Annotated in this window: 51 protein-coding genes and 3 pseudogenes (2 of these 54 cut by a window edge); 31 read left to right on the forward strand and 23 right to left on the reverse strand. The window is 70.9% G+C overall.

Annotated features, from left to right (window positions below; all coding sequences use genetic code 11):
- The 7 genes in view from ACFY01_RS17110 to ACFY01_RS17140 are tightly spaced (at most 32 nt apart) and all read left to right on the forward strand, a layout consistent with a single transcriptional unit that may run on beyond the window.
- Nucleotides 1-557: the 3' portion of an NAD-dependent epimerase/dehydratase family protein gene (locus ACFY01_RS17110; RefSeq protein WP_390736505.1), read on the forward strand. It extends 469 nt beyond the left edge of the window; the window shows 557 of its 1026 coding nt (coding positions 470-1026); its start codon lies off the left edge, out of view; it ends in the stop codon at nt 555-557.
- A 32-nt stretch (nt 558-589) separates the two neighbouring features.
- Entirely contained in the window at nt 590-1843 is a 1254-nt protein-coding gene (locus ACFY01_RS17115) for a DUF4910 domain-containing protein (RefSeq protein ID WP_390736697.1), read from the forward strand.
- Between the two features lie 5 nt (nt 1844-1848).
- Nucleotides 1849-3159 (forward strand): hypothetical protein, encoded by a 1311-nt coding sequence (locus tag ACFY01_RS17120; RefSeq protein WP_390736506.1) that lies wholly within the window; start codon nt 1849-1851, stop codon nt 3157-3159.
- Nucleotides 3156-4103, forward strand: coding sequence for a glycosyltransferase family 2 protein (locus ACFY01_RS17125; RefSeq protein ID WP_390736507.1), 948 nt, complete (start codon nt 3156-3158; stop codon nt 4101-4103). Before ACFY01_RS17120 ends, ACFY01_RS17125 begins: the two co-directional genes overlap by 4 nt.
- A complete protein-coding gene (locus ACFY01_RS17130) occupies nt 4100-5344 on the forward strand; it encodes a polysaccharide pyruvyl transferase family protein (protein ID WP_390736508.1) in 1245 nt (414 codons plus the stop codon). Before ACFY01_RS17125 ends, ACFY01_RS17130 begins: the two co-directional genes overlap by 4 nt.
- On the forward strand, nt 5341-5892 hold the full coding sequence (locus ACFY01_RS17135) for a dTDP-4-dehydrorhamnose 3,5-epimerase family protein (RefSeq protein WP_390736509.1): 552 nt from the start codon (nt 5341-5343) through the stop codon (nt 5890-5892). Before ACFY01_RS17130 ends, ACFY01_RS17135 begins: the two co-directional genes overlap by 4 nt.
- 7 nt (nt 5893-5899) lie before the next feature.
- Nucleotides 5900-7234, forward strand: coding sequence for a glutamate-1-semialdehyde 2,1-aminomutase (locus ACFY01_RS17140; RefSeq protein ID WP_390736510.1), 1335 nt, complete (start codon nt 5900-5902; stop codon nt 7232-7234).
- Nucleotides 7235-7251: 17 nt separating this feature from the next.
- Here ACFY01_RS17140 and ACFY01_RS17145 read toward each other — a convergent pair whose 3' ends face one another.
- Together ACFY01_RS17145 and ACFY01_RS17150 are read right to left on the reverse strand one after the other, a co-directional pair.
- The gene (locus ACFY01_RS17145) at nt 7252-7935 is read right to left on the reverse strand and encodes a phosphatase PAP2 family protein (RefSeq protein WP_390736511.1); all 684 of its coding nucleotides are present in this window, start codon (nt 7933-7935) and stop codon (nt 7252-7254) included.
- A 302-nt stretch (nt 7936-8237) separates the two neighbouring features.
- Nucleotides 8238-9458, reverse strand: coding sequence for an esterase/lipase family protein (locus tag ACFY01_RS17150; protein ID WP_390736512.1), 1221 nt, complete (start codon nt 9456-9458; stop codon nt 8238-8240).
- Nucleotides 9459-9955: 497 nt separating this feature from the next.
- On the opposite strand from ACFY01_RS17150, the gene ACFY01_RS17155 reads away from it, so the two are divergent.
- From ACFY01_RS17155 to ACFY01_RS17165, 3 genes are all read left to right on the forward strand, one after another.
- Nucleotides 9956-10942, forward strand: coding sequence for an Ig-like domain-containing protein (locus ACFY01_RS17155; protein ID WP_390736513.1), 987 nt, complete (start codon nt 9956-9958; stop codon nt 10940-10942).
- 328 nt (nt 10943-11270) lie between these two features.
- Nucleotides 11271-12506: a GNAT family N-acetyltransferase gene (locus ACFY01_RS17160; RefSeq protein ID WP_390736514.1), complete on the forward strand. Its 1236-nt coding sequence runs from the start codon at nt 11271-11273 to the stop codon at nt 12504-12506.
- A 165-nt stretch (nt 12507-12671) separates the two neighbouring features.
- Entirely contained in the window at nt 12672-12848 is a 177-nt protein-coding gene (locus ACFY01_RS17165; RefSeq protein WP_390736515.1) for an inositol monophosphatase family protein, read from the forward strand.
- Nucleotides 12849-12869: 21 nt separating this feature from the next.
- On the opposite strand, the gene ACFY01_RS17170 is transcribed toward ACFY01_RS17165, so the two are convergent.
- The 3 genes and pseudogenes from ACFY01_RS17170 to ACFY01_RS17180 all read right to left on the reverse strand — a co-directional run.
- Nucleotides 12870-13394, reverse strand: coding sequence for an AAA family ATPase (locus tag ACFY01_RS17170; RefSeq protein ID WP_390736698.1), 525 nt, complete (start codon nt 13392-13394; stop codon nt 12870-12872).
- A 222-nt stretch (nt 13395-13616) separates the two neighbouring features.
- A pseudogene (locus tag ACFY01_RS17175) lies at nt 13617-14048 on the reverse strand (carboxylesterase family protein); the annotation flags it as partial.
- A gap of 136 nt (nt 14049-14184) precedes the next feature.
- Nucleotides 14185-14232 (reverse strand): annotated as a pseudogene (locus ACFY01_RS17180) (hypothetical protein); the annotation flags it as partial.
- Between the two features lie 207 nt (nt 14233-14439).
- Here ACFY01_RS17180 and ACFY01_RS17185 point away from each other — a divergent pair.
- The 11 genes from ACFY01_RS17185 (at nt 14440) to ACFY01_RS17235 (ending at nt 27216) form a co-directional block, all read left to right on the forward strand.
- On the forward strand, nt 14440-15363 hold the full coding sequence (locus ACFY01_RS17185; protein ID WP_390736516.1) for an LLM class F420-dependent oxidoreductase: 924 nt from the start codon (nt 14440-14442) through the stop codon (nt 15361-15363).
- A gap of 79 nt (nt 15364-15442) precedes the next feature.
- On the forward strand, nt 15443-16267 hold the full coding sequence (locus ACFY01_RS17190) for a DUF1684 domain-containing protein (protein ID WP_390736517.1): 825 nt from the start codon (nt 15443-15445) through the stop codon (nt 16265-16267).
- Between the two features lie 222 nt (nt 16268-16489).
- Nucleotides 16490-17599 (forward strand): LLM class flavin-dependent oxidoreductase, encoded by a 1110-nt coding sequence (locus ACFY01_RS17195; protein WP_390736518.1) that lies wholly within the window; start codon nt 16490-16492, stop codon nt 17597-17599.
- The gene (locus tag ACFY01_RS17200; RefSeq protein WP_390736519.1) at nt 17596-18996 is read left to right on the forward strand and encodes an NtaA/DmoA family FMN-dependent monooxygenase; all 1401 of its coding nucleotides are present in this window, start codon (nt 17596-17598) and stop codon (nt 18994-18996) included. Before ACFY01_RS17195 ends, ACFY01_RS17200 begins: the two co-directional genes overlap by 4 nt.
- A 179-nt stretch (nt 18997-19175) precedes the next feature.
- On the forward strand, nt 19176-20360 hold the full coding sequence (locus ACFY01_RS17205) for an ROK family transcriptional regulator (protein WP_390736520.1): 1185 nt from the start codon (nt 19176-19178) through the stop codon (nt 20358-20360).
- Nucleotides 20361-20739: 379 nt separating this feature from the next.
- A complete protein-coding gene (locus ACFY01_RS17210) occupies nt 20740-21690 on the forward strand; it encodes a TauD/TfdA dioxygenase family protein (RefSeq protein WP_390736521.1) in 951 nt (316 codons plus the stop codon).
- Between the two features lie 578 nt (nt 21691-22268).
- A complete protein-coding gene (locus ACFY01_RS17215; protein WP_390736522.1) occupies nt 22269-23165 on the forward strand; it encodes a TauD/TfdA dioxygenase family protein in 897 nt (298 codons plus the stop codon).
- On the forward strand, nt 23162-24055 hold the full coding sequence (locus ACFY01_RS17220; RefSeq protein WP_390736523.1) for an ABC transporter permease: 894 nt from the start codon (nt 23162-23164) through the stop codon (nt 24053-24055). Before ACFY01_RS17215 ends, ACFY01_RS17220 begins: the two co-directional genes overlap by 4 nt.
- Complete coding sequence (locus tag ACFY01_RS17225; RefSeq protein WP_390736524.1) at nt 24052-24783, forward strand: ABC transporter ATP-binding protein; 732 nt, start codon at nt 24052-24054, stop codon at nt 24781-24783. Before ACFY01_RS17220 ends, ACFY01_RS17225 begins: the two co-directional genes overlap by 4 nt.
- A 52-nt stretch (nt 24784-24835) precedes the next feature.
- Entirely contained in the window at nt 24836-25891 is a 1056-nt protein-coding gene (locus ACFY01_RS17230) for an aliphatic sulfonate ABC transporter substrate-binding protein (RefSeq protein ID WP_390736525.1), read from the forward strand.
- A complete protein-coding gene (locus ACFY01_RS17235) occupies nt 25888-27216 on the forward strand; it encodes an LLM class flavin-dependent oxidoreductase (RefSeq protein ID WP_390736526.1) in 1329 nt (442 codons plus the stop codon). The genes ACFY01_RS17230 and ACFY01_RS17235 overlap by 4 nt, the downstream gene beginning before the upstream one ends.
- Nucleotides 27217-27256: 40 nt before the next feature.
- On the opposite strand, the gene ACFY01_RS17240 is transcribed toward ACFY01_RS17235, so the two are convergent.
- The 3 genes from ACFY01_RS17240 to ACFY01_RS17250 form a co-directional block, all read right to left on the reverse strand.
- Nucleotides 27257-27538: a DUF4190 domain-containing protein gene (locus ACFY01_RS17240; protein ID WP_390736527.1), complete on the reverse strand. Its 282-nt coding sequence runs from the start codon at nt 27536-27538 to the stop codon at nt 27257-27259.
- Between the two features lie 147 nt (nt 27539-27685).
- Nucleotides 27686-28897, reverse strand: coding sequence for an alpha/beta hydrolase family protein (locus ACFY01_RS17245; protein WP_390736528.1), 1212 nt, complete (start codon nt 28895-28897; stop codon nt 27686-27688).
- Between the two features lie 249 nt (nt 28898-29146).
- Entirely contained in the window at nt 29147-29884 is a 738-nt protein-coding gene (locus ACFY01_RS17250; RefSeq protein ID WP_390736699.1) for an SDR family oxidoreductase, read from the reverse strand.
- 93 nt (nt 29885-29977) lie between these two features.
- Here ACFY01_RS17250 and ACFY01_RS17255 point away from each other — a divergent pair, with 93 nt between their 5' ends.
- Nucleotides 29978-30817 carry a LysR family transcriptional regulator gene (locus ACFY01_RS17255; RefSeq protein ID WP_390736529.1) on the forward strand — a complete coding sequence of 280 codons (840 nt, stop codon included), beginning with the start codon at nt 29978-29980 and terminating at the stop codon, nt 30815-30817.
- Between the two features lie 39 nt (nt 30818-30856).
- On the opposite strand, the gene ACFY01_RS17260 is transcribed toward ACFY01_RS17255, so the two are convergent.
- Nucleotides 30857-31570, reverse strand: coding sequence for a TioE family transcriptional regulator (locus ACFY01_RS17260; protein WP_390736530.1), 714 nt, complete (start codon nt 31568-31570; stop codon nt 30857-30859).
- A 68-nt stretch (nt 31571-31638) separates the two neighbouring features.
- On the opposite strand from ACFY01_RS17260, the pseudogene ACFY01_RS17265 reads away from it, so the two are divergent.
- Nucleotides 31639-32869 (forward strand): annotated as a pseudogene (locus tag ACFY01_RS17265) (erythromycin esterase family protein).
- Between the two features lie 255 nt (nt 32870-33124).
- Here ACFY01_RS17265 and ACFY01_RS17270 read toward each other — a convergent pair.
- Both ACFY01_RS17270 and ACFY01_RS17275 read right to left on the reverse strand, forming a co-directional pair.
- Complete coding sequence (locus tag ACFY01_RS17270; protein ID WP_390736531.1) at nt 33125-33883, reverse strand: SDR family NAD(P)-dependent oxidoreductase; 759 nt, start codon at nt 33881-33883, stop codon at nt 33125-33127.
- Nucleotides 33883-34890, reverse strand: a complete 1008-nt coding sequence (locus tag ACFY01_RS17275; RefSeq protein WP_390736532.1) for an NADP-dependent oxidoreductase — start codon at nt 34888-34890, stop codon at nt 33883-33885. The genes ACFY01_RS17270 and ACFY01_RS17275 overlap by 1 nt, the downstream gene beginning before the upstream one ends.
- 224 nt (nt 34891-35114) lie before the next feature.
- Here ACFY01_RS17275 and ACFY01_RS17280 point away from each other — a divergent pair, with 224 nt between their 5' ends.
- From ACFY01_RS17280 to ACFY01_RS17290, 3 genes are all read left to right on the forward strand, one after another.
- Nucleotides 35115-35588 (forward strand): DUF485 domain-containing protein, encoded by a 474-nt coding sequence (locus ACFY01_RS17280; protein WP_390736533.1) that lies wholly within the window; start codon nt 35115-35117, stop codon nt 35586-35588.
- Nucleotides 35585-37201 carry a cation acetate symporter gene (locus ACFY01_RS17285; protein WP_390736534.1) on the forward strand — a complete coding sequence of 539 codons (1617 nt, stop codon included), beginning with the start codon at nt 35585-35587 and terminating at the stop codon, nt 37199-37201. The genes ACFY01_RS17280 and ACFY01_RS17285 overlap by 4 nt, the downstream gene beginning before the upstream one ends.
- 150 nt (nt 37202-37351) lie before the next feature.
- Nucleotides 37352-37924 (forward strand): MarR family winged helix-turn-helix transcriptional regulator, encoded by a 573-nt coding sequence (locus tag ACFY01_RS17290; protein WP_390736535.1) that lies wholly within the window; start codon nt 37352-37354, stop codon nt 37922-37924.
- Here the strand turns inward: ACFY01_RS17290 and ACFY01_RS17295 are convergent, their stop codons facing one another.
- The 10 genes from ACFY01_RS17295 to ACFY01_RS17340 all read right to left on the reverse strand — a co-directional run bounded on the left by ACFY01_RS17295 (nt 37925) and on the right by ACFY01_RS17340 (nt 47986).
- Nucleotides 37925-38620, reverse strand: a complete 696-nt coding sequence (locus ACFY01_RS17295; RefSeq protein WP_390736536.1) for a gamma-glutamyl-gamma-aminobutyrate hydrolase family protein — start codon at nt 38618-38620, stop codon at nt 37925-37927.
- Nucleotides 38617-40107, reverse strand: a complete 1491-nt coding sequence (locus ACFY01_RS17300; protein ID WP_390736537.1) for an aldehyde dehydrogenase — start codon at nt 40105-40107, stop codon at nt 38617-38619. The genes ACFY01_RS17295 and ACFY01_RS17300 overlap by 4 nt, the downstream gene beginning before the upstream one ends.
- Nucleotides 40108-40167: 60 nt before the next feature.
- Complete coding sequence (locus ACFY01_RS17305) at nt 40168-41613, reverse strand: APC family permease (protein WP_390736538.1); 1446 nt, start codon at nt 41611-41613, stop codon at nt 40168-40170.
- 187 nt (nt 41614-41800) lie between these two features.
- A complete protein-coding gene (locus ACFY01_RS17310; protein ID WP_390736539.1) occupies nt 41801-42427 on the reverse strand; it encodes a TetR/AcrR family transcriptional regulator in 627 nt (208 codons plus the stop codon).
- Nucleotides 42428-42470: 43 nt separating this feature from the next.
- Nucleotides 42471-43316 (reverse strand): fumarylacetoacetate hydrolase family protein, encoded by an 846-nt coding sequence (locus tag ACFY01_RS17315; protein ID WP_390736540.1) that lies wholly within the window; start codon nt 43314-43316, stop codon nt 42471-42473.
- Nucleotides 43317-43327: 11 nt separating this feature from the next.
- A complete protein-coding gene (locus ACFY01_RS17320) occupies nt 43328-44266 on the reverse strand; it encodes a 3,4-dihydroxyphenylacetate 2,3-dioxygenase (protein ID WP_390736541.1) in 939 nt (312 codons plus the stop codon).
- On the reverse strand, nt 44259-45719 hold the full coding sequence (locus ACFY01_RS17325; protein WP_390736542.1) for an aldehyde dehydrogenase: 1461 nt from the start codon (nt 45717-45719) through the stop codon (nt 44259-44261). Before ACFY01_RS17325 ends, ACFY01_RS17320 begins: the two co-directional genes overlap by 8 nt.
- Nucleotides 45720-45762: 43 nt before the next feature.
- On the reverse strand, nt 45763-46575 hold the full coding sequence (locus tag ACFY01_RS17330) for an acetoacetate decarboxylase family protein (RefSeq protein WP_390736543.1): 813 nt from the start codon (nt 46573-46575) through the stop codon (nt 45763-45765).
- Nucleotides 46576-46585: 10 nt separating this feature from the next.
- Complete coding sequence (locus ACFY01_RS17335) at nt 46586-47794, reverse strand: NAD(P)/FAD-dependent oxidoreductase (protein WP_390736544.1); 1209 nt, start codon at nt 47792-47794, stop codon at nt 46586-46588.
- 3 nt (nt 47795-47797) lie between these two features.
- The gene (locus tag ACFY01_RS17340; protein WP_390736545.1) at nt 47798-47986 is read right to left on the reverse strand and encodes a ferredoxin; all 189 of its coding nucleotides are present in this window, start codon (nt 47984-47986) and stop codon (nt 47798-47800) included.
- 335 nt (nt 47987-48321) lie between these two features.
- Between ACFY01_RS17340 and ACFY01_RS17345 the strand changes: the two genes are divergently transcribed.
- Entirely contained in the window at nt 48322-49635 is a 1314-nt protein-coding gene (locus ACFY01_RS17345; protein WP_390736700.1) for a glutamine synthetase family protein, read from the forward strand.
- A gap of 17 nt (nt 49636-49652) precedes the next feature.
- Nucleotides 49653-50939 carry a cytochrome P450 gene (locus ACFY01_RS17350; protein ID WP_390736546.1) on the forward strand — a complete coding sequence of 429 codons (1287 nt, stop codon included), beginning with the start codon at nt 49653-49655 and terminating at the stop codon, nt 50937-50939.
- A gap of 36 nt (nt 50940-50975) precedes the next feature.
- On the opposite strand, the gene ACFY01_RS17355 is transcribed toward ACFY01_RS17350, so the two are convergent.
- Nucleotides 50976-52340, reverse strand: coding sequence for a pyridoxal phosphate-dependent decarboxylase family protein (locus ACFY01_RS17355; protein ID WP_390736547.1), 1365 nt, complete (start codon nt 52338-52340; stop codon nt 50976-50978).
- Nucleotides 52341-52514: 174 nt separating this feature from the next.
- Here ACFY01_RS17355 and ACFY01_RS17360 point away from each other — a divergent pair, with 174 nt between their 5' ends.
- Nucleotides 52515-53000 (forward strand): MarR family winged helix-turn-helix transcriptional regulator, encoded by a 486-nt coding sequence (locus ACFY01_RS17360; protein WP_390736548.1) that lies wholly within the window; start codon nt 52515-52517, stop codon nt 52998-53000.
- A gap of 804 nt (nt 53001-53804) precedes the next feature.
- Nucleotides 53805-54158 (forward strand): peptidoglycan-binding protein, encoded by a 354-nt coding sequence (locus tag ACFY01_RS17365; RefSeq protein ID WP_390736549.1) that lies wholly within the window; start codon nt 53805-53807, stop codon nt 54156-54158.
- On the opposite strand, the gene ACFY01_RS17370 is transcribed toward ACFY01_RS17365, so the two are convergent.
- Nucleotides 54151-54957, reverse strand: a complete 807-nt coding sequence (locus ACFY01_RS17370) for a TetR/AcrR family transcriptional regulator (protein ID WP_390736550.1) — start codon at nt 54955-54957, stop codon at nt 54151-54153. The genes ACFY01_RS17365 and ACFY01_RS17370 overlap by 8 nt on opposite strands.
- Nucleotides 54958-55173: 216 nt before the next feature.
- On the opposite strand from ACFY01_RS17370, the gene ACFY01_RS17375 reads away from it, so the two are divergent.
- Nucleotides 55174-56119, forward strand: the 5' portion of a protein-coding gene (locus ACFY01_RS17375; RefSeq protein WP_390736551.1) for an MFS transporter. It continues 767 nt past the right edge of the window; only the first 946 of its 1713 coding nucleotides appear in the window; it begins with the start codon at nt 55174-55176; the stop codon falls past the right edge of the window.

Raw genomic sequence — 56119 nt, forward strand, 5'->3', positions numbered from 1 at the left:
GCGACTTCACCCCCGTGTTCATGCGCAACGCCACCGCCTTCGGCTACTCACCCCGGCTGCGTGCCGACATCGTGCTGAACAACCTGGTGGGCCACGCGCTGCTGTCCGGCGAGGTGCTGGTGATGTCCGACGGCACGCCCTGGCGCCCGCTGGTGCACGCCGTCGACATCGCACGGGCCTTCACGGCCGCGCTCACCGCGCCGCGCGAGGCGGTGCACGACCGGGCGTTCAACATCGGCAGCGAGACCAACAACGTCACGGTCGCCGAGATCGCCGAGCAGGTCGCCGAGGCGGTGCCCGGCTCCGAGGTGGTGATCACCGGGGAGACCGGTGCCGACCCGCGGTCGTACCGGGTGGACTTCTCCCGGTTCCGCGCGGCGATCCCCGGCTTCGAGTGCGAATGGACGGTGAAGCAGGGCGCGCTCGAACTCGCCGACGCCTACCGCACACACGGGCTGACCCAGGAGGACTTCCGGCAGCGCTTCACCCGCCTGGCCGTACTGCGCGCGGCGTCCGACGCCGGCGCCGTCGACGACACCCTGCGGTGGCGCCGGTGACCACGCGTGTAAAGGGAGGTGCCGGCGAGGAGATGTACGCCCTGGTGGAGCGGCTGTACCCGCTGTGCCGGAGCATCACCGGCGACGGTGTGCGCGCCACCCTGGACATCGTCGGCGAGTACATCCCGCTGCACGTGCACGAGGTGCCGACCGGGACGCAGGTGCTCGACTGGACGGTGCCGCAGGAGTGGAACATCCGGGACGCGTACATCGCCGACACCGCCGGCAACCGGGTCGTCGACTTCGCCGCGTCCAGTCTGCACGTGCTCGGCTACAGCGTGCCGGTGTCGCGGACCATGCCCCTGTCCGAGCTGCGCGCGCACCTGCACACCCTGCCGGACCACCCGTCCTGGGTGCCGTACCGCACGAGTTACTACAAGCCGGACTGGGGATTCTGCCTGGCCCAGGAGACCCTGGACGCGCTGCCGGACGGCGAGTACGAGGTGTGCGTCGACTCCACGCTCGCCGACGGTCACCTCACCTACGCCGAGCACGTGGTCCCCGGGCAGGTCTCCGACGAGGTGATCGTCTCCTGCCACGTGTGCCACCCGTCGCTGGCCAACGACAACCTGGCCGGCATCGCGGTGGCGACGTTCCTGGCCCGGGCGCTGGCGGAGCAGAACCCGTACCACACCTACCGGTTCGTCTTCGCGCCCGGCACCATCGGGGCCATCACCTGGCTGGCCCGCAACGCCGAGCGGGTGAACCGGGTCAAGCACGGGCTCGTACTGGCCTGCGCCGGGGATCCGGGCCAGTTGACGTACAAGCAGAGCAGGCGCGGTGACGCGGAGATCGACCGGGTGATGCGGCATGTGCTGGCCGCTTCCGAACGCCCGCACCGGGTCGCCGAGTTCACTCCGTACGGCTACGACGAGCGGCAGTTCTGCTCGCCCGGGTTCAATCTGGGCGTGGGCTCGCTCACCCGGACCCCGTACGCGGGCTATCCCGAGTACCACACCTCGGCGGACAACCTGGACTTCGTCTCCCCCGAGGCGATGGCGGACACCCTCTCCGTCTGCCGCGAGGCGTTCGACGTCCTCGACCGCAACCGGCGGTACCTCAACCTCAGCCCCTACGGCGAACCGCAGCTGGGCCGACGGGGGTTGTACGACGCGCTCGGCGGCCGCAGCGACACCAAGCAGGCCCAGATGGCCATGCTCTGGGTGCTCAACCTCTCCGACGGCGAGCACAGTCTGCTGGACGTCGCCGAGCGGTCCGGGCTGCCGTTCGACACCGTCGCCGACGCGGCCGGCGCCCTGCACGGCGCCGGGCTGATCAAGGCGTGACGCCGATGACCACCGAGGAGGAGAAGACGACGACACCGGCGGACCGGGCCGCGGACACCCGGTGGGCCGCCAAGCGTGGCCTCGTCGGCCGGCTGTCGTGGGGGCTGGCCGACCAGGCGGCCTCCAGCGTGTCCAACTTCGCGGTGGGCGTCTACGTGGCCCGCTCGCTGGGGGTGACCGCGTTCGGCGTGTTCAGCCTGGCCTGGGTGACGTACGGCGTGGTGCTCAACATCTCCCGCGGGCTGGCCACCGATCCGCTCGTGGTGCGCTTCAGCGGCGTGCCGGAAGCGTCCTGGCGCGGGGCGGTGGCCCGGTCGTCGGGTACCGCAGTCGGCGTGGGCGCGGCCATCGGCGTCGCGTGTCTGGTGGTCGGGCCGGCCCTCGGCGGCCGTCTGGGGCCCGCGTTCGCCTGCCTCGGCGTCATGCTGCCGGGGCTGCTTCTGCAGGACGCCTGGCGGTTCTCGTTCTTCGCCGCCGGCAACGGGCGGAAGGCGTTCGTCAACGACGTCGTCTGGGGCGTCGCGCTCGTCCCGGCCATGATCGTGGCGGCCCGCGTGGGCAGCGTGGCCGCTTTCGTGCTCGCCTGGGGCGCGTCCGCCACGGTGGCGGCGGGGTACGGCTACATCCAGTCCGGCATCCGGCCCCGGGTGACCGGGGCACGCGGGTGGCTACGCGAGCAGCGCGATCTCGGCTACCGGTACCTGGTCGAGAACACCTGCCTCAGCGGCGCGAGCCAGCTGCGGGCGTACGGGCTCGGCGCGATCGTCGGGGTCGGCGCGGTGGGTGCGGTGCGGGGCGCCGAGCTCCTGATGGGCCCGTTTCTCGCTGTGCTGATGGGCCTGTCGCTGGTCACCGTCCCGGAGGCGGCACGCGTGCTGCGCCAGGCCCCGCACCGCCTCGGCAGGTTCTGCCTCCTGCTGGGCGGCGGGCAGGCCGCCGCCGCGCTGCTCTGGGGCTCGGCGCTGCTGCTGATGCCGGACCGGCTCGGCGAACTCGCGCTCGGCAGCGTCTGGCCTTCCGCCTCACAGCTGATCGTGGCGATCACCCTCGGCGTCGCGGGCGCGGGCCTCGGCACCGGCGCGGCGGCCGGGCTGCGCGCGCTCGGCGCGGCCCGGCGCAGCCTGCGCTGCCAGCTGTTCGCCTCCGCCTGCTATGTCGGCGGCGGGCTCGGCGGGGCGGTCGCGGCCGGCACGGTCGGCTCGGCCTGGGGCGCCGCCGCCGCGACCGTCAGCGGCTCGGCCGTGTGGTGGCTGCAACTGCGGTCCGCCCTGCGCGAGCGCCACCACAACTCCGTACCCGAAGTGAGGACCTCATGACCGACCGACCGAGGCTGAGCATCGGCCTGCCCGTGTACAACGGCGAGGAGTACCTGGCCGAGTCGCTCGACGCCCTGCTCGGCCAGACCTACGAGGACTTCGAGCTGGTCGTCTCCGACAACGCCTCGACCGACGGGACCGAGGACATCTGCCGCAAGTACGCCGCGCAGGACTCGCGCATCCGGTACCTCCGGCTGCCCCGGAACGTCGGCGCCACGCCGAACCACAACTACGTGTTCACCCAGTGCCGCGGCGAGCTGTTCAAGTGGGCCTCGCACGACGACCTCTACGCCCGGGACCTGCTGCGCCGCTGCGTCGAGGCGCTGGACGAGCGGCCGGACGTGATCCTCGCGCACGCCGACCAGGCGGTCATCGACGGCGACGGCCAGGTGAAGGTCCCCTACGAGTACACCCTTGCGACCGGCTCACCGCACCCGCCGGAGCGCTTCCGCAGCATGCTGTTCGAGCCCGGCGGTGACGACTTCTACGGAGTGATCCGGGCCGACGCGCTGCGCCGGGTGAAGCCGATGGACAGCTACCACCACGCGGACCGCACGTTCGTCGCCGAGATCGCCCTGCACGGGCGCTTCCACCAGGTGCCCGAACTCCTGTACTTCCGCCGCGACCACCCCACCCGCGCCGAGCGGGCGAACCCGTCCAAGCGCTCCCGGTGCGTCAACCTGGACCCGCGCCGGGCGGGCCTGCTGCACCCGACGCCCCGGCTGCTCGCCGAGTACGTCTGGGGCTTCGCCTCGGCGATTCGGCGGGCCCCGTTGTCCGCGGCCGACCGGCGCGCCTGCTACGGCCACCTGGCCGCGTGGATGACCAGCCGGGTCCGGCCGGGCGCCGGTGAGCGGGTCGAGGACCGCGCCCCGGTCGACCCGGCCAAGCTGACCGTCTCCGTCGACGCCCTCGTCGCCGGACGTGAGGGGAGGCAGGCATGACGTCAGCGGACGAAACTCCGGTGCGTGTCGGGGTGTTCGGCCTGCTCGGCTCGGGCAACCTCGGCAACGACGGGTCACTCGAGGCTGTCCTCGGGTACCTCGGCGCCGAGCACCCGGAGGCGGTCGTGGACGCGCTGTGCGGCGGACCCGAGGCGGTGACGGCCAAGTTCGGGATCCCCGCGACGCGGCTGCACTGGAACCGCGCGGAGTACCGGACCGCGTCCCGTGCGGGCGCGATCGTGTCGAAGGGACTCGGCAAACTCGTCGACGTCTTCCGCACCGCCGCCTGGGTGCGCCGGCACGACGTGGTGATCGTGCCGGGCATGGGCGTCCTTGAGGCCACGTTGCCGCTGCGGCCGTGGGGCTTCCCGTACTCGCTGTTCCTGCTCTGCGCGAGCGGCCGCCTGCTGCGCACCCGGGTCGCGCTGGTCAGCGTCGGCGCCGCCGAGATCGGCAACCGGCCGACCCGGGCCCTGGTTCGCTGGTCGGCGCGGCTGGCCGCGTACCGGTCGTACCGGGACGCCCAGTCCCGCGACGCGATGCGGGCGATGGGCGTGGACACCACGCGCGACGAGGTCTACCCGGACCTCGCGTTCTCCCTGCCGACACCACCGGTGAGCGCGCCCACCGGCTCGCCGGGTCCCGTCTGCCTCGGCGTCATGGACTTCCACGGCGGCAACGACGACCGCGCCCGGGCCGAGGAGATCCACCGGCGCTACCTCGACGGGACCATCCGGTTCGTCCGCGCGCTCGTCGAGGAGGGCAGGCCGGTCCGGCTCCTCACCGGCGACCAGTGCGACGCGTCGGTGGTCGCCGCGATCCTCGAAGCGGTCGACTCACCGCTGGTCACCGCGGCCGAACCGGCCTCACTGGCCGACCTGATGAACGAGATGGCGGCCGCCGACACCGTGGTGGCCGTCCGCTACCACAACCTGATCTGCGCGCTGAAGACCGGAACGCCCGTGCTCGCCCTCTGCTACGCGGCGAAGAGCGACGCGCTCATGGAGCGGATGGGCCTCGGCGCGTACTGCCACCCGGCACGCGAGGTCGACGCCGACCGGCTGCTCGAACAGTTCCGGGACCTGGAGAAGCACGCGCCGGAGCTGCGCCAGACCCTCACCGAGCGAAACCGGACCGCCGCACAGCAACTCGCCCACCAGTTCAGCGCCTTGACCACGACTCTCTTCCCGGCGAACGACCACGCCCATGCCCACGCCCATGCCCTGCGGAAGGCTCCATGAAAGCGACCGAAGTCCCGGACATCGCCGGCGCTTACCTGTTCGAGGCGACGCCGTACGCCGACGAGCGCGGCTTCTTCTGCCGCACCTTCGACGCCGACGTGGTCCGCTCGGTGGGCCTCGACCCGCACGCGTTCGTCCAGGACAGCGTGTCCCGCTCGGTCCGGGGCGTGCTGCGCGGCCTGCACCTGCGCTCCGGCGCCGGCGAGGCCAAGCTGGTGCGGTGCTCGTACGGGAGGATCTTCGACGTGGTCGTGGACCTGCGGCCGGACTCGCCGACGTACCTGGGCCGGGCCTTCTTCGAGCTGTCCGGCGAGACGCAGAAGACCGTGTACATCCCGGCGGGATGCGCGCACGGCTTCCAGGCTCTTACCGAAATCGCGGACACCTCTTACCGTATTGACCGTCAGCACGATCCGTCCGAGGACGTGACCATCGCCTTCGACGACCCGGAACTCGCCATTCCCTGGCCACTGCCGGTCACGTCGATGTCCCAACGGGACCGGGAGGCGCCGAGCCTCGCCGAGGTCCTGAAGCACCAAGAAAGATGAGGTCGGCGTGCACACCCAAGACACCGAGGGGTTGCTCCTGCCCCGCTCGCGGCAGGCCAACGAGCGGCTGCACGCTCTGATCCCAGGGGGCGCGCACACCTACGCCAAGGGCGACGACCAGTACCCCGAGAACCTGGCCCCGGTCATCAGCCACGGCCGCGGCGCCCACGTGTGGGACCTCGACGGCAACCGCTACATCGAGTACGGCTCCGGCCTGCGGTCGGTCAGCCTCGGCCACGCCCACCCAGGCGTGATCGAGGCGGTGCGGAGGGAACTCGACCGCGGCAGCAACTTCGTCCGCCCGTCCATCGTCGAAGTCGAGGCCGCGGAACGCTTCCTGGCCACGGTGCCGACCGCCGAGATGGTGAAGTTCGCGAAGAACGGCTCCGACGCCACCACCGCCGCGGTGCGCCTCGCCCGCGCCGCCACCGGGCGCCCGCGGGTGGCCATCTGCGCCGACCATCCGTTCTTCTCCGTCGACGACTGGTTCATCGGCACCACACCGATGTCCGCCGGCATCCCGGCGGGGACCACCGAGCTCACCGTGTCCTTCCCCTACGGGGACCTGGCCGCCACGGAGGAGCTGCTCACCCGCCACCCGGACGAGATCGCCTGCCTGATCCTGGAACCCGCCACCCACACCGAGCCGCCGCCCGGGTACCTCGCCGGTCTGCGCGAGCTGGCCGACCGGCACGGCTGCGTACTGATCTTCGATGAGATGATCACCGGCTTCCGCTGGTCGGAGGCGGGCGCTCAGGGCCTGTACGGCGTCGTCCCCGACCTCTCCACGTTCGGCAAGGCGCTGGGCAACGGGTTCGCCGTCTCCGCACTGGCCGGGCGCCGCGATCTGATGGAACTGGGCGGGCTGCGGCACTCCGGCGACCGGGTGTTCCTGCTGTCCACCACGCACGGTGCGGAAACGCACTCCCTGGCGGCCGCGATGGCCGTGCTCACCACCTACGTCGAAGAGGGCGTCACCGCGCGGCTGCACACCCTCGGCGAGCGGCTGGCCGCCGGTGTCCGCGAGGCCGCGGCCGCCATGGGCGTCGGCGACCACGTCGTCGTCCGGGGCCGGGCCAGCAACCTGGTCTTCGCCACCCTCGACGAGAACCTTCAGCCGTCGCAGCAGTACCGCACCCTGTTCCTGCGCCGGCTCCTCGCGGGCGGGGTGCTGGCCCCGTCGTTCGTGGTGAGCAGCGCGCTCGGCGACGCCGACATCGATCACACCATCGACGTGGTCGCCCAGGCATGTGCGGTGTACCGGAAGGCACTGGACGCCGCCGATCCCGCCCCCTGGCTGGCCGGACAACCGGTGAAGCCCGTGTTCCGCCGCTTGGCGTGAGGTGACGTGAGGTGAGGTCAGCGACGCTCCCGCCGACCGGCGTGGGCCGTCCGATCGAGCAGCCGGTCGGCCGTCCGGTCGACCAGCCGCGCGGTCGCCGGTATCACCGCCAGCGCGGTGCACCAGCCGCCGAGGACGTCGGTCGGGTAGTGCGCGCCCAGGGCGACCTGCGCCCAGCCCATGGCGGCACCGGCGACCAGCGCCGCGGTGAGCACGAGTGACGTGCCGGCCGTCCTGCCGAGGCCGAGCCGCCCCGTCGCGAGCAGCGCCGCGATGAGGGCGAGTGCGGTGAAGAAGGCGGTGTGCCCGCTCGGATAGGACAGGTTGCCGTCGCCGTGGATGGTGCGTCCCACCAGGTGCTTGAGCAGCGTCGCCGTCCCCACGGTCATGGCGGCACCGGCGACGACGAGCATCGCCGCGCGAGGAAGCCGGAGCAGCAGACAGCCCGTCACGATGGCCAGGAGCAGCGGCGCCGCTCCCCCGGGCTCCCCCAGGAAGTCCAAGGCCAGAGCCACGTGCCGCCACGGAGGCCCCACCCCGTCCACCGCCGCCCCGATCCGCGCGTCCACCCTGCCGGGCCGGCTGTGGCCCGCGTACAGAACCCCGAGCACGACCACCACCAGCGCGGCGAGGGCCACGACCGGCCCGAGCCACACGCGCAGCGACGAGGGCAGCACCGCGGGCGCCGGCCGGCCGGTCACACGCCCACCGTGTCCTGCCGATGCCCGGCCCGGCGACCGCGCCACCGAATGACCTGCGACTTCTGCCGGCACCAACTCCCCACCAGCGTGCCCCCCGTCGTGCCCGACTCGGCCCGTGCGGGAGCCGTCAGCCCGTGCGGCCCCGAACTCGCCGACCTGTCCATCGCCCACTCTGGCACAGCGGCCGTTGTCTTGGCTTCAGGAACCTCACCCGTGCTGTGCCCGACGCCCGCGCCCGCGTGGGCAGGCGCGCGCCGACGGCGGCCTGCTCTGCGGTGCGCGTGCGCCGGGCGTGCGGCGGGTCAGTCGGGCAAGCGGTCGAGCAGCCAGTGGCACAGCTCCTCGGTGACGGCAGTGTGGTCCGTCGTGGTGGAGGAGCAGATGTAGTCGTCGACGTCGCTCTCCGACGGGTCGAGTCCGTCGATGTTCGCGTACAGGTCCTTCTGTACGTCGATGTCGCGGATCGAGACGGCGCTGACCGAGGGCACGAAGCAGACGCTCTCGTGCCGCAGGTCGACCTGGGCGCCGAACTTCTTCAGCGTGTCGGCGAGGATCCCGTAGGAGCGGAGGCTGCCGCCGGGCGCGCCGTCGAGTTCCGGGAAGCCGGAGGTCTTGATCGTCTTCTCGGCCTTGGGGAACCTGCGCTTCAGCTCGGCGACGATGACGTCTCTGCCCTGGGCCTGGGTGAAGAAGGTGGAGCCGGGGTAGATCCGCTCGACCTTCAGCGCGGTCTCGCCGGGCGCGACGGACAGGCCGGTGCCGTCGCCGCGGCCGTTGGCGAGCGCGAGGATGCGGGGGATGCGCGGCCAGTTGCCGACCCGCTCCAGCCGCTCCAGGAACTCCGTGCGCTCCGGTGCGATCCCGATCTCGCCGCTGCTGGGGTCGTAGTGCCGCCAGAGCATCTGCCGGGCGGCCGGGCTGTTCATCTGCCGGGCGAAGTCGTTGGCGACCGGGATGAAGTGGGCGAACGCCTGGACGCCGACAGGGATGACGGCGCCGCGGTGCGGAGTGTCGTAGGAGAAGTACACGCGGGTGCGGTGGTCCATCCGCTGCGTCTCCATGCGGGCGAGGGCGTAGCGGGTGATCAGGCCGCCCATGCTGAAGCCGCCCACCGTCAGCCCGGCGTCTCCGAGCTGCTCGGCCACGGTCCGCATGATGCACGCGGTCGCGGCCTCGGCGTTGTCGAGGACGGAGGCGCTGCGCTCCTCGAATCCGAGCAGGATGACGTCACGGCCGCGGCGGCGCAGCTCGCTCAGGAAGGGGTAGTCGCCGTCGAGGCCGGCGTAGAGCCACTTCAGGTCGCTCCTGCCGAGGTTGAAGCCGTCGGCCATGATCACCGGCCGGGTGATGCCCTGGTTGCCTTCGCCGTAGAATACGTGGGCGAAACCGTTCGGCAGTGGCCACTCCTCGTCCGGCTCCGGCACCTGGTAGGGCAGCTGGGCCGGGGGCGTGGAACTCAAGGGGGTGGAGAGCGTGAACGCGCCGACGCTCTTCTCGGCCTTCTCGTCCTGCTGTTCGGACACAGCCGGTCTCCTTCCGGATCCGCGCAGGGCGCAGCAGCCCGGCGGACCCGGGCTGGATGGCTGCGGACAGTGCGAAGATCACCACCATCTTCAGCACACTCTCCGGCGCCTCTCCGTACGCCGCTCGCTGAGTCCCTCGTACGGATGCGGCCCGGCGGCACTGGTCGTCGGCGCCACCCAGTTCATCCGGGCCACCGGAGGACGCCCCGCTGGGCAGCGGCTGCGTCGTGGGCTTGAAGCGCGTGCCGGCCCGGGGCACCGAGACCGAGCCTGCCGAGCGCGTAGGCGGTGGGGACCGTCAGCGGCGCGGCGAACCTGACCAGGTCCATCCCCATCGTCACCGGCCGCTCGCGGTGGTGGCCGAGGGGGCGCCGCCGGGGCCCACATCGAGTTTTGAGACACGTTTTACGCAACGCATGCAACTGCATCCCGCCCCCGCACCGTCTGACAGGGAGTCGGGCCCGTCAGGGCCGAAGCGCGAGAGAACGGGGCAGGTCGTGGGACGGCGCAAGGGCAGCATAGGGATCGCACTCGTCACGGGTGCCATGCTGGTGGGCGCGAGTGCCTGCGGCGGGGGCGGCAGTGACAAGGCGAGCGGTGACGACGCGAAGGCGTCGGGCAAGCCGAGCGCGAGCGCCTCTCCCAAGCCGACCAAGCCCGCGGGCCCGCCGATGCTGCTCGAGACGATCACCCCGCAGACGGGAACCACGGTCGGCGTGGCCATGCCGATCTCGGTGGTCTTCACGAACCCGGTGGCGGCAAAGGCACGGGCCACGGTGGAGAAGCACATGAAGGTGACCGCCTCCAAGCCGGTGGCCGGCGCCTGGCACTGGTTCGGCGACAGGCGCGCCGACTGGCGACCGAAGACGTACTGGCCGTCCGGCACCAAGGTGAAGATCGACGCCGACATGAAGGGCGTCAACAACGGCAACGGACGCTACGGCGTGCACAACTACACCCACAGCTTCACGGTCGGCGACGACGTGCGCGCGGATGTCTCGGTGACCGGCCACACCATGAAGGTGACCCGGAACGGCGCGGTGGTGCGCACCCTGTCCATCAACGCGGGCAGCCCCCAGTACCCGACGTGGAACGGCACCATGGCCGTCATCGACAAGGAGGAGAAGGTCCACATGACCTCCTGCAGCGTCGGCATCAGCTGTGACAAGGGCAGCCCCAACTACTACGACCTGACGCTGCCCTGGGACGTCCACCTGACCCAGTCCGGCACGTACGTGCACTACTCGACCGGCGACCCCAATCCGGGCAGCGGCAGCGCCCGCGGCTCGCACGGCTGCGTCCATCTGTCCATGTCGGACGCCAAGTGGTTCTACGGCCAGGTCAAGCAGGGCGACCCCGTCACCATCACCGGCTCGTCCCGCGCCAAGGCCTCGCCCGACAACGGCTACGCCGACTTCAACCTCGAATGGGACCAGTGGCTCGCGGGCAGCGCGTCCGGGGAGGGGACGACCGCGACGCTGTGATGCGCTGCGGCGCGGCGCCGCTCGGCACGCGATGACATCGCCCGCGAAGCCACCGCCGGACGAGTCGGAGACGCGCCCCTCTTCACGGACCTCGGTGATCGCCGTCCCTGAGAACCAGCAAGGCCGCGGGTTGCCCCGCGGCCGCGGGGGCGGCAGGCCGCCCGCCCACTACGGGACCTCGAACGCGACGGCCTGCTCATCCGCACCGTGACACCCACGGTCTGCGTCACCGGCCGTAATTCACTTGACCCTGCCCCGGGTCAACGCTGCATCGTGTCGGGGACACCACGAGTCGTGGTGCTGGTATCCCGGGGAGGCAGCGGCAGCAATGCGGATCCGTTCCACGACCGACCAGGACCTCGACGTCTTCGTCGACACGCTCCATGCCGCGTTCGGACGCTTCCCGGAAACCCCGGGCGAGGACGGCGGAGGAGTCTGGTGGTCGGCGCTCGAAATGGACCGCAACCTGCTCGCCGTGACGGAGGACGGGCGGCCGGTCGGCACCGCCGGTGCGTACTCCTTCGAGCTCACCCTGCCCGGTGAGATCCTCGTGCCGGCCAGCGGGGTGACCGTCGTCGGCGTCCTGCCCTCGCACCGACGCCAGGGCATCCTCAGCGCGATGATGCGCCATCAGCTCACCGAGCTGCGGGCCCGAGGGGAGTCCCTCTCCGTACTGCTGGCCTCCGAGGCCCTGATCTACCGCAGGTTCGGCTACGGACCGGCGACCTACACGCAACGGCTGACGGTGCCGCGCCACCAGGCCGCCCTCGCCCTCCCCCGTGCGTACGGAACAGCCGACGCCCCAGCGACCGGCTCGGACACCGGCACGGTCGAGGTGCTGCGACGTGCCCAGTGCGGCGACATCCTGGAGGAGGTCTACGACCGGTACCGCCGCGCACAGCCCGGCGCGCTCTCCCGGCCGCATCGCTGGTGGACCTTGGGCGCGGGGCAGCCGCCGGTCTCCTCGGCGCCGCGCTACATCGCCGTCCACCGTGACGCCGACGGCGTCCCCGACGGGTATGCCAGCTATTCGTTGGGGGATTCCGAGACGCTGACGGTCGACGAGACCATCGCCATCGACGACGCCGTCTTCACGGCCCTGGCCCGGTTCGTACTCGGACACGACCTGGTCACTCAGGTCGTCTTCAAGCACTTCCCGCCCCAGCACCCCCTGCGCTGGCAGCTCACGGACTTCCGCGCCGGCCAGGTGAGCGGCGACACCGACTGGCTCTGGGTGCGGCTGCTGGACGTCCCGCGTGCGCTGACCGCGCGCGGCTGGTTCATGGACGGCGAGCTCGTCCTCGACGTCGACGACCCGTTCCTCGGCGAGCACGGCCGCTATCTGCTGACCGTCCGGGACGGCAAGGCCGACTGCGTCCCGACGGACCGGGAGCCCGACCTGTCCCTGGACGTGAGCGACCTGGGCTCGATCTACCTCGGCGGCACCGCCCCGAGCACGCTCGTGCGCGCCGGACACATCCGGGCCCATCGCCCGGGCGCGGCCGCCCTCGCTGACGCCCTCTTCCGCGCCGAACGCTCCCCGCACTGCCTGCACTGGTTCTGACCGCGCGCCCCGACGTCGCAGAAGCGGATACGGACGCGGCCGTGTCCGTGTCCGTGTCCGTGTCCGTGTCCGTGTCCGGGATCAAGACATGTTGACGACAGTCGTGCCGACCCAGCGACGGTAGGCGTCCACGTCGACGTTGCTGCCGCACACGATGGTGACTACGTGTCGGCCGGTGAAGCGCGTCCGTGGGACATCGCGGCGCTGATCCCGCTCGTCGAAGAGGCCGGTGGTGTCTTCAGCGACCTCTCCGGCCGGCAACGCATCGACACCGGGGCCGCGTTGTTCGCCCGGCCTGGGCTCCACCGTCAGCTCCTCGACATCGCCAGGTCAGCGCAGTGACATGAAAGGTGTCGCTGTCCTTCACGCGAGCGTCGGCCACCGATCTGCAGCCCACTCCAGCCACCCAGCCCACCCAGCGGGCGGCCGCCCGATCTCACCCCCATCGAGCTCCAGGGCGTCGGGTTCCTCGAACAGCGTTCTCCAGCGCGACAGGTCCGTTTCGCTGATCGGGAAGGTCTGATTCGGAGTCGTGGACTGGCGGTGGGCGATCCGAGCGCGCTGGATCTCGGAGTCCACCGGCACATACACGAGCTGACAGGACGCGCCCGCCGACTCCACCAGCCAGCGAATCGCAGAACGCTCGTCACGAGACCAGCATCCGAAATCCACGATCACGCTGGTCCCCAGTTTCAGAGCGTCCAGCGCGAGCGAGAGCAGCCGTCCCTCCAGTACGTCGCGCTTTCCGTCCGCCTCCGACTCACCGAACAGCGGAATCATCCACTCATCAGGTGTCAGCCTCAACGCCGTGTGTTTCTTGGCGAGTTGCCGAGCCATCGTGGTCTTACCAGCCCCCGGCAGGCCGACCATCAGGAACAACGTGGTCACACCCACATCATTCACGAAGAGCGGCGCAGGGTGTTCCACAGGGTGCAGTGGTGGGCGGCGGCGGTCGTGTTCGTGGGGCCGGTGCGGTCGGGGGCCGGGGATTGGACGGAACCGGGCGTCCAGGTAGGAGTGTTCGGTGTGTTGGGGTTGCCGGTGCGGGCCGCTCCAGTAGTCGATCACGGTGTCGGCGAGGCGGTGCTGGGCTGGGGCCATGGCGCGGAGACGGCCGCCGAGGTCGAAGAGGTAGGTCAGTTCGCTGGCGTGCGGGGCGCCGAGCGGGAACGGGGTGGGGGCGGGGATGAGCGGCGGGGCGTGTTCGTCGGCGAACTCGTGGTGCCAGAACGGGACATGGGCCGCGAGGAGCGTGCCGGTTCGCAGGGCGGGGCAGGAGTGGTTGGAGTCTCCGATGGCCGCGCCGAGGACCGGGCCGCCGTTCGTTCCGGTGACCGGGTAGGTGCGGGCGACGGCGGGGGCCTGTACGGGGTCGGGGAGGAAGTCGGCCACCGCCCGGGGCCAGTTGGCGGGCGTGATGCGGGTGCCGGCCTGGATGACGGCGGCGGCCCAGCCGTTGCCCTCGTCGGGGTTGGAGCCGATGAGGACGGGTACATGGTGCACGGCGCCTCGGGCGAGCGCGGTGTTCGGGTCGCGAGGCAGGAGGCCGGTGGCGTAGGCGGGCTGCTGCGCGGGGTCCTGGGCGGTGAGCGGACGGGGCGAAGGGACGGTCGGCGCGGCCGGTGCACGGTCCGCTCTCGATGACGGCGCGGTCGAACAGGCCGGCGGCGGTCGGGGAGGCGAGCTGCGCGCATACGCTGAAGCCGCCCGCGGACTCGCCGGCCAGGGTGAGGTTGTGCGGGTCGCCACGACCCGGATCGTCATCAACGGCATCCCATCAACAGCGTTCGCAGGAGCGGCCGGGCGGCCCTTTCCGTCCATGATGACGTGCACCGCGTCAGGCAGGGAGGTACGGCTCCTGTACACATGACTGACAAGAAGCTGTCACACGCGGATCGGAATGCGGGTTCGGCCGACGCCCGTTCCTACTGGCATGACTGTTGGAGTAGCGCTCAACGCGTCCGACGCGCGGAATCAGGTCGACGCCACCGTGCGGCTTGCCCAGGAGGCCGCGGCCGCCGGTCTACGGTCGGCTTGGTTCGGCCAGACCTTCGGCGCGGATTCGCCCCAGCTCGCGGCCATCGTCGGGCGCGAGGTACCCGGACTTCATGTGGGCACCTCCGCGATCCCGATCTTCGGCCGCCATCCGCTGCTCGTCTCCAGCCAGGCCCAGACCGCTCAGGCCGCGACGCACGGCCGCTACCACCTCGGTCTGGCCCTGGGCACGAAACTGCTGACGGAGACCGGCTTCGGCCTGCCCTTCGAACGCCCCATCGCCCGCCTGCGTGAATTCCTCACGGCGCTGCGGCAGTTGACGCAGACCGGCACAGCCGACTTTCACGGTGAGCTGCTCACCGCGAGCACGCCGGTCCCCGCGCGCGTGCCGGGCGCCGAGAGCGGTGTCCCCGTGCTGGTCGCCGCCATGGGGCCGCAGGCGCTGCGGGTCAGCGGCGAGCTGGCGGACGGGATCCTGCCCTATCTGGCGGGGCCGCGCGCCCTGGCGGAACACATCGTTCCCGCTCTGACCGCCGCGGCCGAGGCGGCCGGCCGTCCCGCGCCCAGGGTCGTGGCCCTGGTGCCGGGTGTGGTCACGGACGACGTGGATTCGGTGCGGGCGAAGGCCGTCGAAAGCCTCGCGTTCTACGAGCAGATCCCGTCCTACGCGCGGGTCATCGAGCTCTCCGGCGGCCGACGCGCAGCCGACGTGGCCGTGATCGGCGACGAGAAGGCGGTCGAAGCGGAGGTACGGCGTTACCGCGACGCCGGCGCCACCGAGGTCGTGTTCTCGGCCACCGAGATCGCCGGAGAGGCGGACCGCCGACGCACCTGGGCCCTCCTCGGACGGCTGGCCGGCTGAGAGCTCCCGTCGGGCCGCCGGCCCGACGGATGTCCTGCACCCTGTGCGAGGCCGAGCCTCGCGGAACGAAGGAGAACGCATGACCGCCGAGGTCACCACTTCGGACCTCCAGGCCTTCACCGAGAACTGGTTGGACTGGTCCCGCACCCATGAGGCCCGGCTCGCCGACCCACACGGGTTCCTGGCGATCACCGGCCTGCACTGGCTCGACGACCGGCCGCAGCGCTTCCCCGACGCGCCCGGCGCGTGGCACACCGGCCGCGACGGGGTCGTCGTCACCCTCGACGACGGCGAGGAACTGGTCGTCGACGGAACGCCGGTGCGGGGTGAGCACCGTTTCGGCGTGCTTCCCGAGCGTGGCGGCGTCGACGCGGTCTGGGGAGACGCCGTCATCGAGGTCGCCAAGCGCGGCGGCAACGACATCGTGCGCCCCCGGCACCCGGACGCGCCGCTGCGCACCGCGTTCACCGGAACACCCGCCTACGCCCCCGATCCGCGGTGGGTCGTGACAGGCCGGTACGTCCCCTTCGACACACCACGGCCGACCACAGTGGGCGCCGCGGTCGAGGGCCTTGAGCACGTGTACGACGCTCCGGGCCGGATCGAGTTCGAGCTGGACGGGCGTCAGCTGTCCCTGACCGCGTTCCCCGGCCATGGTGCGGGCCGGCTGATGGTCCTCTTCACCGACGCGACGTCCGGTGTCACCACCTACGCCGCCAACCGGGTCCTGGCCCTGGAGCCGCCCGGCGCCGACGGCTCGGTCGTCCTGGACTTCAACCGCGCCGCGAACCTGCCGTGCGCCTACACGGACCTGGCCACCTGCCCGCTGCCACCGGCCGAGAACCGGCTGCCGGTGGCGATCGAGGCGGGTCAGAAGATTCCCCGCGAGCGCGGCGGGTCCTGATGAAAACCGCTGTACCGATGCTCTCGATGCGCGCACCCGGTGCGGCGCCGCACGGTGCGCGCACCGGTGCGCGGCTGATCATCCGGCGGCACGTCGACTACTGCCGCACCTCGTCCGCGGTCTGTCCTTCCGCACACGTCTGATCTCCGCCGGCCCCGTCCCGCCGGCCGTCTCGTCGTGGCCCTGCGGCCGCGATTCCTCGTGTTCTCGGAAGGAACGACCATGTCCGGACCCGCCCTGCATCTCGCCGTCGAGGTCGACGGCGACGGCTCCCATCCCGCGGCCTGGCGCCGTGCCGCCCACGCCCCCGACCAGTTGCTCACCCCGCGCCGCGTGGCCCGGGTCGCCACCGTGGCCGAGAACGCGGGCTTCACTCTGATCACCCTGGAAGACGGCGTGCTGCCGCCCGGAGCCGCACCGGATCCTGTGGGCCGCATCGGCGCGGTGGAGCGGGCGGCCTTCGTCGCCGCGTCCACCAGCACCATCGGGGTCGCCCCTGTCGTACCGGTCACCTACGCCGAACCCTTCCACATCTCCAGTCAGCTGGCGTCCCTGGACCACATCTCCGCCGGCCGCGCCGGATGGGTGGTGACGGAGGAGGAGCGTCCCGAGGCGGCCCGGGTCTGGGGGCGGCCCCTGGTCGCCGGTGCGGCCGCACGAGCCCAGGAGTCCCGCGACGGCGTGGAGGTGGTGCGTGCGCTGTGGGACTCGTGGGAGGACGATGCGGTCATCCGGTCCGTGGCGACCAGCCGTTACCTCGACCGCGAACGGCTCCACTACATCGACTTCACCGGGGAGACCTACGCCGTCAAGGGTCCGGCGATCGTGCCGCGCCCGCCCCAGGGACAACTCGTCGTCCTCGGCCGGCCGGACAGGGTTCCCCCCGCGCGGCTCGACGTCGCCCTCGTCGAGGGCCGGGACCTCACCGCGGTGGCAGCCTCCGCCGCCTCCGCCACTGCCGCCGGCACACCCCGCGTCTTCGCCGAGGTCGAGGTGGCGCTGGACACGCCAAGTGCCACGGCCGCGGAACGCGTCGCCGACCTGGAACGGTACGCGCCGTGGACCGACCGGGGAAGGCTGCGGCACATCGGCTCCGCCGAGCAACTCGTCGCGTGGCTGACCGAGTTGAGCGGGACCGTGGACGGTGTACGGCTGCATCCGCTGGTGCTGGACGAGGACCTGCCCGTCCTGTCCCGCCTCGTCCTGCCCGCCCTCGTCGAGCAGGGCCTCGCCGCCCGCCCGCTGCCCGGCACGTCCCTGCGCTCGACCCTGGGGCTCCAGCGCCCCGCCAACCGCTTCGCCGCCGCGGCCGTCCAGGAGGAAGCCCGATGACCCGCACCGATCCCCTCGACGTCCCCCGGCCGCACGCCCAGCTCCACCTCGGCGTGTTCTTCCAAGGTGTCAACCACTGGACCATCTGGTCCGCCCCCGAGAGCGGCTCCCAGATCGATCCCGCCTCCTTCCGCCGGGTCGCTCAGACAGCCGAACGCGGGCTGTTCGACGCGTTCTTCCTCGGTGAGGGACTCCGGCTGCGCGAGGTCGACGGCAAGATCCACGATCTCGACGTGGCCGGACGTCCGGACGCCATCACCCAGCTCGCCGCGCTGGCCGCCGTCACCCGCCGGATCGGCCTGGTCAGCACCTCCAACTCCACGTTCAACGAGCCGGCCGATCTCGCCCGGCGCCTGTCCGGACTCGACCTGCTCTCCGAGGGCCGCGCCGGCTGGAACGTGGTGACCACGGACAACGCCTGGACCGGTGCGAACTTCCGCCGCGGCGGCTACCTCGACCACGCCGACCGCTACCGGCGCGCCGAGGAGTTCCTCACCGTGGCCCGCGCGTTGTGGGACGGCTGGGAGGAGGGTGCCGTCGCCGGCTCCGTGAGCGCCCCCAGCTGGTCGGCGCCCGGTGCCGTACACCAAGTCCGCCATCGTGGAGCGCAGTTCGACGTCGACCTCACCCCGACCCTGCCCCGCAGCGCTCAGGGTCATCCCGTCGTCTTCCAGGCCGGGGACTCCGGTGAGGGACGCGACTTCGCCGCCCGGAACGCCGACGTCATCTTCTCCGCGCACGGCAACGACTTCGACGACGCGCTGGCCTTCGCCGACGACATCCGGCTCCGGCTGCGCGCGGTCGGACGGCCCGACGACGACCTGCGGATCCTGCCCGGTACGGAGATCATCCTCGCCGCCACCGAGGAGGAGGCGCTGGAGAAGAAGCGCTGGATACGGCTGCAACAGGTCACGCCGGCCACGGCGTTGGGGGTCGCCGGGCTGCTGTGGGGCATCGACCTGTCCGACCGCGACGCCGACGGTCCGCTGCCCGAGGAGGATCCGGTCGTCACCGAGAACGACGGCTCCTTCGGTGCCCGGCGTATCGCCGACCCGCGTGCGGTCGTGGCCGAATGGCGGGCGAAGGCGGAGGCCCACGGCTGGTCGCTGCGCGAGACGGTCATCGCGCTCGGCCCACAGCGCGGTCACGTCGGCACTCCGTCCGGCCTGGCCGACAAGTTCGCTCACTTCGTGCGGCACGGCGCGATCGACGGCTTCAACGTCACGCCGTACCTGATCCCCGACGGCCTCGACGACATCGTCGACCTCCTCGTCCCGGAACTTCAGGAGCGCGGCGTGTACCGCACCGAGTACACCGGCTCCACGCTGCGCGAGCACCTCGGCCTGCGCGCACCCCTCACCCACCGGTCGGCGCCCGACCGACGGCAGGCGAGCTGACCGCCGAACGTCCCGCTCTCCCAGCCGGCCGGACAGGGCACCGCGCCGACGCCCCGACCAGCGTGGCACGGCTGGGGCGAGCCGCTGGACGGACCGGCTGAACACAGCGACCGGCCCAGGGGGTCGAGCCGGGAAGGCACCACGCCGCCATGCGGCCGACTCCGGACAGGGGATCACTGATGCTGCCAGCGCTCATCGCGACGCCGGGCCGGCGTCCCGTTCCCGACCGCCTCGACGGTGCGGCCGCCGTGCTGCGTGCCGTACTGCACCGGGGGCCACTGGCTCGTACCGCGATCATCCGGCGAACGGGGCTGAGCGCGGCTGCCGTTTCCCGGCACACGGCCGAACTGCTCGCGCTGGGACTGGTCTGGCAACCGCCGCGGCCCGAGCAGCGGCCCCGGCCGGGACGCCCCCGCATCCCGCTCGACATCGACACGTCGCACCACGTCGTGGCTGGCGTGCACCTCGCCGTGCCACGGCTCACGTTCTCGCTCACCGATCTACGCGGGCGCGTCATCGCTCGTGAGCGTGTGCCCAGGCAGTCGGAGCCCGGCGCGGTGCTCCACGATCTCGCCGTACGGCTGCCGGGCTTCCTGCGCCGCTACACGAAGGGGTGCTCGGTGCTCGGACTCGGCGTGGTCACCGGCGGCCGGGTGGATCCGGACGCGGGGGTCCTGGTCGAGAACGCCGCGCTCGGCTGGCGTGACGTCCCGCTGCGGCGTCTGCTGCAACCGGTTGTCCGACTGCCTGTTCACGTGGAGAGCCACGCCCGGGCGTTGGCCCGTGCGGAACTGCTGTTCGGCACGGTCGGCGGCGGCGATCTGGTGCACCTCTCCGTGGGCAACGCCGTGGACGCGGCGATCGCCACGGGCGGCGACCTGCTCCAGGGTCGTGGACACGGCGCCGGCGGCGTCGCCCACCTGCCCGTTCCGGGGTCGGTCACGCCGTGCCCGTGCGGTCGCACCGGTTGTCTCCAGGTCAGCGTGGCCGATCGCACCGTCGCGGAGCGGGCCGTCGCCGCAGGCATCACCGCCCACGCCGACCTGCGCCTGCTGCTACGGGCCGCTCGGAAGGGGGATGAACGCGCTGTGGAACTGTGCCGCTCCAGACTCCGGATGGTGGCAGGCGCGGTACGGCCGATGCTGGACGTGATCAGTCCGGACGTGCTGGTCCTGACCGAGGCCGTCACCCTTCATCTGCCCGAGCTGCTGGCGGAGTTGAGGTCCGAACTGGGGGGCGCCGGTCATCTGGTGCGAGCCGGCTCCTTCGGCACGGACACGCTCTCGATGGCGTCCGTCGCGCCCGTGCTCAACGCCGTCTACCAGGACCCGCTGGGGCTGCGCACGACCGGCAGCGCCCGGTGAGTGGAACGAGGCGGAGTTTCTTCCGTGCGGCTACAAAAACTTGTGCGCCCGGTCGCGCGCGCAGCACACTCCTCCCATGGACGCGCAGCGCAAGGCGACGATCCGGGCAGCCGCGGACCGGCACCCCGTGGACGCCTTCCGCGCGCACCACTTCGCCGGACTCGGCTGTCGCGCCCGCTGACCGGCACTCCGCCGAGGCGCGTCTTCGTGACCGCACCGCGGCGTTGACAGGCACAGCCTTCTTCCTTCGCACCCTGCGCGGCAGCGCCAGGCCGGCCTCTTCCACGCCTTTGAGCAACGGAGTCGGCGGGCCGGCACCGCACCTGCCCTGACGCCGCCGTGGCCGCGTGCGGACATGACCCGAAAGGACACCGTCCCCATGAGCACGCTCACCGTCCGCCCCGTCGCCGGTCATATCGGCGCCGACATCGACGGCATCGACCTCGCCCAGCCGCTGTCCACCGATACCGTCGAGGTGATCAAGCAGGCCCTCCACCGCCACAAGGTCGTCTTCTTCCGGGGTCAGCAGCTCGACCATGCCTCGCAGATCGCCTTCGCCCGCCACTTCGGCGAGCTCACCTACGCCCACCCGCACGACGACGCCCCGCCGGAGGACCACCCGGAGATCTTCACGATCGACCCGCGCCGCTTCGAGCAGCGCTACGGCAAGAACTTCCGGGACGAGTACCGCAAGCGCCAGTACAGCTACTTCGACGGCTGGCACACCGACGTAACCGCCGCCGTGAACCCGCCCGCCGGCTCCATCCTGCGGGCGGAGACCGTCCCGCAGATCGGCGGCGACACGCAGTGGACCAACCTCGTCGCCGCGTACGAGGGCCTGTCCGGCCCCGTCCGCGCCTTCGTGGACACGCTGCGTGCGGAACACCGTTACGGCGGCAGCAGGCCGGTGGACGGCGACAGCGACTACGCCCGCCGCGTCAACGACAACCTGCTGGTGGCCGTCCACCCCGTGGTGCGGGTGCACCCGGAGTCCGGGGAGCGTGCGCTGTTCGTCAATCCCGGCTTCACCAGCCACATCGTGGACGTCACGCCGAGCGAGAGCAAGCGCATCCTCGACCTGCTCTACGCCGAGATCACTCGCCCCGAGTACACGGTTCGCTTCCGCTGGGAGCCCGGGCACGTCGCCTTCTGGGACAACCGCGCTACCGCCCACCTCGCCCCGCGCGACCTCGACCACCTGGACGTCGAACGGCGTCTGCACCGGGTCACTCTGATCGGCGAGGTACCCGTCGGACCGGACGGACGCGAGTCCGAACTGGTCGCCGGGCGCCCCTTCACCGCCGACCACCGCGTCGCCGTGGCCTCCTGACCTCACCGACCACGGTCACCGGCTGCCGTCGTGCCGGTGACGCCGGTGAACAGGTGCGGCCGGTCGTGAAGTCGGGCCGGCCGCAACAGGCCCATCACCTCGGTCGCGTCAAGGAGCGATCTGGTTCTCCCTGTCCGCGATGCGAGACCTGTCCGGAAGTTCTTGACCAACGTGGTGGACGTCTGCTGAACTCCCGTTCCATGAACCCGCGCGTGGACCTCACTCGGCGGCGCCACATCGATCTGGCGCACGTCTCCAGCGCGTTTTGTTGTCTCTGATCCGGCAAGTGGTCCCCGGCAGCAGCTGGTGTGCACCGACGGTGCGTGCCGGGCTGGGGCGGTGCGAAGCCGCCCGTAACGCGGAACCACCCTGCGGGATCGTCGTCTCCGCCTCCTGAGCGCACCTTCTTCTCCGGCGACTCATCGATCGCACTGGTGAGCCGTCAGCCGGTTCGAGGCCCAGGACGTGGCATGCCCTCGGGATCGGCGAGTCAGCACCCGCCGGCCGGAGCCCGATCTTCCTCCTCCCCACCCCTCAGCACCCGGTGGTGCGCCCACTTCCCCGAGAAGGGCCTCCTCATGCCTGTGTCCATCCGTAAGCTCACCGGCCGCATCGGCGCGGTCGTGGAAGGCGTCGACCTCACGGCACCATCCGACCCACTGACGGTCACGACGCTCCGTGACGCCCTCAACGAGCACAAGGCGCTCGTGTTCGACGACGTGCACCTCGACAACACCGGTCAGGAGCGCGCGGCAGGGTGGTTCGGCGAACTCACCACCGCACACCCGAACGTGCCGGCCGCTGACGGCACGACGAACGTGCTGGCCGTCGACAGCGAGACGTCCAAGGCCAACGAGTGGCACACGGACGTCACCTTCGTGGTCAACCCGCCGCAAGTCACCACGCTGAGGTCGATCGTCACCACGCCGTACGGCGGCGAGACGCTCATCGCCAACGCCGCCGCGGCCTACCGCGAGCTGCCCGAACCGCTGCGGGGCCTCGCGGACTCGCTGCGCGTCGTGCACACCAACCAGTACGACTACGCCCGGCCTTCGGCCACGACCGCGCAGCGGCAGGAGTACGACAAGGTCTTCGTCTCCACACCCTACGAGGCAGAGCACCCGGTCGTGGGGGTGCATCCACTGACAGGCGAACGCGGCCTGTTCATCGGCGGGTTCGCCAAGCGGATCGTCGGCCTGTCGAGCAACGACTCGGCCGAGCTGCTGCGCATCTACCAGTCGTACGTGACGCGTCCGGAGAACATCCTGCGCTGGGCCTGGTCGCCGAACCAGCTGCTGATCTTCGACAACAGGATCACCCAGCACTACGGGGTGGACAACTACGACGACCACCCGCGCCGCCTCAACCGGGTGACGGTCGCGGGAGACGTGCCGGTCGGCGTCGACGGCCGCCGCAGCGAGCAACTCGTCGGTGATGCCTCGCACTACAGCAAGGTGCCGGCGGTGGCGGCATGAGCGAGGTCCGCATCCTGGCGCCGGCCGTCACCAAGGCCCCGGACGCCGAGACGACGAGCGCGCGGGAACGCGAGGTGTTCCTGCCGCGCGACGCCCGCCGTCGAACGCCGCTCAGCACACTCCGCGAGCGCCTGCGCTGGCCGCTGGGCATCTACACGACTCCCGTCGTGATCCTCATCGCCTGGGAGGTCCTCGCCCGGGCCGGGGTGCTGGCGAAGACCTACGCTCCGGCACCGACATCCATCGTGAAGTCCGCCGCCGATCTGTGGCAGCAGGGCGTCCTCGGGCCCGACCTGGCCATCTCGCTGCAGCGGGCCGGCATCGGTCTCGCGATCGGTCTGACGGTGGGCATCGTCACCGGAGTGCTCGGCGGGCTGCTGCGCAGCGGTGAGTACCTGTTCAACGGCCTCGTGCAGGTGCTCAACACGATCCCCCTCCTCGCCGTACTGCCGTTGATGATCGTGTGGTTCGGCATCGACGAACTCACGAAGGTGCTGCTGATCTCCTTCGGCGCCGGCGTGCCGATGTATCTCAACCTTTTCGCCGCGATCCGGGGCGTCGACCAGCGGCTGATCGAGATGGCGCGGACGACGGGCGCCGGCACCTGGCGCCTGGTGACGCGCGTGCTGGTGCCCGGAGCCCTGCCGGGTTTCCTCGTCGGCCTCCGGTTCTCCCTCGCGTACAGCGTCCTGGGCCTCGTCGCCGCCGAAACGGTCAACGCGGACAAGGGACTTGGCTTCCTCATCACCCAGGGGCAGACCTATCTCCAGACCAACCAGGTCTTCGTGGGGCTGGTGATCTACTCGCTCCTCGGTCTGCTCGCCGATCAGTTCGTCCGGGCTCTCGAGCGGGTGCTGCTGCGGTGGCGGCCGAGTTATGAGGCGTCATGAACAGCGCGGTAGCGATGGAGTCCCGTCGGCAGACCGGGGTCGTCGTCGAGCAGGTGGTGCGTCGGTTCGGTGACCGGGTGGTGCTCGACCACCTCGACCTCACCATCGACGAGGGGGAGTTGGTGATTCTGCTCGGCCCCTCGGGCTGCGGGAAGAGCACCCTGCTGCGGCTGCTCGCCGGACTGGACCGGCCCGACGGCGGGCGCGTGGAGGTCCCGGCGAAGCGTGCGATCGTCTTCCAGGCCGACCGGCTGCTGCCGTGGCAGCAGGTCCTGCGCAACGTCACGCTCGGCCTGTACGGTCCCGACGCGGAACAGCGGGCCCGCGATGTGCTGGCCGAGGTCGGCCTCTCGGGCCGTGAGAAGGCATGGCCCAAGGAGCTCTCCGGTGGCGAGGCCCAGCGGGTGTCGCTCGCCCGGGCACTGGTATCGGAGCCCGAACTCGTGCTGCTGGACGAGCCGTTCGCGGCCCTCGACGCCATCACACGGCTGCGCATGCACGACCTCCTACGCGCCCTGCGGGCCAAGCACCACGCCGCCATGCTGCTCGTCACCCACGACGTCGACGAGGCGATCGCCCTGGCGGACCGCATCGTCGTCATGAGCAACGGCCGCATCGGCACCTCGCACCAGGTCCACCTCTCCGCCGCGGACCGCGAAGCGAGCGTCGCCCGCGAGGAACTCCGCGCCCGGCTCCTGGACGACCTCGGCCTCGCCGGCCAGCACTGACCTCCCGAAAACCCTCATCCAGCACAGCCAGCACAGAAGGTACGACACACCTATGCGTAACAGAACCACCAGAGTCATCGGCGCCGTCGGCTCGCTCGCCCTGGCGAGCACCCTCGCCGCCTGCGGATCTTCTGCGGACACCGCCGCGCCGCTGAGCAACGCCGGCGACGCGAGCGACGCCAAGCACCCCGAGTGGAGCAAGTACACCTTCACCATCGGCGACAACGGCGGTGACGGCAGCCAGGAGCTGGCGAAGATCACCGGCGTGTTCGACAACGCGCCCTACAAGGTGAAGTTCGCCCGCTTCACCTACGGCCCGCCGCTCGTGCAGGCCGCCGCCTCGGGCGACATCGACCTCGGCAGCGTCGGCGACGTGCCGCCGATCACGGGTGCCGCGAAGGAGTACGGCTTCAAGGTCGTCGCCGTCAACCGCTCGCTCAGGCCCGACCAGGCGGGGGAGAACATCATCGTGCCGAAGGGCTCGAAGCTGAAGACGGCCGCCGACCTCAAGGGCAAGAAGATCGCTGTTCCGCAGGGCAGTTCGGCCCACGGCCTGGCTCTGAACGCGCTGAAGAGTGTCGGTCTCACTCCCAAGGACGCCAAGCTGGTCTTTCTCGACCCGGCGGCCGGTGCGACGGCGTTCAACACCGGCAAGGTGGACGCCTGGTCGATCTGGAACCCGCAGTCGGCGATCGCGGTCAAGAACGGTGCGCGGATCGTGGTGAAGGGTCTGCCGCCGATCGACCAGACGAGCAGCTACTACGTCGCCAGTGACACGTCGTTGAAGGACAAGACCAAGCGCGCGGCTCTCACGGACGTCCTGAAGAGGCTGTCGCGCGAGTTCGCCTGGGCGGTCAAGAACCCTGCCAAGTACGCGCAGGCGCTCTCGAAGGAGCAGGGCATCCCGTTGGCCGACGCCAAGGCGTCCCTGGCCGCCTACTCGAACCGGGTGACCCCGGTGGAGCAGTCGGACATCGAGCTGGAGCAGAAGCTCGCCGACGCCTTCCTGGAGGCGGGCCAGATCACCAAGAAGGTCGACGTCAAGTCGATCACCGACAACCTCCTCCCGGCCGGCTACGACAGTTCCAAGCTGAAGGTCACCTCATGAGCACGAGACGGCGTCGGCTCCATCTCAACGCCTTCCTGATGGAGGCCGGCCACCACGAGGCGGCGTGGCGGCTGCCGCACAGCAATCCCCGGGCGGACTTCGACCTGCGGCACTGGATCGAGCTGGCGCAGCTGGCCGAGAGCGCCAAGTTCGACTCGCTGTTCCTCGCGGACGGCCCGGCTCTCATCGGCACCGGCGAGTTCCGCCCGCCCGGCCAGCTCGAACCGCTGACCCTGCTGACCGCGCTGTCCCAGGCGACCAGCAGGATCGGCCTCATCGCGACCGTGTCGTCGACGTACAACGAGCCGTACAACCTCGCCCGTCGGCTCGCGTCCGTCGACCACGTCAGCGGCGGTCGGGCCGGCTGGAACATCGTGACGTCGGCAGGGGCGGACGAGGCGGCCAACTTCGGCCTCGACGACCGCCCCGGCCACGCCGAACGCTATGCCCGCGCCGACGAGTTCCTGAAGGTCGCCAAGGCGCTGTGGGACAGCTGGGAGTCCGAAGCCGTCGTCGCGGACAGGGCCACGGGACGCTACGCCGACCCCGAGCGGCTGCACCGGCTCGGCCACGAGGGCAGGTACTTCAAGGTGGCCGGCCCGCTCAACGTGGAGCGTCCGCCGCAGGGCTACCCGCTGCTCGTCCAGGCCGGTTCCTCCGAGGACGGCAAGGACTTCGCGGCCCGCCACGCCGAGGCGATCTTCACCGCCCACACGACGTACGAGCGCGCCGCCGCCTTCTACGCCGACATCAAGACACGGACCAGGGCCGCGGGGCGCGACCCGGACGGTGTGATCGTCCTGCCCGGCATCGTCCCGTACATCGGGGCGACCGAGGAGGAGGCCCGGGCGCTCGCCCGCCGGTTCGACGAGTTGCGCGTCCCTGAGTACGGACTTCGCCAGCTGGCCGCCGTGTTCGAGACCGAGCCGTCGGTCTTCGAACTGGACGAGCCCCTGCCCGACTTCATCCTCGCCAGGCCGAAGCTGGAGGGCTCACAGAGCCGCTCCGACCTGATCATCGACCTCGCGGTGCGCGACAGGCTGACGGTCCGGCAGATCATCTCACGGCTCGGTGGCGGGCGCGGTCACTTCGAGCTGGTCGGCACGCCCGAGCAGGTCGCGGACACGATCATCGCCTGGTTCGAGGGCGGTGCCGCGGACGGGTTCAACATCATGGCGCCCGCCCTGCCGTCGGGCCTCGTGGCCTTCGCCGAGCACGTGCTGCCGATCCTGCGCGGCAAGGGGCTGTTCCGCGAGGAGTACGAGGGCACCACGCTGCGCGAGCACTACGGGCTCCCGGTCCCGGCGAACCAGTTCCATGCCTGACCTGCCTGCGACTCCCGCCGCTGCCCGCAGCGGCGGGAGTTCAGCCACCCACGTACCAGGTGAAGCCGCCGTTCGACGCCGCCACGGCGAGCAGCACGACGAAGATGACCAGGTCCACGATGCCCAGGATGATCCCCGCCTTCGCCATGCCGGCGCCGTTCTTGGCTCCTGCCTGCCGCAAGCCCACCGCGCCGAAGACGATGGCCAGCGGCCCGAGGACGAGGTTCAGGAAGAAGACCCCGACGATCCCGCAGACGAGGCCGGCGATGGCCAACCCGTTGGTGCGCGACGACGCGGCAGGGGAACCGCCGTAACTTGTCATGAGACACCCTCCGTTGGTCTTTGACATGCGCCGTGGCCAACTCGCCTACGACGCTTCACACTTGCCTGACCACCGGATGCCCCCTGCCTGTCCGGGCATGCCGGGGAGGGACGTCGGTTCTGGGCGGTGAGACGGCCCGGACCGCGATCAGGGGATGAATTTCACCTCCGGGAAGGCCGCGGACGGGCTCTCGAGCAGGTTCTGCGGGCGGTGCCGCAGATGCAGGTCGAAGAACGCGCGCGGGTACGCCTGCTGGATCCTCAGCGCCCGGACCGGATCGAGCGTTCCGATCCAGTCCCGGAGCTCCTCGTCGCTCATCCCGATCACTGTCGCCAGCTGCGGTACGAGCACCTGGTTGTCGCAGTACGACGAGTGGACCGCGCCGTCGGCCTGAACGTTGAGCCGCCATCCCCGCAGATGCGACCAGAACTCGGCGACGCTCGGCTCCTCGGCCCGGGTGAACACGGCGGTCATCATCATGAACGGCCGGTCCAGATCGGCGGTGATCGTCGGTTCCATGGGCCCGTCGAAGCTCAGCCCGGCCCGGACGCGCTGGTCCTCGATCATGACGAGGGCGGTCGCCGTGCCGCCCTTCGACCAGCCGAACATGCCGATGCTGCGCAGGTCGAGGGCGCCGCACAGGCCGGCCGGCAGCGGTCGGTGTTCGGCGTCGGGGTTGCGCCCGGCGTCGAGGTCCTCGATGCGGTCGACGACGAACCGGATGTCCCTGGCGAAGTCCGCCGGCCCCAGCGCCCGTTGCGGGTCGTGGAGCGGGACGACGACCCGGCCGTCGGGGAACTCGCTGAACGCGTCGTCCGTGTGGTCCACCGTGACCACGACGTAGCCATGACTGGCGAGCTCCTGCACGACGACGGTGGCGTCGGAGCGGTGGTCGTGCGCGCCGTGCGAGAACACGACGACGGGCAGCCGTCCCCCCGTTCGCCGCACCGGGGCACCCTCGTGACCGGCCGTGAGCGGTGCGAGCACGGCGTCCGCGGCGAACCCCGCGGACGTCAGGAGCGCCCGCAGCGGCGCGGCGGGCATCCAGGGCGCCCTCGGGTACCGCCGCACGTCGCGGGCGGGGTACCAGACACTGGCCATCAGCTCGCGGTGCCGGCCCGGGCCGGCCGCGGGATCCGGGCGTGAGGCGTCCACGAGGTGCAGCGACACCGTGCCCACCGGGTACGGCCCGGTCGGCTCGGGCAGGATGAGCCGCGGCGGGCCCGCGGGCCGGGCGGCCCACGCGGGGCGGGCGACGCCGAGCGGCACGGCGGCACCGGCCGCCAGTACGGTTCCCAGCAGGTGACGGCGCGTCACCCCGTTGTGTCCACCGCTGTTCGTGCGCGTGTCCATGTCCATGCCGGAACGCTGTCATGCGGTGCACCCGAGCACATCCGACTGGCGAACGCATGACGCGTCGCGCATGGACCCACAGGTGTACATCTGTGGGTTGAGCCCCGGAACTCGACGGTTTCCGTCGGCGCGACTCACGGGTCGGGTGTCTGTCGCAGGGCCGCTCTACCAGGACCGCACCAAAGCGACGAAGCGTGCCCTGGTCACCGACCACTTCCAGGGCCACGCAACTCCTGCTGAACTGCTGCGGTCACGTCACCATGGCACGACTCCGTTGTCGTCGAACAGCTGACCGGTGGGGCCGTCGTCGGGCAGCGTCGCCAATCGGATGGCGGCCACCGCGCCCTGCTCAGGGGTCTGCGTACCGCTGAACCCATTGAGGTCGGTGGCCACATAGCCGGGGCAGGCGTTGTTGATCAGAATGCCGGTGCCGCTCAGCTCCTTGGCGTACTGGACGGTGACGGCGTTGAGGTAGGTCTTCGTCGGCGCGTACGCCCCACTGATGCCGCCGAGATCGACACCGGGCGTGGTCTGCAGGGTCAGGGAACCGACATGGCTGGACTGGTTGACGATCCGCGGGTGCGCCGAGCGGCGCAGCAGCGGCAGCATCGCGTTGGTGACCCGGATGACGCCGATGACGTTGGTCTCCACCAGCCGCCGTACGGTCTCCAGGTCGATCGTCGCAGGCTCCTCCGGCCTGCCGCCCGCGACGCCGGCGTTGTTGACCAGCGCATCGAGGCGCCCCGCTCGCTCCTCGATCAACCGCGCTGCGGCGGTCACGCTCTCGTCGTCGGTCACGTCCAAGGGCACGCCGAACGCGTCGGCACCTGCCGCTCGCAGTTTCGCCACGGCGTCCGTCCTGCGCTGCTCGTCCCGAGCGCCCACACCGACGCTCCAGCCCAATGCGCCGAGCCCGGCGGCGATTTCGTAACCGATTCCCTTGTTCGCGCCGGTGACCAGCGCGATCGTCTTCTGAGTCATGACAGCGAGCATGGCTGCGCTGGGACCGTCCACCAACACCCTCTCGGCAACGCAGCGATATCCGGGCGACATAGATCGACCGTCCTTCGGCGATACGGTGCGCGCATGGAGATACGCGAGCTGCGGTACTTCGTCGCCGTCGCCGAGGAACTGCACTTCGGCAAGGCCGCCGAGCGTCTGGAGATGGCCCAGCCGCCCCTCTCCCGCGCCATCGCCCGGCTCGAACGGCGGCTCGGGGTAACGCTGCTGGAGCGCACCAGCCGCAAGGTCACGCTCACCGAGGCCGGGGCCGTGCTGCTGTCCGAGGGGCGCGCTGTCCTCAGCGCGGTGGCCACAGCTGAGCGGCGTACCCGGCAGGCCGCGCAGAGGCGCCCCCGCCTCGTCCTCGCCGTCAAGTCCGGCACCGCGGGCGAGTTGCTGGCCAAACTGCTCGACGCCTACCGCGCGGAGCCCGGCGCGGCCATCGTCGACCTGTTGCTCTGCGAGGCGCACCAGCAACAGAAGCTGCTCCAGAACGGGCAAGCCGATGTGGCTCTGCTGCATTTGCCATTCGATTCGGCGGTCGGGCTCGACACCGACATTCTGTACACCGAGGGCCAAGTGGCGATCCTGCCCGTCTCTCACCCACTCGCGGGCCGCCCTCGGATTCGGGTGGCCGAGGTCGCCGCGTTGCCGGATCTCCCGATGGCTCGCTGGCCCGGTCCCGACGGCAACTACCCGGAGGGGCAAGGGGCGGAGGTACGGAACCTGACACAGCTCCTCCAGTTGATCGCGCTCGGCCGTACCACCGTGATCATGCCCGAGTCCGCCTGCACCGACCTGCGCCGGGATCTCGTCGCCGTACCGGTCCAGGACGCTCCGCCCGTGACGACGGTGATCGCCTGGCCGCCGCAGAGCCGACAGCGCGAGGTCGCCGACCTGATCCGCGTGGCAACACGTCTTTGACGGACTGCTCCGCACCCGCCCGCACGGGCGGCCGAAGTCTCAGCCGCGTTCGCGGAGGTACGCCTCCAACTCGGCGGCCCCGGTCAGCATCGCCCGGCCGCGGGCGGACAGTCGGCCACGCCAGTCGCACAGTGCGGCTTCCAGTGGCTCCAGTCCGCCGGCCGCCCGTACCTGGGCGATCAGCGGGGCGATCTGCTCCAGCAGGTAGCCGCCCCGCCTGAGTTGATGGGCCAGCCGGGCATCCCGTACGTCGGCGTCGTCGTAGACGCGGTATCCGGTCCGTGGGTCGCGGCGCGGGCGCACCAGCCCGGCGCGCTCCCATTTGCGCAGCGTCGCGGGCCGGAGGCCGAGTTTGCCTGCCAGCGGTCCGATGAACGTGTCGCCGGGTTCGGACGCCGTGGTGGGCCCGAGGTCACGGAGGGCGCTCTCCACGGCCTGGAGGGTCCGGCGGTCGTCGAGGAGCTGGGCGTGACTCTCGTCCATGAGGCGGAGCGCCTCCTCGATCGCGTCCTCGTTCACCGCCCGCATGATCGACGTCGCCGTCCGGTGGCCGTGGCCGGGCACCAGGGCGAGGAACGCGCGCAGGGCTGCCGCGTGCAGCGAGGTGTAGACGCGGTAGCCGTGGGGCGTGCGGTCGGCGGCCGGAAGGATGCCGGCCTCCTCGTAGTTCCTGATGGCCTGCGTGGACAGACCGTGCCCGCGCGCCAGATCGACCGGCCTGAGCCGATCTCCGTTTTGAGGGTTCTGCCCCATCCTCCTGCCAGGATCGTCCAGTTTCACGGGAAAGTTTCAATCGAAGGTTCAACGATACCGTTGAAGGCATGGCAACCGACATCAAGGGCACCACGTATGCCGTCGAGGCGTCCGCCGTCATGAGGGTGCTCCCGGTCCGGCCCCGGATGCTCGCCCTGGGCGAGCCCACCCACGGCGAGGACACCCTGCTCGAACTGCGCAACGAACTCTTCCGGCAGCTCGTCGAGCAGGAGGGGTACCGGACGATCGCGATCGAGAGTGACTGCATGATGGGCCGGGTCGTGGACGACCACGTCACCTCTGGCACGGGCACCCTCGACGAGGTCATGGAGCACGGGTTCAGCCACGGCTGGGGCGCCTCCGCGGCCAACCGGGAACTCGTGCGCTGGATGCGCGCCCACAACGACGGCCGGCCCGCGTCCGAGCGGCTCCGCTTCGCCGGTTTCGACGGCCCGCTGGAGATCACCGGAGCCGCGAGCCCCCGGCAGGCGCTCACCGCGCTCCACCGCTACCTCTCGGCCCGGGTGGACGCGGACCTGCTCCCCTGCACCACGGAGACGCTCGACCGTCTGCTCGGGGCCGACGACGGGTGGACCGAGCCCGCCGCCATGGTGGATCCGGCCCGGTCCGTGGGACGGTCGGCCGAGGCCAGAGAGCTGCGGCTGCTCGCCGACGACCTGGTGGAACTGTTCGACGAGCAGACTCCGCACCTGCTCATGACGACATCGTGGGACGAGTGGGACCGGGCGCGCATGTACGGGCGCACCGCAACCGGCCTGCTGCGCTACCACTACTGGATGGCCGACACGTCACCGAGCCGTATGGCACGGCTGCTGGGGTTGCGGGCCTCGATGATGGCCGCCAACCTGCTCGCCGTTTCCGAGCGGGGACCGGCGCTGGTGCACGCCCACAACGGGCATCTCCAGCGGGACAAGAGCACGATGCGGATGGGCGGCCTGCCGCTGGAGTGGTGGAGCGCCGGCGCACTCGTGAGCGCCCACCTGGGCGAGGAGTACGCCTTCCTCCCCACGGTCGTCGGCACGATCCGGCACCAGGGAGTGGACGCCCCGCCGGCGGACACCCTCGAAGGCCTCCTGTACACGCTCCCGGAGGACCGCTGCGTCATCGACGCCCCCCGGCTGGCCGACGCCGTCGCAGACGCACGCCTCGCCCCCCCGCGTGTCCCCCTACTACGGCTACTCTCCATTCGACCCGGCCCACCTGGCCGGAAGCGATGGGTTCTTGTTCGTCAAGGATCTCCCGCAGGACCAGGGAGCGCGTGCAGAGAATGGGAAATGACGATCTCCCACCTCTTGAACCGGCCTTTCCCGGTCCGGAACGTGACCGTGGTGTGGCGGCGATCCTGAACGGTCGGAAGACCGCTCACAGGCCTCCTGGAGCTCGACGACGACTTCGCACGGGCCGAGGGACGCGGCTACGCCGATGCCGCACAGTGGCGGGCGGCCCACGAGGACTTCTTCCGGAGCGTTGATCCGCACGGCGGGGCGGGCCAGGGCCTGCCTGCCCCGCCCCGCCCCGCCCCGCCGAACCGTGTCACACGCCGACGGGCTCGCCCGGGCCGGGGACGTTGCGGAACCGGAACGGCTCCGCTTCGCGGCCGGGTTGGACGAACCAGCACTCCCCCGTGCCGCCGCCGGACACGATCCGCAGTACGGCGTCCGCGACCGCCTGTGCCGGGATGACGGGCAGTCCCCGCTCGGAGAGCATGTCGCGCAGCGGGTCGATGATCCGTGACTCGGCGAACCCCGGGCAGACCGCGTTGAAGCGCACGTTCTCCGGCGCGAGAGCCGGCCCCAGGGAGCGGGCGAGACCCACGACCGCGTGCTTGTTGGCCGCGTACAGGGGGTCGAGCGGTACGGCCGCCAGGCCCGCCAGGGACGCCGTCGCCACGATCGATCCTCCGCCGCGGGCCCGCAGCGCCGGCAGCACGGCGTGGGTACCGAAGACCACACCGTCGAGGTTGGCGCCCATCGCCCGGCGGTAACGCGCCGGGGCGAAGTCCTCGCCCACGCCGCATCCGGTCGCCACGCCCGCGTTGAGCAACGCGATGTCGACACCGCCGTGCCGGTCCCGTGTGAACTCCACCAGCGCGCGGTTGGCGTCGAGGTCGGAGACGTCACAGGCACGGAAGTCGCCGTCCACCAGGTCGGCCACCTCCCGGCCGCCCTGCGCGTCGAGGTCGGCGACGACCACGCGCGCCCCCGCCTCCGCCAGCGACAGTGCCATGGCCCTGCCCAGTCCACTGGCAGCGCCGGTGACGATCGCCACCTTGCCCTCGAACGCGCCGGCCATCACGCCAGCTCCAGCACGAGCTTGCCGACGTTCTCACCGCGGAAGAGCATCTGGAACGTCTCGGGGAAGTCGTCGACGGTCCCTCGCACCACGTGTTCCTTGACCTTGATACGGCCGGCGCCGATCCAGGCGGAGATCTCCTGCGCGGCCTCCGCGTAACGCTTGGCGTAGTCGAAGACGACGAAGCCCTCCATACGGGCCCGACGCACCAGCAGCGAGAGGTAGTTGGAGGGCCCCTTGACCGGTGTGGCGTTGTTGTACTGGCTGATCGCACCGCAGATCACGACGCGCGCGTGCATCGCCAGCCGGGTCAGGGCGGTGTCGAGGATGTCGCCGCCGACGTTGTCGAAGTAGACGTCGATACCGTCCGGGGCGTGCTCGCGCAGCGCCTTCTTGACGTCGTCGGCCCGGTAGTCGATGGCCGCGTCGAATCCCAGTTCGTCGGTGAGCAGGGCGCACTTCTCCGGTCCGCCGGCGATGCCCACGACCCGGCAGCCCTTGGCCTTCGCGATCTGACCCGCGATGGTGCCGACCGCGCCCGCCGCTCCCGACACGACGACGGTCTCGCCGTCCTTCAGCGCGCCGACGTCCAGCAGACCGAAGTAGGCGGTCATGCCCGGCATGCCCAGGGCTCCCAGATACGTCGAGGGCGGGGCGAGCGAGGTGTCGATCTTCATGGCGCCCCGGCCGTCGGACACGACGTACTCCTGGACACCGAACGTGCCGACCACGTGATCACCGGGCTGGAAGCCGGGGTGTTCGGAGGCGGTGACCTCGATGACCGATCCGGCGCGCATCACCTCGCCGATGCCCACCGGCGGCAGGTAGGAGGGGCGGTCGTCGAGCCAGCCCCGCATGGCCGGGTCCAGGGAGATGACGCGCGTCCGGCCGACGAATCGGCCGGGGCCGGGCTCCTCGACCGGTTCGGAGCTGTGCTGCCAGTCCTCGGGCTTCACTTCGCCCACGGGTCGGGCTCCCAGACGGATCTGGCGGTTGGTCGCGGACATCGCGCCTCCTGTCGTTCGCGGCTCACGGCGACCATACCGACCAGTAGGTACGTCTGTGCACGTGATCTCCGCCACACGCCCTCATCATCCGGATGCGACTTCGAGCCCCAAACGTGATGGTCAGCGGGCTTACCACGCATTCCAACCAGTCGGTATCGTGCGCCGCCGCACCCGTTCTGCACAGCCACCTCCCACGGAACCGAGCCGCACCGGAAGGCCATGCGATGACACACCCCGACGACCACTGGTACCCACCGCCGGCACCGCCGGGATGGTCACAGCAACGACCTGAGCCCCACGCCCCGCGGTACCACTCGTACGGGTACGACACCTCCCCGTACGACTCGTTCGGGCACGACGCCGGGTACGAACCGTACGCGGCCGAGCCCGATCGGCACAGCGCCGATCTCACCGCCCTGCGCTCGGCCTACCGAATGCTCCGCCGGGTCTCCACGCTCACCGCGCTCGGCTCCTTCGTGGTGTACGTGGTGCTGTCCTGCTGCGCACCTGACCTGATGGGAGCGAAGGTCGCCGGTGAGGTGAGCCTGGGCATGGCGCTGGGGGTCCTCCAACTCGTCGTCACCTTCGCGGCGGTCGTCTGGTACGGCCGCAGCGCCGAGCGCTTCGTGGACCCGTTGGCGCAGGCCGTCAGGGAGCGAGCGGTCCGGCCGGGCAGGGATGCCGGGGTGGCGAGATGAACGACTTCGGTTCCGGGACACAGGCCGTCGTCCTGGTCCTGTTCAGCGCCCTGGTCACCGTCACACTGCTGATGTGCGTGATGGCGGGGCCCGACCGCGACGACCTGACGAACTTCTACACCGGCTACCTCTCGCTCACGCCGCTCAAGAACGGCCTGGCGATCGCGGGCGACTACATCTCCGCGGCGACGGTGCTCAGCACCACCGGCATCGTCGCGCTCACGGGATACGACGGTTACGTCCTGGCGGTCAGCACCGCCATGTCCCTGGTGCTGCTGATGTTCCTGCTGGCCGAACCGCTGCGCAACGCCGGCAGCTTCACCATGGGCGACGTCCTGGCCCGCAACATGCCCGGGCGGGCCGTCCGCATCGCCTCCTGCGTGGTGACCCTCACGGCGACCCTGCCCTTCCTGGTCGTCCAGCTGTCCGGAGCCGGGTCGCTGCTCACGTTCATCCTGGGCATCCCCCACGAGGCCGGCGCCAGGACGACGTGCATCGTCCTGGTCGGCAGCCTGATGATCATTTACGCCGCCATCGGGGGCATCCGGGGCACCGCGCTCATCCAGATGATCAAGATCGTGATCCTGCTGGGCACCAGCGTCACCGTGGCGGCCCTCGTGCTGAACCGCTTCGACTGGAGCCTCGGCGAGGTGCTCCGGGCAGCCCAGCGCGGCAGCGGAGCCGGCCCCGCCTTCCTCCAGCAGGGCCTGCAACTGGGCACCTCGGCCGGTGACCGGCTGGACTTCGCCGCTCTCCAGATCACCGTGATCCTCGGTGCGGCCTGCCTGCCGCACATCACGATGCGCCTGTACTCCGCGCGGGACGTACCCGCCGTTCGCCGCTCCATGTCGTGGGCGGTGGGTACGGTCACCACGTTCTGCCTGCTCGTGATCGTCATGGGTACGGGCGCGGCGGCCCTGGTGGGATCGCGGTACATCACCGCGGCCGATCCGCACGGCCGGACATCGGTGCTGATGCTGTCCCGGGCGCTCGGCGGCGGGACCGGCTCGATGAGCACGACGATTCTCTACGCGGCCATGGCGGGCACGGTCTTCATCACCCTGCTGTCCTCGGTCGCGGGGATGACCCTGGCCGCGGCCTCCTCACTCGCCCATGACCTGTTCGCGCACGCGGCACGGCGCGGACAGGCGGCGCCGCGTACCGAGATGACCGTCGCGGCGTGGACGAGCGTGGCGGTGGGGGTCGTCGCCATCATGCTCTCCACCCTGGTCCAGAACTGGGACGTCGGTGTGCTGACCACGCTGGCGATCTGCGTCGGCGCGTCGGCCGTGGCCCCCGCACTGACCTACTCCCTGTTCTGGCGGGGGTTCACGCGCACCGGCCTGCTCGCCGCCCTCTACGGCGGCGCTGCCTGCGCGGTGGTGCTGATGGCCTTCTCCAAGGCCGTTTCGGGCACGCCGTCCGCGGTCTTCCCGCACGCGGACTTCGGCTGGTTCCCCATGCAGTCCAGCGGCCTGGTCTCCATCCCGTTCGGGTACCTGGCGGGCTGGCTGGGCAGCCGTCTCGACCACCGGCGCAGCGCCGCCGAGAGCCACGAGAACCGTCGGCTGTACGAGGAGAGCGAGGCCCAACTGCTGGCCGCGGCCGAATGATCGCATGGGCGGCAGGCCTCGGGACCTGCCGTCCCCGTACAATTTGAGGCCGAACGACCGTGCGGCGGTCAGCCGCCGTACGGTCGTTCGGCGAAGAACCGGAAGGACCACGAGGACCAGAAGGCCCCGAGAGACTCGAAGGAGCCGCCCGTGCCCGGCCAGCGATCCATCACCGAAGCCGAGAAGCTCGCCTCGGCCAAGCTCGGCGGCATCCCGATCCGCCGGGACCAGATGGCGGCCGTGGCGAACATCTACCGGGCCGCCTCGGCGGTGCGCCAGCACCTGGAGAACTCCGTGCTGCGCGGCTCGGACCTCACCTGGACGGCGTTCGTCGTGCTCTGGGTCGTCTGGGTGTGGGGCGAGTCGGAGACCCGGCACGTGGCCGAGGAGGCCGGGATCTCCAAGGGCACGCTCACCGGGGTGGCCCGCACCCTGGAGTCACGCGGACTGATCGGCCGCGCCGGGCATCCTGACGACGGCCGGCTCGTGCTGCTCAGCCTCACGGACAAGGGCGAGGAACTGATGCAGCGGGTGTTCCCGGCGTTCAACGAGGAGGAGGCCTTCGTGACCTCCCGGCTCAGCGACGCCGAGTGCCGCGGTCTCGCGGAGGGGCTGCGGCAGGTCGTGCTCCAGGTGGAGGAGCGCGGCGAGGAGCGCCGCCGCGAACTGCTCGACGGCTCCGAGCCCGCGCCGCGCCGCAGCGGACGGCGCCCCAAGGCCTGATCAGCTCGCGGCCGCCCGCACCAGCGCGTCGAACAGGCGCTGCTGGACCGGGTCCTCGTGCGCGGTGTCCTCGGGATGCCACTGCACGGCGGTGAACCAGCCCCGGGCGTCGGCCGGTTCGAGTCCCTCGATCGTGCCGTCGGCGGCGGTCGCGGTGACGGTGAGCCCGGCGCCGAGGCGGTCCACGCGCTGGTGGTGGTAGCAGGAGGCGTCGGCCTTCTCCTCCCCCATGGCCTGTTCGAGGCGGGAGCCGGTTCGGACGGACACCGCGTGGCGGAGGTGGCGATGGGCGCGCTCCGGGCCGCCCATGTCCTGCTCCAGGCTGCCGCCCAACGCCACGTTGACGACTTGCAGTCCACGGCAGATCCCCAGCAGCGGCAGTCCCGCCTCCAGCGCGTGGCGGGCCACTTGGAGGTCGAAGGTGTCCTGGAGTTCGTCGACGTCGTAGACGCTGTCATGGGTGTCGCCGGCGCCGTAGCGGTACGGGGCGAGGTCGCCGCCGCCGGGCAGCAGCACGCCGTCGAAGCGGGCGAGCCGGCCGGCCACATCGGTGTCGGCGGGGTGGATGCTCGCGGGTTCGCCGCCGGCCCGCCAGACGGCCTCGATCAGTGCCCGGGCATTGACCTCGGCGGCGAAGCGCAGGGCCGAGGTGGCGGCGGAGAAACGGGCGGGTACGGCGATGAGCGGACGGGTCACAGCCGGATCCAGGTCGTCTTGAGATCGGTGTACTTGTCGATCGCGTGCGCCGACTTGTCCCGCCCGTTCCCGGACTGCTTCATGCCGCCGAAGGGCACGGTCAGGTCGCCCTCCTCGTAGCAGTTGACCCAGACCGTGCCGGCTTTCAGGGCGCGGGAGACGTTGTGCGCGGTCGACAGGTCGGAGGTCCACAGGCCGGCCGCGAGGCCGTACTCGGTGGCGTTGGCGAGCCGGACCGCCTCGTCCAGGTCGTCGAAGGCGAGGACGGACAGCACCGGGCCGAAGATCTCCTCCCGGGCCAGGCGCATACCGGGGTCGACACGGTCGAAGACCGTCGGCCGCAGATAGCTGCCCCCGGTCTCCTCCAGGGTGCGTTCGCCTCCCGTGCGCAGCCGGGCACCCTGCTCACGGCCGGTGGCGATGTGGTCCTGTACGCGCTCCAGGTGGGCCTGCCCGACCAGCGCGCCCATCTCGGTCGCCGGGTCGAGGGGGTCGCCGAGCCGGAGTTCCTCGGCGCGGCGCACGATCGCCTCCGTCACGCGCTCGGCGATCGAGGAGTGGACCAGGAGCCGCGAGGGGGCGGTGCACATCTCGCCCTGGTTGAAGAAGATGCCCCAGGCGGCGGTGGCCGCGGCCCGGTCCAGGTCGGGGGCGTCGGGCAGGATGATGTTGGGCGACTTGCCGCCCAGCTCCAGCCAGACCCGTTTGAGGTTGGAGTCGGCGGAGTAGCGCAGGAAGTGGCCGCCTACGGCGGTGGAGCCGGTGAAGGCCAGCACGTCGACGTCCGGGTGGAGGCCGATGGCCCGCCCGGCCGTGGGGCCGTCGCCGGTGACCACGTTCAGGACGCCGGGCGGGAGTCCGGCCTCGGTACCGATGCGGCCGAGGAGCAGAGCGGACAGCGGGGAGCACTCGGAGGGCTTGAGGACGACCGTGCAGCCGACTGCGAGCGCCGGGGCCACCTTCCAACTCGCCAGTGTGAGAGGGAAGTTCCAGGGGACCACGGCGCCGACCACGCCCACCGGCTCCCGGGTGACCAGGGCGAGGGCGTCGGGCTCGGTGTGCGGGGACTCGTCGGTGAGCTTGTCGGCCAGCTGGCCGTACCAGCGGAAGGTGTTGATCGCGGCGCGCAGTTCGATGGCGTACGCCTCGGTGATCGGCTTGCCCATTTCCAGCGTGATGGTGAGGGCGAGCTTCTCCCTTTGCTCTTCGAGGAGTTCGGCCATCCGCAACAGGACCCGGCCGCGCTCCGCGGGGGCCAGCCGGGGCCACGGGCCGGAGTCGAAGGCCCGGCGGGCGGCGGCCACGGCGTGGTCGACCTCGGCCTGCCCGGCGTCGGCGACCTGGGTGAGCTGCTGCCCGTCACGGGGTGAGACGACGGCGAAGGCCGCCCCTCCCCCAGGCTCGTCGGTCCCGTCGATGTGGTGCTGTGCGGGCAGGTCGAGTGCCTTGGCCCGGCTGAGCAGTTCGTCGTGGGTGGCGTCCAGCATGTGTTCCTGTCCAGGAGTCGGGGGCCCGGCCGCGTGGGGGCCGGGCCCGGCGAAGGTGTGTCAGCGGCCGTGAACGACCCGTGCGGTTCCCGCCCCGAGCAGCAGCACCGCGGGGACGGCCAGGACGAGCCAGGTGGCCGTGGTGGCGTCGCCGCCGATGAGGGTCGTGAAGTTGGCGAGGACGACCCAGATCACGGCGGCGATGCCCAGGGCGCCGAGCGCCGGGGCGATCAGCGTGTTCCAGGGCCGGGTGTCGAGGCGCTCGCGGCGGAAGAAGACGATCACGGAGACCGAGGTGAGGAAGTACAGCAGCATGCAGGCCAGGACACCGACACCGCTGAACCAGGAGAACAGGGTGAGGACCGGGTCCTTGCCCGCGAGCGCGAAGGGCAGCACCAGGAGCACCGCGATCGCCGTCTGCACCACGCCCGCGGCCCACGGGGAGTGCCGCCGGTTGAGGGTGCGCAGCCGGGCCGGCAACAGTCCCTCGCGGCTGAGGGAGAACAGGTAGCGGTTGGCGGAGTTGTGGAAGGCGAGGATGCCGGCGAACAGGGAGGTGCCCAGCAGGATCGGCAGCACCTCGTTGACCCAGCCACCGAACTGGTCGGCGATCGGTGCGAAGACGAACACCGTGGAGTCGCCGCCCGCCAGCGCCTTGCCCGCGGCCGCGGTGACCTTCGAGGGGCCGTACGAGGAGACCAGCATCCAGGAGACGAAGGCGAAGAAGCCGGTGACGACCGCGACCGACAGGTAGGTGGCCCGGGGGACGGTCCTGTGGGGCTCGCGGGCCTCCTCGCCGTAGATGGCGGTGGCCTCGAAGCCGAACATCGAGGCGACGGCGAACATGAGCGCCACACCGGGCGCGCCCTGGAGCACGGCGCCCGGCGAGAAGGTGCCGCCGAAGTCGAGGCCTTCGGGGCCGCCGCCCTTGAAGAAGGTGACCAGGGCGAACGCGAGGAGGATGCTGAACTCGGCCAGCACGAACACGGCGAGCACCTTGGCGCCGAGCTCGATCCCGGCGGCACCCAGCACCTGGACGACTGCCATGGTCACCAGGGCCCACACCCACCAGGCGAGGTGCACGCCGGAGTAGTGCTCGACCAGCCCGCTGACGGTGAATCCGTACAGGCCGTACATGGCGGCCTGGACCGTGCAGTAGGCGAACAGCGCGACCGCGGCGCTCCCGCTGCCCGTAGTCCGGCCGAGGCCCTTGCCTATGTAGGTGTAGAAGGCGCCGGCGTTCACGACGTGCCGGCCCATGGTCACGAAGCCCACCGAGAACAGCAGGATGACCGCTCCGGCGACGGCGTAGGCGGCCGGGGCCCCGGGGCCGTTGCCGACGGCGACGGCGATCGGGACGGCGCCCGCGATACCGGTGAGCGGTGCCTGGGCGGACAGGACGAAGAAGAGGATGCCCAGGACACCCAGGGCGTTGCGTTTGAGGGTTGCCGCGGGGCGGGTGCCCTCTCCGGCCTGCGGAGAGGCGTCGACCGTCTGACTGTCCACTCGGATCACCTGCTGAGGGGAAGGGAGGAGTTTTCGTTTTGAGCCAAACGAGTTGCCTCATGGTGGGCCGGAACTATCCATCTGACAAGGGGGTGGGGAGGGGAATTTACGACAGGGAAACCGCCGCTCCCGGGGCATGGCGAACCCCCCGGCGCGGCCGCGACGGGGGGTTCCGGGTCGGGTACGCTCAGTCGCGGTTCTCCTGCGTCCGCTCACCCAGGGTGCGCAGCAGCGAGCGCAGCTCGGCGAGGGCGGCCTCGGTGTCCGCGCGGTCGCCGATTCCGGTCAGCTGGTGCAGCACCAGGCCGTCCAGCGCGGCGAACACCAGGCGGTTGAACGCCGGGCTCGCGTCGCCGGGCAGTATGCGGGCCAGCTCGCGCTGCGAGGCGCCGAAGTACTCGTCGTACAGTTCACGCACCTGCGGCAGCAGCTCCGGGCGGCGGCGGGCCTCCAGCAGCAGCTCGTACTGGTACGCCTGGCCGTCCGCGTCGTCCTCCACCATGTCCGTCAGCCCGCCGACGAAGTCCTCGGGCCGGCCGGTGCCGGGCTCCAGCAGGCTGCTGCTCAGGCTGACGCGTACGGCGTAGGCGAGGGACTCCTCGATCAGCGCGTCCCGCGAGCCGAAGTGGTGGACGACCAGACCATGGGTGACCCCGGCCTCCTCGGCGACGGCACGGTAGGTGAGGTGGCGCAGTCCTCGCCGGCCGACGACCCGGACCGCGGCCTTGAGCAGCGCCTCGCGTCCCTCCCCGTACCCCAGCCGCTTGCGCGACCGGGGATCGGGCTGGGGCGGGCTCTCGGCGGATTCGGTCATGGTCGCGACCCTACCCGCCGTGCGTCGGCGCAGGTCCTGGCGCTTAGCGACGCGGCGGGCGGATGCCACGGAACTCCCAGTCGCCGCCGAGCGCGGTGGACAGCACCTCCTCGGATTCGGTGGGCTGGGCGCCGACGTCGGTACGGATCGGGGTGGGCCCGGTGACGATGTGGTTGGTCAGCCGTCCGAGGCCCTCGACCTCGACCTCGACGACGTCGCCGGGCCGGACGGGCCGGGAGTTGGCGGGCGTACCGGAGAGCAGCACGTCACCCGGGCAGAGGGTGATGGTGCGGGCGATGTCGGCGACGAGATAGTGCATGTCCCACTTCATCTCGTCGGTCGAGCCGTCCTGGACGACCTCGCCGTTGACGTACGTCCGCAGCCGCTTGCCGTGGAAGTCCCAGTCGGTGACCAGGCCCGGGCCGAGCGGACACAAGGTGTCCGAACCCTTCACCCGCAGCATGGAACCGGCGTCGGTGTCCCGGAAGTCGTGCAGCCCGTAGTCGTTGGCGACGGTGTAACCGGCGATGTACTGCCCCGCCTCGGCCGGGGAGATGTTCCGCGCGGTCTTCCCGATGACGATGGCGACCTCGCCCTCGTAGTTGAGCCACTTGCAGCCCTCGGGACGGACGACGGCGCCCTTGTGGGAGTTGAGGGCGGAGGTCGGCTTGTGGAAGTAGGTCGGCGTGTCCGGAAGCCCGATCCGGAACTCGTCGACGCGGCTGCGGTGGTTGAGGTGGACGGCGATCACCTTGGACGGCACGACCGGCGGCAGGTGCTGGGCGTCCTCGGTCTTCACTCGGCGGCCGTCCCCGGCGACGAGCTCGTCCCCGTCGACGGTGACCTGGACGGCGGCGCCGTCGAGAAGGACGCGGCGGTACTCGGGCATGGCGGGGCTCCTCAGATACGGCTGTGCGGGGTGCGCGGGGACTTCGGGAGACCGGTGCCGGTCCAGCCGTCGGCGGGCCGGTCGAACCAGAGGTGGACCTGGCCGGTGCCGACGGAGTTCTCGTACTCGCCGTACTGCCGTGCGCGGGCGACACAGGCCCGCTCGCCGAGGGCGCCGGCCATCATCAGGTAGTGGAAGAACTTCGCCTCGGGCTTGAACTTCCAGAAGGCGTCCATGGTGTCGAGGACCTTGTCGTGACGGCCCTCCTTGAACCAGGCGATGCGCTCCTGGTCGGCCTCGCGCGCCTCGGGGGTGAAGATGTGCACCGGGTCGCTGGCCTCGTGGTCACGCAGCTCGCGCAGCGGCCAGAAGGTGTGCGAGAGGGCGCCCGAGGCGATGAGCAGCACCCGGCGTCCCTCAGTGGCGGCGATACCGTCGGCGAGAGCCCGCCCGAGCCGCAGATGGTCCTCCATGTCGCCGGTCTGGCAGACGCCGATGGTCACCCACCGCTTGTCGGTCAGTCCCTCGCCGAGGAACTTCCAGAGGTTGATGGTGGCGTAGTAGATCGGCAGGTACTCGTCGTCGATCGCGGTGATCCAGGTGCCGTGCTTGTCCGCGAACGAGGCGATGTTGTGGGCGAGTTCGGGGTCACCGGGGAAGTCGTACGGCATCCGGCACATGCCGCGCGGGAGTTCCTCGGAGGTGAACAGGCCGGCGCGGCGCGCTTGCGCGGTGACGACGAACTCGACGGTGGTCGCCCAGTGGGAGTCGAGGACGACGACGGTGTCGTATTCGTTGGCGGCATCCCGCTCGAAGACGTCCCGGCGCAGTTCCCGCAGTCCGGTGACGAGGGTGATCTCCTTGCCCTCGTTGAGCTCCAGCCGGTCGGCCTCCGGCAGCACGATGGTGGGGACGTGGGCGAGGAGCCCCGCCCCGACGATCTCACCCATGGTCCTTGAAGCCCTTCGGTGCGGTGACGGTGTTCTTCAGGTCGCAGTAGAAGTCGAAGCTCCAGGTACCGCCCTCACGCCCGACGCCCGAGAGGCGCGAGCCGCCGAAGGGCGCCTGGAGGTCGCGGACGAAGAAGCAGTTGACCCAGACGGTGCCCGCGACGAGCCGCGAGGTGACCCGCTCGGCGCGTTCGGGGTCGCCGGTGGCGAGGGTGGCGGCGAGCCCGAACCGGGTGTCGTTGGCGAGCCGGACGGCCTCCTCCTCGTCGGTGAAGGTCTGGAGGGTCAGGACCGGGCCGAAGACCTCCTCCTGGACGATCTCGCTGTCCTGCTCGACGTCGGTCAGCAGGGTCGGTGCGTAGAACTGGCCGTCCTGGCGGTGTCCGCCGATCACGGCACGGGCGCCGGCCGCGACGGCCCGCCGCACGTATCCGTCGATCTTCTCCAGCTGACGGGGGTGGATGTTGGGCCCGATGTCGGTCCCCTCGTCGCGAGGGTCGCCCTGCACGAGCGAGTTCGCCCGCTCCACGAAACGGCGGGTGAACTCCTCGGCGACCGGCTCCTCGACGAGCAGACGGGTTCCGGCGAGGCAGACCTGCCCGGCGTTGTCGTACTGCTCCACCGCCAGGTCCACGGCCAGGTCCAGGTCGGCGTCGGCGAACACCAACAGGGGTGACTTCCCGCCGAGTTCGAGACTCAGGGGCGTGAGGTTGGCCGCGGCGGAGGCGGCGATCCGCCGGGCGGTGGGCACGGACCCCGTGAAGCTGATCCGGCGCACGTCCGGGTGGGAGGTGAGGGCGTCGCCGATCTCGGCGCCGTAGCCCTGTACGACGTTCAGGACGCCGGCGGGCAGCGCCGCCTCGGCGGCGATGTCGGCGAGCAGGGAAGCGGTGAGCGGAGACCACTCGGCGGGCTTGAGGACGACGGTGTTCCCGGCGGCGAGGGCCGGGGCCACCTTCCAGGTGGCCAGCATGAGGGGCGCGTTCCAGGGGGTGATCAGCACACAGGGACCGGCGGGGTCCCAGCTGACGTGGTTGGTGTGTCCACGCGTCTCGAAGTCGTCGTGGTCCAGGGTCAGCAGCCAGTCGGCGAAGAAGCGGAAGTTGTGGGCGACACGGGGCATGACGCCGCGGCGGTGGGAACGCAGTAGTGCGCCGTTGTCGGTGGTCTCGACGATCGCGAGCTCTTCGAGCCGCTTCTCGACACCGTCGGCGATGGCGTGGAGGAGGCGGGCGCGTTCTGCGCGGGGGGTTGCGGCCCAGGCCGGGAAGGCGGCGCGGGCGGCGGCGACGGCGGCTCGGGCCTCGGCGGGGCCGCCGCGGGCGATTTCGCCGAGGGCGCTGCCGTCGATGGGCGAGTGGTCGGTGAAGGTCTCGGCGGAGGCGACGCGTCGGCCGCCGATCCAGTGCCGGGTGTCGATGGATACGCCGGAGATCGTGATCTTGTCAGACATGAAGAGAGCTCCTACTGATCGAGGGAAACATGACCCGCCGGCCTCACCCGGCAGACGCTCCGGACGTCCTCGCCTCCAACAGGCGCCCCCCGTCCCAGACCACCCCGACCTGCCGGTAGTACGCGGCGATCGGCTCACGAACCTCCAGCCGGGCCAGCTCCTCCGTGGGCGCCTCGAACAACTCCAACGCGGCCTCCCCCACCCATGGCTGACCGCCCTCGAAGGCCGCCGCCCCGGACTCGATCAGCTCATCCAGGGCCAGCCCCTTCCCCTTCTCGATCGAAGGCAGCCACCGGTGATGAGCCATCGGATGCCCGTTGACGAACCCGTTCGTCTCGGACGGCTCCCGCAGCGTCACCACTGCCTGGGCCAACCGCCGGTCCGCCGCGGCCAGCGTCGCTCCGAACCGCGCCCCGGCCGCGATCCGAGGTGCGGGCCCATAGGGATGCGGCCGCGTCTGGTGGATCGACCCGAGCTTCTTCGGATAGCCCTGGTGCAGCCCGCGGGCGATCGCGAAGTCCTTGTCGACCCAGATGTAGACGCACCGCGAGTACGTCTGCCCCCGGTACTGGCAGCGCACGACCGCGAACGCCTCCTTGTACTGGGCGCGCACCGGATCCAGCAGCTCCTCCCCCGATGCCGAGCAGGACTGCCAGTCGGCCCAGATCAGAGCGACAGCACCGGGATCCTCGTCGGCCGGCTCCAGGGGCTCGGGCAGGAGTTCACGCACCCGCGAGGGATCCGTGCGGTACTCGACGGTGAGCAGGTCACCGGAGTACCGCCACGGGGGTGAGGGAATCAGCGACGAGGCACCGCTCGCCGTCTTCGGATGGAAGTAACCACGGGGACCGGCCACTTGGGGCTCCTTAAACAGTCAGTGCGGGCTGCTTCAGCAACTCGGTGCGGTAGCGGGCGGCGGATGCGGCGACGGCCTGGCCGCCGAGCGCCACGACGCCGACGAGCCGGCCGTCGCGGTGGTAGCCGACGAGAACGTCTTGGTCGGGGTCGCCGTCGAGGACCCGGACGTCGCCCTTGCCGAGCGCGGGTGCGCCGAAGGACTGGAGCCGGAAGTCGTGCTGGTCGCTCCAGAAAGTCGGCAGCGGCGCGAAGGCCGCCAACTCGTTCTGTTCTCCGTAGAGATGACCCACGAGCGCCCTCGCCGCGTGCTTGGCGGTCTCGGTCGGGATCGACCAGTGCTCGACCCGGCGCGGAACGTCGTCGTAACGGGCGTTGGGGAAGCGGGCCACGTCGCCGACCGCCACGACCTCCGGACGCCCGCCGACCCGCAGCAGCTCGTCCGTCAGTACACCGTCGGCGAGGTCCAGCCCGTTGCCGTCGAGCCACTCGGTGTTGGCGACCGACCCGACCGACTCGACGACCACATCGGCGGGCAGCACGGAACCGTCACTCAGGACCACACCGGTGACCCTCCCCTCACCGGTGAACCCGGTTACACCGGTACCCAGCGCGAAGCGCACCCCGCGCTCCTCGTGCCGCCGGAGCAGCGCCCCGCCCAGCAGTTCCCCGAGCGGCCCGGCCATCGGCAGGGGCAGCGGATCGACGACCGTCACCTCGGCGGCACCGAGACCCACCGCGGTCGCGGCGACCTCGCAGCCGATGAATCCCGCGCCTACCACGACGATCCGGGCGCGGGGCCGCATCAGCGCATCGCGCAGGCCCCGGGCGTCGTCGAGAGTACGGACCGTGTGCCGACCGGCGGGCGGCCCCGGGCAGGTCAGGCGCCGGGGACGCATGCCGGTGGCGACGACCAGTCCGTCGTACGACAGCACGGTGCCCTCGTCGAGCCGGACCGTCCGCTCGTCCAGCCGGGCGGCGACGACCCTTCTGCCCAGCCGCCACTCGACGTCCGACACGCTCGCGCGCGGCCGGAAGGCGAGGGACGCGAAGGGGGCTTTGCCGGCCAGCACTTCCTTGGACAGGGGCGGCCGGTTGTACGGCATGTGCGGTTCGTCGCCCACGAGGGTGATGGCGCCGCTCCAGCCCGCCGCGCGCAGCTGCTCGGCGGCGCGCAGGCCGGCCATGGAGGCGCCGGCGACGACGATGCGCGCGTTCACCGGTCAGGCCTCGATCCGGATGGCCTGGAGCGGGCAGACGTCGGCCGCTTCCTCGACCTCGTCACGCAGCGCGTCGTCCGGACCGGAGACGTACAGCAGGTGGCCGGCGTCGTCCAGCGAGAAGACGTCGGGGGCCGCGAAGACGCACTGGCCGTGGTCCTGGCACTTGTTCATGTCGACGACGACCTTCATGGCCGGTCCTCCTGAGGGAGCGGAAGCGAAGGGGGCGGGGGAAGTGGGCCCGGCCGGTCACACGGCCGGGCCCTGCCAACGGGGTGCGGCGAACCGCACCCCGAACTCGTTTGGCTTCAAACAAGGTAGGCAGGTGTCACCCTCTGGTCAATAGCTATCCACATGGATAAGTTCTTGCCCTGACCCCCTTGCGGCAGGGTGCACCCCTCCCTACCGTTTGGTTTCAAACAAAAGGCCGGACGGCTGCCCGCACCATCGCGCCCCGGCCCTCACCTTCCACGCCGCCCGAGGAGACAACGGTGAGCGATCAAGACCTGTCCGAAGTCCGCCGGCACATGGACCGGCTCGCCTCCCACTGCATCGACGTCGTCCGGGTGACGTATCCCGACCTCATCGGCACGGACCGGGCCCGTGACGTGCTCCTGGAGGAGCTGCCCCGGGCCGTCGAGCACGGGCTGGCCTTCTGCCGGGCCGTGTACCACACCAGTCCGCAGGGCGATGTGGTCCCGGTCAGCGGCGGTCTGGACGCCGGCCTGCCGGACGTCTGCGTACGGCCGGATCTCGACACCCTGGTCGCACTGCCCTGGGAGCCGGGGGTGGCCGCCTGTCTCGCCGACGTCGTCGACCCCGCCACCGGGGCACCTGCCCCCGAGTCGCCACGCGACCTGCTTCGCTCGGTCCTGGAGCGGTGCCGGGAGCACGGGCTGAGTCCGGTGGTCGGACCCGAGCTGGAGTACTTCCTGTGCGATCCGGACCCGGCCGGCGGCTGGCGCCGCTATGCCCGCACCCCCGGCGTCGTCTACACCGCGGGCCTGCGCGCCGACCCCGACAACCACCTGCTGCGCACCCTGCGGCAGGTCCGCGGCCTGGGCATCGGGGTGCTCAGCGGGAACCACGAGTTCGACGGCGGTCAGTTCGAGATCAACCTGCTGCACTCCGACGCCCTCTCGGCCGCCGACCGGGCGTTCCGCTTCAAGTCCGCGATCAAGGAGCTGGCCCGGCGCGAGGGCAGGCTCGCCACCTTCATGGCTAAGCCCTTCAACGACGCGGGCGGCTCCGGCTTCCACCTGCATCTCTCCTGCACGGGCCCCGAGGGCCGCAACGCCTTCGACGACCCCTCCGGCGCCTACGGTCTGTCGGCCACCGCCCGGCACGCGGTCGCCGGTGTCCTCGCCCACGCGCCCGCCCTGACCGCGCTGCTCAACCCGACCGTCAACTCGTACAAGCGCTTCGGCCCGGACACCCTCGCCCCCTGGCTGATCGACTGGGGGCTGGACAACCGCAGCGCGATGGTCCGCGTCCCGCCCGAGCGGGGCTCCGGCGCCCGGCTCGAACTGCGCCTCGGCGACGCGAGCGCCAACCCCTACCTGGCCGTCGCCGCGACCGCCGCCGCAGCCCTCCTGGGCGTCCTGGCGGGCGAGGAGCCCGCCGCCCCGCTGGAGGGCTACGGCTACGACGCCTCAAGGGCCGCCGTGCTGCCCGGGGACCTGTCCTCCGCACTCGACGCGCTGGAGGCCGACACCGCCCTGGCCGGGCTGCTCGGCAAGGACTTCACGACTTCCTACCTCTCCTACAAGCGCAACGAGGTCGAACGCTTTGGACGGCACGTCACCGACTGGGAGTTCACCGAGTACGCCTACCACCTGTGACACCTGGGAGCACGACGATGACGACCGAGACCCGCACCACCGATCTGCCCGAGCCGCTGCCGCTCGCGGAGGTAGATCTCGCCGACCTGGACAACTTCACCGACGGGATCACTCCCTGGCGCATGTTCCACACGCTGCGCCATGAGGACCCGGTCCACTGGCAGCCCGAGGACGCCCCCAACTCCGGCTTCTGGGCCGTGACCCGGCACGCCGACATCGCGCGCGTCGACCGGGACGCCGAGACCTTCACCTCCACCAGGTTCGTCAACCTGGAGGAGGTCGACGAGGACCAGATCAGGAAGCGCGCCTCCATCCTGGAACTGGACGGCGTGCGCCACCGCGCCCTGCGCAGCGTCATCCAGCGCCAGTTCGGCGCCGGCGTCATCGGCAGCTACACCGACTTCCTCCGCGGGCTGACCGCCCGGACCCTGGACGCGGCCCTGGCCAAGGGAACCTTCGACTTCGTCAAGGAGGTCTCCGCCGACTTCCCCATCAACGTCCTGGCCCGCCTCCTCGACGTCCCCCCGGAGGACAACCAGCGGCTCATCGACTGGGGCAACCGCATCATCGGCAACACCGACCCCGACTACGCGGACGTCCTGCTGCACAGCGAGGAGAGCGAGAAGTACCGCGACCTGCCCTTCCGCTCCCCCGCCTCGCTGGAGGTCTTCGAGTACGGGCGCGAACTGGCCCGGCAGCGGCGCGGCGGCACCGGCGGCGACCTGGTGTCCAAGCTGGTCAACACCACGCCGCGGGACGGCGTCCCGCTCTCCCCTCGGGACTTCGACAACTACTTCCTGCTCCTGGTGGTGGCCGGCAACGAGACCACCCGCCACACCATCACCCACTCCATGCTGGCCCTCCTCCAGCACCCCGAGCAGCTGGCCCGCCTCAAGGACGAACCGTCCCTGATCCCGGTGGCCGTCGAGGAGTTCCTGCGCTGGGCCTCCCCCGTCTACCACTTCCGGCGCACCGCGACCCGGGACGTGGAACTCGGCGGCAAACGCGTCAAGGAGGGCGACAAGGTCGTCATGTGGTACGCCTCCGGCAACCGCGACGAGGAGGTCTTCGGCAACCCGTACGACTTCGACGTGGCCCGGCGGAACAACGACCACGTGACCTTCGGCAAGGGCAGCCCGCACCTGTGCCTGGGCAACCTGCTCGCCCGCACCGAGATCCGGATCATGTTCGAGGAACTGATCCCCCGTCTCGCCGACATCCGCCTGGCCGGTGAGGTGCCCCGGGTGCGCTCCAACTTCGTCAACGGCATCAAGAAGCTGCCGGTGGAAGTCACACTCGCCTGACCGGAGCGCAGCGCGGAGCGGGGCACACGTAGGTGATCACCGGGTCCGGGCGAGCTCCTCGACCCGGGCGTGCAGTTGCTTGACGTGGTGCTCGGACTCCGGCTTCATCAGCACGCTGCGCAGGACGCGGGCGCCCTGGCCGTCGGCGGTGATCCCGGCGTGGCGTGCGGTGAAGGCTTCCCGGTCGGCCTTGAGGGTGCTCAGGAACACCGGGTCGGGGCCGGTCATGCCGTCGGCCAGGACGCGGGCGGAGGCGGCGTCGATAGCGGACAGAGTGGCGGGTCGGACGGCCGGGAAGTAGGTGACGATGTCCAGCTCGGGGTGCTGGTAGAGCCTCAGGACGTCCGATGCGGTGATCAGTTCCGCCCAGTTCAGCGCGGCGCGCCGACCGGCCGCCAGCACCTGGCCGAGCCCCTGGGGGGTGGGAGGCAGGAGCCGGAAGGTGAGCCACAGGGCAGCGGCGGAGGCTCCTGCCCGTGAGCATTCGAGGCTGATCTCTCCGAGGTGGAGCTCGGTGGACGTGAAGTAGGTGTAGGGCGAGTCGTGGAGGTAGAAGCGGCCCACCCCGGGGTCGCGGAAGAGAACGGCGCCGCAGCCGTAGGGCTGGAGCCCGTGTTTGTGCGGGTCGACGACGATCGAGTCGCACCGCGCGATGGCCCGCCAGGGCTCGGGCAGGAGCCCCTCCGGGCCGTCGGCGCCGGCCAGCAGGGTGAAGAAGCCGCCGTACGCGCCGTCGACGTGGATGCGGACGCCGTAGCGCTCCTTCAGCGTCAGGGCCTCGTGGACCGGGTCGACCGCTCCGAGCCCGGTGGTGCCGGTGGTGAGGACGACGGTGCCCACTTCGCCGGTGCGCAGCAGGTCATCCAGGGCGTCGAGGTCCATCCGACCCCGGTCGTCGGTGCGGACCGGGTGCCCCTTCATGCCCAGGACGTGGCACATGCGGCCGTGCGTGTAGTGGGCGTCGGAGCTGTAGGCGATGCCCTGTCCGGGGTGGAGTTCGCGAGCGACGAAGAGTGCTTCGAGGTTGGCGATCGTGCCGCTGGTGGTGAGATGGCCGAGATGGGTGTCGTAGCCGAACATCGCCGCCAGCTGTGCGACGGCCTCGCGTTCCATCCGGGCGGTGGCGGGGCCGCCGTCCAGGGCGTGGTTGTTCGGGTTGATCAGCATGGCGGTGAGGTAGCCGACCACGGCGGCGGGGTGTGGGGGCTTGAGCATCTGTCCGGCGTAACGCGGGTGGAAGAAGGGGTAGTTGTCGCTCAGCCTCCCGGTGAACTCCTCGAACGCCTCGGCGAACCTGTCGTCGTCGACCAGGACGGAGGCGTGTGCCGGGTAGGGGCCGAAGGCGTCGGCCCATTCCTGTATGGCGTCGGTGGCTCGGCCCATCCAGTACCGCAGGTCCACTGGTCTCTCCTCTTCCCTGGCGTCTCCGGTGGGGTGGCGCGCACCCACCATAGAATTTCGCTGAGCAGTCAGCAATTGACTGCTCAGCAATTGAGACATCAGTAGGTGATGAAACAGTAAACTTGCGGAAAGGGCCCTCTCCCGGGCCGAGCACGCACTGGAGGGCTCAGCCAGGTGAACGACACGATCCGGACGGACGACGAAGCCGCCGCCCGCGCCGCCAACAGCGCGCTCGTCCACGACTTCGGGCTGCTGATCAAGTCCGCCACCCGTCTTGAGCAGCGGATCGACACGGCGTTGCGGCAGGAGTGCGGTATCAGCCACACGATGATGGAGGTGCTGATCAGACTCTGCCGACAGCCCGGCGAAGAGGTCTCGCAGCGACAACTGGCCGACGACCTCACGCTCACGAGCAGCGGCACCACCCGTCTGATCGACCGCATGGAGGAAGCCGGCCTGGTCCGCCGCCTGCCGTCCCCCGAGGACCGCAGGGTGGCCCTGGTCGAACCGACCCGGCAGGGCCGTGCGGCCTTCCTCCGGGCCGCGGATGTCCATGCCCGCGTCGTCCAGCGGTACTTCGTCGACCCACTGGACCCCGGGGACTACGCCCGGCTGACCCATGCGCTGGGTGAGATCGACGACGCGCTGCGCAAGGATTGAGACAACCCTGGACGGACTGCGTATCCCGCAGAAGGAAACGGGTGACACACGAGCGTGGGTCGAGGAGGGGTACCGATGGACCGCGACGACCCCGCACCGCAGCCCTCCCTCACTTCGGAGCGTGAGGCCGCGCAGAAGATCCAGGACTCCTTCCAGGCGATCCTGGACGCCCTCGACGCCGCGCGCGCCGAGCTGCACGTGATGGACGACGGGAGCCAGGGAACGGCGGATCCGTCGCAGTCCTTCGATCACCACGGCGAAGTGGCCTCGGACAGCAGCCGCGCAGATCCTGCCGGTGCCCCGTCGTCTCCGCCGACGCACCCGCCTCCACCCCCGTACCCGCCGCGGACACAGCGGATGGGGAGCCTTCCCGCACACCTGGTTCCCTCCCGTGCGCAAGGCGTTCCGCCGTCCATCGCGGATGCACCGCGCGCCGGCCAGATGCGCCGGACTCAGCAGGACGCCGGGGTGCAGCCGCTGTGGTCGCGCGGTATGCGACAGACGGCGGGAGAGCAGCCCGCCACAAGCGATGCAGACCCCATGCGGCCCAGGCCGTCCGCAGCCCGCCCAGCCTCTGGGCCTGCGCGGGTGAGCATGCGTCCTGGAGCCGGCTCACCCCCGGACGCCTCCCCGCCGACCGGCCCGCAGCACTGTGCTCCCCACACAGCGCCTCCCATCGCCCCGCCCCATGAGCCGCCGCGCCCGGCTCCCTACCGGCCGCCCCCGCCCGGGGAAGGCCGAGGACATCGGCGATCCACCGAACGACGGCACACCCGGGTCGCCGGCATTTTCGGCCTGGGGGCCGTGAGCGGCCTGATCCTTGCCTCTGCGCTGCTCACGGACAGGCATTCCGCGCCGACGGCGCCGCCCGCGTCCCTCGGGCAACCGGACCGGCCCCTGCCCGACGACACCAGGCTCCCCGAGATCCCGGGCACCGGGGTGCTGCGTGAGGGCGACAGCGGCCACGGGGTCTACGAGTTACAGGTACGCCTGCTCCAGATCCCGCAGATCTACGACGGCGGTGCGATCGACGGTCGCTTCGGCGCGGAGGTCCGGCGGGCCGTGGCCCGGTTCCAGGAACGGTTCGGCATCCACGGGGACGAGAGCGGCGTGTACGGGGACAACACCCGCTACGCCCTCATGCTGCGTACTAAGTAGTCGCGGCCGGCCCGCCAGGACCCGCACCGGTCGGCGACTCGGGCAGGTAGCTCGCCAGGCCGCGCAGGATGATCTCCAGACCGATCTCGAACCTGTCCTCGGAGGAACCCGTCACCATCAGCCCGGACAGGGCTCGCAGGTGGGGAAAGTCCTCCTCGGGCAGGGACGCGAAGTAGGTCTGCATCTTGTCGACCATCTCACGCCAGTCGGGCCGGGCCAGTGAGGAACCGTCACCCTCGTGCCCGGTGGCACGGTCCTGCCACATGCCCTCCTCCAGGACGAACCCGTCGATGTAGGTGGAGATGAGGTCGCCCGCCTCCGCCGCGATGCGGTCGGGCAGCCCGGCGGTACGGAAGACGGCGAGCAACGCCTCGACGTGCGGCAGCAGTTCGGCGGTGAAGGGGACGTGGGCCATCGAGATCCTGGCCATGTCCCGGTGGGACAGCAGGCGGTGCCGCGCGGAGCGGGCGTAGTCCCGCACCTGCTCCCGCCACCGCTCCGGGGCGGGCTCGGGCATCTCGAAGCCGGTGAAGAGCCGGGTGTACATGAGCTCCAGGAGATCGTCCTTGGAGCTGACGTGGGCGTAGAGGGCGGAGACCGCGACCCCCAGTTCGGCCGCCACCTGGCGCATCGACAGCCCGTCGAGGCCCTGGCGGTCCAGCACGGTGAAGGCGGCCTCGACGACCCGCTCGCGCGACAGCGGTGTACGCGCCGGGGCGACACGCGCCCGAGCGGGGCGCTCACGCTCCCAGGGGGACGGCGGAGGGGATGCGGGGGTGTCGGCTGCCGCGTCGGTCATGAACACAGTCTAGGCGCCGGGAGAACAGTGTTCTCCTCCCGTGAGACAGAACAGGACACGCGATATGTCTTGTCAGGGTCCACAGCATCGCGCTATATCTCAATGAACACCGTTCTCCGGGTGAGCACTGTTCTGCTACGGTGAACAATGTTCTCTCCGTGTCCATCCCCTACGCCCGCGGCACCACCGCGACGCGTTCTTCAGCGAGGAGTCCCGATGTCCACCACCGGTGTCGCGCCCACCGAGACGCCCACCGATTCGCCAGCGCCCTACCGGTGGCGCTGGGCAGCGCTCTTCGTGATCCTCGCGGCCGAGGTGATGGATCTCCTCGACGCGGTCGTCACGAACATCGCCGGCCCCTCCATGCGGGCCGACCTCGGCGGCGGTGCCTCCACTCTCCAGTGGCTCGCCGCCGCGTACACCCTCTCGATGGCCGTCGGGCTCGTCACCGGAGGACGACTCGGGGACATTCACGGGCGCCGCCGGATGTTCCTGGTCGGAGCCGCCGGCTTCACTGCGGGGTCGCTGCTCTGCGCGATCTCCGTGTCACCCGAGATGCTGATCGTCGCACGCGTCGTACAGGGCCTGTTCGGCGCGGTGATGCTGCCGCAGGGCCTCGGCATGATCAAGGAGATGTTCCCGCCGAAGGAGTCGCAGAAGGCCTTCGGCATGTTCGGCCCGGTCATGGGACTGTCCGCGGTGTGCGGGCCGATCCTGGCGGGCTGGCTCGTGGACGCCGACTACTTCGGCACCGGCTGGCGAATGATCTTCCTGATCAACCTGCCGCTGGGTGCCGCCGCCTTCGTCGGTGCCCTGCGCTACCTGCCGAGGGGCCTGTCCGGCAGCAAGCCCCGCCTGGACATCCCCGGCATGGTCCTGGTCTCGCTGGCCGCGCTGCTCATCATCTTCCCGCTGGTCCAGGGCCGCGAGTACGACTGGCCCGTGTGGGCGTTCGTGATGATGGCCGCCTCGGTGATCGTCTTCGTCGCCTTCGGCAAGTACGAGTCGCGTCGCAGCAAGGCCGGCCTGGATCCGCTGGTCGTCCCGAGCCTCTTCCGCAAGCGTGGGTTCAGTGGCGGCATGATTCTGGGGCTGGTCTTCTTCTCGACCATGCAGGGCTTCATGCTGGTCTTCAACCTCTACACCCAGATCGGCCTCGGCT

Origin of the sequence: Streptomyces sp. NPDC001480, assembly GCF_042894725.1 — a bacterium.
Taxonomy (GTDB): domain Bacteria; phylum Actinomycetota; class Actinomycetes; order Streptomycetales; family Streptomycetaceae; genus Streptomyces.

What these genes read in the sequence shown, in the direction of transcription:
- ACFY01_RS17115 (WP_390736697.1), top strand. Translation starts at nt 590, where the DNA reads ATGTACGCCCTGGTGGAGCGGCTGTACCCGCTGTGCCGGAGCATCACC.
- ACFY01_RS17120 (WP_390736506.1), top strand. Translation starts at nt 1,849, where the DNA reads ATGACCACCGAGGAGGAGAAGACGACGACACCGGCGGACCGGGCCGCG.
- ACFY01_RS17125 (WP_390736507.1), top strand. Translation starts at nt 3,156, where the DNA reads ATGACCGACCGACCGAGGCTGAGCATCGGCCTGCCCGTGTACAACGGC.
- ACFY01_RS17130 (WP_390736508.1), top strand. Translation starts at nt 4,100, where the DNA reads ATGACGTCAGCGGACGAAACTCCGGTGCGTGTCGGGGTGTTCGGCCTG.
- ACFY01_RS17135 (WP_390736509.1), top strand. Translation starts at nt 5,341, where the DNA reads ATGAAAGCGACCGAAGTCCCGGACATCGCCGGCGCTTACCTGTTCGAG.
- ACFY01_RS17160 (WP_390736514.1), top strand. Translation starts at nt 11,271, where the DNA reads ATGCGGATCCGTTCCACGACCGACCAGGACCTCGACGTCTTCGTCGAC.
- ACFY01_RS17185 (WP_390736516.1), top strand. Translation starts at nt 14,440, where the DNA reads ATGACTGTTGGAGTAGCGCTCAACGCGTCCGACGCGCGGAATCAGGTC.
- ACFY01_RS17190 (WP_390736517.1), top strand. Translation starts at nt 15,443, where the DNA reads ATGACCGCCGAGGTCACCACTTCGGACCTCCAGGCCTTCACCGAGAAC.
- ACFY01_RS17195 (WP_390736518.1), top strand. Translation starts at nt 16,490, where the DNA reads ATGTCCGGACCCGCCCTGCATCTCGCCGTCGAGGTCGACGGCGACGGC.
- ACFY01_RS17200 (WP_390736519.1), top strand. Translation starts at nt 17,596, where the DNA reads ATGACCCGCACCGATCCCCTCGACGTCCCCCGGCCGCACGCCCAGCTC.
- ACFY01_RS17205 (WP_390736520.1), top strand. Translation starts at nt 19,176, where the DNA reads ATGCTGCCAGCGCTCATCGCGACGCCGGGCCGGCGTCCCGTTCCCGAC.
- ACFY01_RS17210 (WP_390736521.1), top strand. Translation starts at nt 20,740, where the DNA reads ATGAGCACGCTCACCGTCCGCCCCGTCGCCGGTCATATCGGCGCCGAC.
- ACFY01_RS17215 (WP_390736522.1), top strand. Translation starts at nt 22,269, where the DNA reads ATGCCTGTGTCCATCCGTAAGCTCACCGGCCGCATCGGCGCGGTCGTG.
- ACFY01_RS17220 (WP_390736523.1), top strand. Translation starts at nt 23,162, where the DNA reads ATGAGCGAGGTCCGCATCCTGGCGCCGGCCGTCACCAAGGCCCCGGAC.
- ACFY01_RS17225 (WP_390736524.1), top strand. Translation starts at nt 24,052, where the DNA reads ATGAACAGCGCGGTAGCGATGGAGTCCCGTCGGCAGACCGGGGTCGTC.
- ACFY01_RS17230 (WP_390736525.1), top strand. Translation starts at nt 24,836, where the DNA reads ATGCGTAACAGAACCACCAGAGTCATCGGCGCCGTCGGCTCGCTCGCC.
- ACFY01_RS17235 (WP_390736526.1), top strand. Translation starts at nt 25,888, where the DNA reads ATGAGCACGAGACGGCGTCGGCTCCATCTCAACGCCTTCCTGATGGAG.
- ACFY01_RS17240 (WP_390736527.1), bottom strand. Translation starts at nt 27,538, where the DNA reads ATGACAAGTTACGGCGGTTCCCCTGCCGCGTCGTCGCGCACCAACGGG.
- ACFY01_RS17245 (WP_390736528.1), bottom strand. Translation starts at nt 28,897, where the DNA reads ATGGACATGGACACGCGCACGAACAGCGGTGGACACAACGGGGTGACG.
- ACFY01_RS17250 (WP_390736699.1), bottom strand. Translation starts at nt 29,884, where the DNA reads ATGCTCGCTGTCATGACTCAGAAGACGATCGCGCTGGTCACCGGCGCG.
- ACFY01_RS17255 (WP_390736529.1), top strand. Translation starts at nt 29,978, where the DNA reads ATGGAGATACGCGAGCTGCGGTACTTCGTCGCCGTCGCCGAGGAACTG.
- ACFY01_RS17260 (WP_390736530.1), bottom strand. Translation starts at nt 31,570, where the DNA reads ATGGGGCAGAACCCTCAAAACGGAGATCGGCTCAGGCCGGTCGATCTG.
- ACFY01_RS17270 (WP_390736531.1), bottom strand. Translation starts at nt 33,883, where the DNA reads ATGGCCGGCGCGTTCGAGGGCAAGGTGGCGATCGTCACCGGCGCTGCC.
- ACFY01_RS17275 (WP_390736532.1), bottom strand. Translation starts at nt 34,890, where the DNA reads ATGTCCGCGACCAACCGCCAGATCCGTCTGGGAGCCCGACCCGTGGGC.
- ACFY01_RS17280 (WP_390736533.1), top strand. Translation starts at nt 35,115, where the DNA reads ATGACACACCCCGACGACCACTGGTACCCACCGCCGGCACCGCCGGGA.
- ACFY01_RS17285 (WP_390736534.1), top strand. Translation starts at nt 35,585, where the DNA reads ATGAACGACTTCGGTTCCGGGACACAGGCCGTCGTCCTGGTCCTGTTC.
- ACFY01_RS17300 (WP_390736537.1), bottom strand. Translation starts at nt 40,107, where the DNA reads ATGCTGGACGCCACCCACGACGAACTGCTCAGCCGGGCCAAGGCACTC.
- ACFY01_RS17310 (WP_390736539.1), bottom strand. Translation starts at nt 42,427, where the DNA reads ATGACCGAATCCGCCGAGAGCCCGCCCCAGCCCGATCCCCGGTCGCGC.
- ACFY01_RS17315 (WP_390736540.1), bottom strand. Translation starts at nt 43,316, where the DNA reads ATGCCCGAGTACCGCCGCGTCCTTCTCGACGGCGCCGCCGTCCAGGTC.
- ACFY01_RS17320 (WP_390736541.1), bottom strand. Translation starts at nt 44,266, where the DNA reads ATGGGTGAGATCGTCGGGGCGGGGCTCCTCGCCCACGTCCCCACCATC.
- ACFY01_RS17325 (WP_390736542.1), bottom strand. Translation starts at nt 45,719, where the DNA reads ATGTCTGACAAGATCACGATCTCCGGCGTATCCATCGACACCCGGCAC.
- ACFY01_RS17340 (WP_390736545.1), bottom strand. Translation starts at nt 47,986, where the DNA reads ATGAAGGTCGTCGTCGACATGAACAAGTGCCAGGACCACGGCCAGTGC.
- ACFY01_RS17345 (WP_390736700.1), top strand. Translation starts at nt 48,322, where the DNA reads ATGGACCGGCTCGCCTCCCACTGCATCGACGTCGTCCGGGTGACGTAT.
- ACFY01_RS17350 (WP_390736546.1), top strand. Translation starts at nt 49,653, where the DNA reads ATGACGACCGAGACCCGCACCACCGATCTGCCCGAGCCGCTGCCGCTC.
- ACFY01_RS17370 (WP_390736550.1), bottom strand. Translation starts at nt 54,957, where the DNA reads ATGACCGACGCGGCAGCCGACACCCCCGCATCCCCTCCGCCGTCCCCC.